Origin of the sequence: Candidatus Chloroploca mongolica (assembly GCF_004762035.2) — a bacterium.
GTDB classification, from domain to species: domain Bacteria; phylum Chloroflexota; class Chloroflexia; order Chloroflexales; family Chloroflexaceae; genus Chloroploca; species Chloroploca mongolica.
In genome coordinates, this window is sequence record NZ_SIJK02000020.1 from 16,266 (window position 1) to 73,936 (window position 57,671).

Below are 57,671 nucleotides of genomic sequence, written 5' to 3' on the forward strand. Positions count from 1 at the left end.
ACTCTGACGTCTCAACCATGGCCTTCGCGCCGGATGGGCAAGTCATCGCAGTGGCCGGGGGAGCAGGCGTAAGGTTGTGGCGCATCGGTGATGGCACGCGGCTGCACGCCCTAGACCACGACTCTGACGTCTCAACCATGGCCTTCGCGCCGGATGGGCAAGTCATCGCAGTGGCACGGGGACGACAAGTAACGTTGTGGCGCATCGGTGATGGCACGCGGCTGCACGCCCTAGACCACGACTCTAACGTCTCTAATGTCTCAACCATGGCCTTCGCGCCGGATGGGCAAGTCATCGCAGCGGCCGGGGGAGGATACGTAAGGTTGTGGCGCATCGGTGATGGCACGCGGCTGCACGACCTATACCACGGCTCTTCCGTCTCAACCATGGCCTTCGCGCCGGATGGAGAGTACTTGGCGATCGTATTGCCTGGAAACGTACAGGTACTACGCACAAGCGATTGGCAAACCCTCTACCGTTGGCGATAGGGCCGTTACCAATGAACACAGCTATTCAAGACAACCCTGTCTGCCCAGTCTGTGATCGCGCCTACAAACCTAATGAGGCGAGTTGCCCCGTATGTGGCTGGGAGCTACAGGGTCGCTATGAACTTGTCCCCGACACGTCCGAGGTACAACTGCGCTACGAACGCGATCTGGCCCAGGCCCGGCTGGCCTACCGTGAACGGCAACTTCAGCAAGCCCAGGCGCACCTTGTCACGCTAGAGGCTGAACTCAGCCGTGAACGCAAGGCAGTGCAAGCCCAGCGCACTGCAGCGCAAACCGATTTACAGCAGGCGCTGGCCCGGCTGGAGCAGCGCGAACAGCAACTCCAGGAAGCGCAGAACCGGCTGGAGCAACTCCAAGATGCAAGTTATCAAGAGCGTCTACGGGCTCAGGCCCGACTGGAAGAGTCAACGACCGCGTTGCGGCAGGTTCAGGCGCGCTTGGTGCAACTCGAAGAGGCTTCGTCGCTGGACAGTCTTCTGCTCTACTCCGGCTTTGAGCAGGCCCAGGCCCAACTGGAAGTGTCAAAAACCGCGTTGCAAAAAGCCCAGAGACAACTGAAGGAACTCAAAGATGCGAACCGTCATGCCCAGGATCAGATCAGAGAATTAGATACAGAAAGGGATATCTATAGATTTGCGATATTGGTCGGACTCATCATCATGTTCTTGATGATGTTCGGGCTGATCGATATCGATCTTAGTCGCGTAACGGGACTCTGGAGTAACGAGACTCCCACTCCGGTGAGGAACTCTGCCTCGACAAGAACCTCTACTCCGGCGATAACTCCCGAATCCGATCGAGCGGTAATGCCTCCAGAGATTAGAGAAACAGTTCCCATATCTCTCCCTGTTGTCATCAGCACAAACAATGCGGCAGAGGTGGGGCAACTAGTGCGACTCGGCAATGGAATCGCAAATGATGTAGCCTGGGCACCTGATGGCACACAAGTGGCGGTCGCCACATCCATTGGCATCTTCCTCTACGATGCTAACACCATGCAGGAGATCCGGTATATTCCAACCGATTGGCTTTACAGCGTGGCCTTCGCCCCCAATGGACAGACTCTCGCTTCAGTCTCCGCTTATAATACTGTGCAGCTATGGCGCGTGTCAGACGGATCATTGCTCCACACGCTACATGAGCATACTGATCGTGTCAATAGTGTTGCCTTTGCGCCGGATGGTCAGACCCTCGCCTCAGGATCACATGACCAGACAGTACGCCTCTGGCGCGTTGCCGATGGGACACAGCTGCATGTCCTGGAAGGCCACCCCAAAGCTGTTATAAGCGTGGTCTTCACCGCCGATGGACAAGCCGTTGCCTCTGCATCTGAAGACCAAAACGTGCGGCTCTGGCGCGTCGCTGATGCATCCCTGATCGGCACATTGGAAGGGAATATTGGTTTGCTCAGAAGCTTTGCCTTTGCGCCCAACGGCCAGACTTTCGCTTCCGCTGCGTGGGATGGCACAGTGAGGCTCTGGAGTATGACCGATGGTAGACTTGTCCGTACACTGCGGGGGCATACGAGTGATGTTGATAATGTGGTTTATAGCATAGCCTTTGCACCGGATGGGCAAACCCTTGCCTCTGCCTTCCAGGATCAAACCGTGCGGATCTGGCGTATATCTGATGGCTCGCTTATGCGAACCCTGAAAGGGCATACCGATACAGTCTGGAGGGTGGCTTTTGCACCAGATGGGCGAACCCTTGCCTCTGGCTCTGATGGCAGTATACGGTTCTGGCGAGTAGACAACGGACAACTGATACAAGTCCTGACAGGATTTACTAGTCCTGTCAGAGGACTAGCTTTCGCCCCTGATAGTCAAGCGCTCGCTTCCACTTCATTTGATCGGAAGATCCGATATTGGCACATCACCGACCGTATGCAGCCGTACATATTGAATGGGCATACTGATCAGGTTTCGAGTGTCGCGGTCGCACCGGATGGGCAGATCCTCGCCTCTGCTGCGTGGGATGACACGGTTCGGCTCTGGCGTGTTGCTGATGGCGCTCTGTTACGCACTCTGGGTGCGCATACACGAGATATTAATAGCGTGGCTTTTGCCCCGGACGGTCAGGTCCTTGCTTCCGCCTCTGATGATCAAACCGTGCGGCTCTGGCGCGTCGCCGATGGGACGCTGCTCGCCACGCTGGAAGAACATACTGGTTCGGTCAGAAGCGTGGCCTTTGCACCGGATGGTCAGACCCTTGCTTCTGGCTCTGGTGATCGAAGTATACGGCTCTGGCGCGTCGCCGATGGATCGTTACTACACACGTTGGCAGAGCACTCGAGTGATGTTAACAGCGTGGCTTTCGCACCAGACGGCCAAACCCTTGCCTCGGCATCTGATGATCGAACCATACGGATCTGGCGTGTGTCAGATGGGGCGTTGCTCACCACGCTGGAAGAACATACTGGTTCGGTCAGAAGCGTGGCCTTTGCGCAAGATGGTCAGATCCTTGCCTCTGGCTCTGGTGATCGAAGTATACGGCTCTGGCGCGTTGCTGATGGGACGCTGCTCGCCACCTTGGAAGGGCATATGAATCCTGTCACTAGTGTCGCCTTTGCCCCAGATGGGCAACTCCTCGCCTCGGCCTCGTGGGATGGCACGATACGGTTTTGGGGGTTGCCGAATGCGCTCCAGCCTAGCGCTCCAGGAACACAACCATGAGCACTCATTGCTCCTGTCCAGTCTGCACCCGGCTCTACAGCCCCAACGAAGCCATCTGCCCCGAGTGCGGATGGGAACTTCAGGGAGCCTACGAACTCGTACCCGACACCGCTGAAATCCAACTGCGCTACGAGCGTGATCTGGCCCATGCGCGGCTGGCCTATCGAGAACGGCAGCTCCAGCATGCCCAGAGCCAGCTTGCCGCCAACGCACAGCGTGATCAGGCTCGGATCCAGGCGTTGGAGGTGAGGCTCGCTGCGTTGGAAACAAGGGTGAATGAGAGGCGAGATCTTGGATGGCGTACTCGTATAACGACAGCCCCTATTTCCCAGATGAACGCTGTTAATCTTGTTCAACTCGCTCGCCTGAGCAAAGAACAGGATCTGTTCAATCAGTTTGCTTGGTTCCCCGATGGTACGCGCCTGTCAGTAGCCTCCGCGACGGGTGTACTTCTGTATGATGTCATTACACTGCAAGAGATATGGTGTGTTACCTCATTCCAGGTGTCGGTTCACGGAACTTTGACAAATTCCGCCATTTGCTGATCGTCACCGTTGCGCTTGATGGGTAGTGTTTTGTTCGGGTGAACAATGAAAGCACAGAGTTATTACGGACAATTGATGGTGCATGTCTGTATAGATTAAGATTTGATAACAGATAGCCTTATAGTCTGAGGCGTATCAGGATTCGGTATCCGTCTTCAAGCTGTAAAGCATTCTGAGACCTTGACGAAGCATGACAGAAGGAGCATTTGGATGAACGAGAATCCCTGTTGTCCCGTCTGCACTTGTGTCTACAGCCCTACCGAGGTAAACTGCCCGGAGTGTAACTGGGAACTGCAGGCAGCTTATGTCCTGGTTCCTGACACTGCCGAGATGCAGCTACGTTACGAACGTGAATTGAACCAGGCACGGCTGGCTTATCTCTTAAGGCGGGTCACGTCGCTAGAGGACGTTGCACATGGTCTTCAAGACCATACGCGTCAAGCTGGAGCAGAGTTACGCCGCATTCAACAGCAGGCGGATCAACGAAGAGCGCAATTCCAGAATAACTTGAACCAGATCAAAGCGCAAATCGACACATGTACTACGGCTCTCGCACATCTGCCGTCACATCCATCGGCACCAATCACGGTTTCACCGCATGAGAATCTTGCCCAGGCAGTTGCAGACGCACCGTCTGGAGCAGAGATCCACCTGTTGGCAGGGATCTATCACTTGGCCCAATCGTTGCGGATTGATAAGCCTCTGAGTCTACGTGGTGCAGGTATAGAGGCAACACGGATTGTGGGTACAAGTGAAGGAGCGGTGCTTCATGTTCAAGGGAAAGGGTTGTTTAGGTTAACGGAGTTGAGTGTCGTTTATCAGGGTACTGCTCCTGCCAGCGCAGTTGATGTGACTGATCGGCAGTTAGAAGTACAACGGTGCTGTTTCACTGGAGGCGTGTCGGATCAAAGAGGATCGAAACGAGGAGGTGGTGGGTTGGTATTGCGCGGCCAGGCATACGGTACAGTTGCCGATTGTGTTTGTCGTCTTAATCAGTGGGGTATTGCGGCAACAGATAACGTTCAGCCTGTGTTGATCGATAACCTCTGTTCTGCCAATAGAGAGGCTGGCATCTTCTATAAGGATAGAGCGAAAGGTATAGCAAAGCGCAATGTCTGTATTGGTAACAAGGTTTATGGTATGTATGTCTCAGCAGAAGCTTCGCCAGGGCTTGAAAATAACATGTGTCGTGAAAGTGATTATGGTATTGCCTATACAGATACAGCAGGCGGTTTCGCCATAGGCAATACCTGTATTGCTAATGCAAGGGACGCTATGCGGATCGAAAGGACTGCATCTCCAAGCCTAGTAGCTAATGTGTGTAACTACAATGGTTGGTTTGGGTTGTGGCGGTCATGGCAATGGATGTATAATCGACCTTCATGGTATTCTGTTCAATTTTTGTTTATAAGAAGAGCTCTTTTCATAATTTTTTTCATAATTATTTTTATATTGTTGTTTTTTTGATTTGGATTTGTGTCGCTATAACAGTCCTAGACGATCTGTGTCTGAGGAGTTCCGGCTTTAGTCAGTTTTAGCCTGCACTCCTGTTTGCAACCCAGATAGGACTGCTATATATACATGGCCCGCCGACCATGTAGTACTCAGGGTGTGCTTCGCTATTTCCTCGTCTTCGCGTCTTTGCGCCTTTGCGTCAATCTTCCCTACACGCCCTGTGCCCATGCAGCAATCACTTCGGCGACGCCTTCGGGTTGTTCCATCGGTACCATGTGGCCGCCGGCGACTTCGGCGAGGTGGGCGTGCGGGGCGTAGCGTTGTAGTTCGACCCAGCTACGATCGATGATCAGATCTGATTCTGTGCCGCGAATGATGAGCAGCGGGACGTGAATATGCCGCAGGGCGTTCCAGGCGTCAATTGGGGCCAGCCCAAAGATGTGTGATTCCCATGCACGCGGCCAGGCGAGTTCGAAGCCGCCGTCGGGGGCGGGGCGCAGGCCGCCTTCGAGGTAGCCGTCGAACGCCGCCGGGACGAAATTGGCAAAGGCGCCGCGCCCGGTGTAGCGCGTGCGGGCTTCGTCGTGACTGGCAAAACGATCCCGTCGCCGCGCTGCGCCCCGTGCCAGCGGGAAGTAGTGTTGCAAGCCGCGTTTGCGCATCAGCCAGAGCGCCGGCAAGAGCAGGTGCGGCAGCAAGACCGGGTCGATCAGGACGAGGCCTCGAAAGCGCTCGGGCTGACGGGCGGCACAGTAGAGGCTCAGAATGCCGCCGAGCGAGTGGCCGACGCCAATAATTCGTTCGTTGCCAAGGTAATCAAGATCGGTGGACAGATCGGCCGCCAGATCGTGCCACGAACTGATACTTGCGGGCGGGTGCGTACCTCGTAGCGGGCGCGGACGGTGGCCGATCACCCGGAAGTGCGGCGTCAAGGCCTCGGCAAACGGACGGTACGTTTCGGGTGGAAAGCCGTTGGCTGGGGCCAGATGCAGGATCGGCCCCTGGCCTCCAAAGGCAAGGTGATTGGTTGGATGCATAGGTTTTTAGCGTCGCAAGCGACCTCGGCGAAGGGCGATTTCAGTGACCCAGAGGGCCAGGGCAAGACTCAGGAACCAGGGCCAGAGGCCCGTGGTGCTCGTGGTGCGCTCCGCAGGAGTTTCGGTAAGTGCGGGCGTCAGTTCTTCACGTATGGTACCACCAGTTACGTCAGCGATTTGCGCGAGGAGTGCCTGCCCGTGCTCGGGGTTGGCGAGCAGCCGGTATTCGGCGGGCACAGGTTGCACATAGCCAATCTCGCGCACTTCGCGGGTGCCGTCGTATTGCAGGGCCACCGAGAGCACATAGGCACCGGGGAGGCCGAGCGCCAGATCCTGGCTATAGCGCCCTGGTGCGCTCTGTCGGATGTCAAAGCTGCGCTGGCTGCCGTCGGGGAGGATCACGCGGGCATTGACGGTTGCCAGATCGAGTGGTTCGCCCCCTGGCAAGACCGCATCAACCACCAGGCGGCTCCCGCCGGGGCGTTGTTCAACTGCGACCTGAATCGGCCCGCTGTCGGGTTCGGGCAGGGTGTAGCGTACCATCTGCGCCCAGAAGCGTTCAAAGCCCTCCCAGGTACGCCACTCGCTGGCCCACGGCGTGCCAACGGTGGGGGTCCAGGCGACCGCACGTCCCAGGCCATACTGCCAGACGGCGAGCAGCGGATCGGCTTCGGGGGCCTCCAGTACCACTTCGGCGGTCTCGCGGGCGGTCGTGGCGACGTAGCCATTGAGGTCGGGCAGTTCGGCGGGCGCAAAATCGCGGAGCATCGGGTGCGGTTGGCCCAGGTTGGCTCGCATCAGCCCTTCAACCGCAGGATCGGCGCGGGCCAGTTCACTCTCGAGCAACGTTAGGCGCGGGATATCCTCGGGCCGATTGGCAAAATAGTAACGCCCACCGCCAAGCCGGGCCAGTTGATTGAGCAGCATCGCATCGGCGTCGTCGCCAATGGCAATCGTCGACAGCGTGATATCGTTGGCGCGGGCGGTTTCCATCAGGCGCTGATAGTTGGCGGGATTGTTGGTGAAACTACGCCCATCGGTGAGCAGCACAGCATGGCGCACCCCTGTTGGTTGCACCGCCAGCGCGGGCAGGCCCGTAGCGAGCGAGAGTTCGATATCGGTTCCCCCGCCAATGGGCAGATTCAGGATTGCTTGCTGGATCTGCGCACGATTGGCCGCCTCGCCGACCGTCTGAAAATCAACGACCCAGAACGTACCGGTATCAAAGGATAGAATGCCAATGCGATCGTCTGGCCCGAGGCTCTCGGTCGCGAGGATTGCGGCTTCTTTGGCCATATCAAACTTGCTCACCCCGAAGGCCGAGGACATGCTGGCCGAACGATCGACAATCAAGAGCAGGGCGATCTCGCCGCGCTGCGGGCGTGGGGGCGGGTCCATCTGCACGGGCAAAACCTCTTCGAGCGGGGTGCCTTTGTATTCGCCGAGGGTGAAGGAGGTTCGCCCGCCGACAGCGACGAGGCCTTTGCCCTCGCTGCGCACAAACTCGCGGATATTGGCCATCTGTTCGAGCGAGAGCGCCGCCGCCGGTACGTCGATGAGAATCATGCCATCAAAGGCCGCCAGATCGGCCAGGCGGGTTGGCAGTTCAATTGGGCTGATCCGCTGGGTGACAAGCGCCTGCCGTTCGAGGGCGTCGGTGAGCAAGAGGGCGTCGTCGGCACTGTTGGCAATGACCAGTACGGCGGGCGGCTCGTTGACCACAGCGATGGTGCTCCCGCTATTGTTGGCGGCAAAACTATCGCCTTCGCCCAGATCAAGCTCGGCACGTAGGCGCATCACCCCGGGGTTGGTTGCCTCGTGGCGGAAGGTGAAGCTCTCGTCGCCCGCAAAGAGGGTCACGGTCTCATCACCAAGCAGGATCTCATCTTGCCACAGCCGCAACTGGCCGGTCACCGAAGCGGTCGGGCCAGCGGTACCGGGATGGTAGCGGGTATTGATGGTAATCGGGAACTCTTCGCCGACACGGAGACGCACCGGCGCACTGAGGTCAATGATCGCGGCATCAGGCTGGCGGAGTGGGGCAAGCGGTACGACATCAATGCTCACGCCATTTTCGGCGGCCATCCGTGCTTCGCGCAGCGGATCAGCGCCGGTTGCCAAGCCATCCGAGAGCACAAGCACCTTGCCGCCACCGGGCAGCAAGGCCCGTGCGGCCTGTAATCCGGCGGCCAGATCGCTACCCGATGGATCGGGAAGCACCGGCTCGTCCTGGGCGCTGCTCGGCCCACTCACGACATTTGCCCCGATATAGAGCACCCGCGCCTGGTCGCCTCCCTCCTCGGCCAGACTCGCGGCCTGGGCACGGAGCGCCGTTCGCAGGTCGGGGGGCAGGCTGTCTGACTGGTCAACGAGCACGACCAGTGGCCCTGGTGGGGCCGGGGGCGTGCCGAAGACCGGATCAGCGAGCGCGACGATCAGACTGGCAAAGATCGCCAGCCGTAGTACCAGGATCACCGGACGCATCCGGCGCTGTTGCCGCCACCAGAAGAGGACGACAAGAGGAAGGAGCAAAAGCAACCAGAGTAACAGAGGGTTACGCAAAAACATTATGCCGTGCTTTCACCCGGCGTGCGCCGCCGGTTGTGAACATAGATCCATTCAAACAGCAAGACAACCAGGACTAGCCCGAGCAGCCAGGGCCACAAGGGCTGCCCGGTCTCATCTTCGATCAGCATCGGATCAAGGCCTGGTGCAACTGATGCCGGGAGGACACGCGGCGTCAGATCTGACTCGGCAGGCGCACCTGCATTGACGGCCAGTTGACCAGTATAAAGCAATTGTTGATTGGCGTATTCTTGCAAGGTGTAGACACCCGGCAGCGCGAGATCGAGCGCCTGCGTGGCCCCTGGCCCGACCATAAACACCTCGGCGCTGCCATCCGGTCGCCCGAGTTCGATGCGGGTTGTCCGTGGATCGGGTGCGATCACCAGCGATTCGCCAGCCAATATCGCACCAGGCAGGGCCGGCGGGGTCAGATCGCGCACCGTGCGCGTCAACAGCAAGGGAAACGCAACGCGGCTCGTCAGATTGCCGCGTTCTAGATCAAAGGCCCAGACCGCGATTTCGCTGGTTCCGGTACGACCGCGGAGCATCAGGGGTTGGTCGCCGCGCAGCAAGAGCGCTGTCGCCCACGCGTGGGGCTGGATCACCGCCACTGGCCCGAACTCGACACTATCGAGACTCACCCCTTCAAAGAGGGTCGGCTGCGCTGCGGTGACGCGCAGCGCGAGTTGCCCCGGCACGGGTTGGCGTTGCTGCGTGCTCACCTCCAGCAACGGTGTGCCAGCAGGCGGGTTGATCACCAGCACACCGCCGGCGGGCCAGGTCGCGGGAAGGAAGCCATCAAAGATCGTCAGATCAGGCTCGACCGTCGCCAAGGTACGCCCATAGCTCGTCGGGCTCACAGTGCTCACGGTAAGCCTTGGCACAGCACGCAGTGCACGTTGCAGGGTCTCGGGTTGCGCCGAGACAATGGTGACGGCGACTGGTCGCGTCTGGTTCAGGCTGAGCGTTGCCACATCGTCAATCGGCAGATCATCGTTGCCATCAAGCTCGGCACGCAAGATCGCCAGGCCACGCGGCACCGTCCAGGTCAATTCGGTCTCACCGCGTGGCCTGAGCGTGATGACCTGGGCATCAAGCAACTGGTCATCGCCAAAGAGGCGCAGGATCGTCCGCTCTGGCTCGTTGCCATAGTTGACGACGCGGGCATAGACTTGCACTGGCCCGTTGTTGCTGCGCGGGCGGGCGGTGAGCGTGACGAGTGCTCGATTCTCGCGTGGGCCACCAACCGTAACCCAATCAACCGGCACGCTCGTCGCGTGGTCTGCAAGACTGGCCGCCTGGGTTTCAGCGAGGGCCGCATCGGTCAGGACGACCACCCGAGCCTCGGGGAAACCCTGGAGCGCTGCCTCGGCGAGGGTCAGTGCCCCCGCGAGATCGGTGCCGGTTCCGCCGGCCTGCAACTCATCGAGCGCCATCATCAGGCGTGGCATGCTCTCGGGATCAGCCGTATCGAGCAGGCGCGCCTGTGGGCCAGCCTCAATCAAGGTGATCCGCGTGGGTGCGGTTGGGCTACTGATCAAGCGTCGGGCCTCCTCGCGCGCCGCATCGAGGCGCGAACCGCCGAAGTTCGACGCAGGTGCGGCCATGCTGGTTGACGTATCAAGCACAATCGCCAGATGCCCAGCCTGTCCAAAGAGCGCAAAGCGCCAATGTGGTTGGGCGAGGGCGAGTGCCATCAGCAGGGCGGCCAGCAGATGGAGCAGCAGCAAGAGCGTCAAGGGCAACCGGCGGCGCCGTTGCGCCTCTTGCGGCTGGGGCAACCCCTGCCAGAGCAACAGTGAGGGAACGACAACACGGCGGCGTCGTTCGCGCAGCATATGCAGCAAGAGAATAACCGGAAGCGACAGCAGGGCAAGTAGGCCAAGCGGCGCGAGCAACGACATGACAGCCTTCTTTACCGATCTAGTGCAATAACCGACGGGTACGCAGGTAGGGTATCACCATCTTTTCAATCGGCCAGTGGCTCATCACCGGGGCATAGGTTGCGCCGCGCCGTCCGCAGATCCGGGCCACCTCTTCACGCCAGGCGGCCACCCGCCGTTTGTAGTGGCCCAGCACCTCGTCATTCAGCGTCAACTCGATCCGTTCGCCCGTTTCGCTATCCTGCAATTCGAGCGGCCCATCGAGATCGGGTTGCAGATCGCGCTGATCAAGCAGGTGCAAGACAACCGTTTGCCAGCGCGGCGGCGCAACCGAGTGCAACGCCTCTTCTAAATTATCAGGTGATAAGAGATCTGAACAGATGACAAGAATGCCACCAAAGGGCCGACTACGGGTATACTGATTGACCACATCGGCCAGATGGGTTTCGTCCTGGGGCGTAATCTGCTCGATAAACTTGAACATCCGCAGCATATTTGCCTTGCCCTGCACCGGCCCGAACGGGCGCTGGGGCGTTGGGCCAAAGGGCACGATATGCAGGCGATCACTATGAGTAAGCGCAAGGTAGCCGAGCGCACCCACAATCTGTTGTGCCAACCGCAGGCGAGACGGCTGACCGAGCATCATGCTGCGTGACGCATCGAGCAGCAGGTGGATATGCACATCCTGTTCGGCATCGCCGAGTTTGACCAGCACATGCGACTGACGCGCATAGGCGTTCCAGTCAACATACCGCAAGTCATCGCCGCTACTATAAGGACGATGGTCACTAAAAACGGTCGCCGGCAACCGATGGCGACTGGGGTGTTCACCACTCGCCGGGTTGCCACGGAGTGTCCGCTGGGCCTGGAGGCTCATCCGTTGCATGCGGCGCAGGAAGGCTTCATCAAAGAGTGGCCCATGGTTGGTCTGGCCCTGCCCTTGGCTTGATCGCGCCGGAGCATCGGCAGTTCGCCGCTTACGGCGAAAAATAGTCTTGAACCACATCTCGTAGATCCGCCGGGATACGCAACGGGTCGTCACCAATTTCTACCCGTTGACTGCTCTGACCGCCACGTTCAAACCCGCCACGCGGATTAGCCGTACCGGCCTCCGTTGCGGCTTCATTGCCACTGCCCTGGGCTGGCTGATTGCCTTCCCCCGCCCCATCGAGTTCGAGGGGCACGCCATCCACCCCAAGGCGGTCGCTACTGCGCTCGCGCTGGGCACCTGGCTGCGCCGTCTGCCCGGCACCGCCACCCGCACCGGCAGCGGCATTCTCCTCCTGGTCATTCGTTTCGCCCTGATTGCCCTGCCCCTGGCCGAGTTGTTCGACCGTATCGGCCAGTTGTTCAAAGCCTGCTTCCGGGGCACTGCTTCCGGGCGCAAGTGCATCGGCACTTTCACGAATCTGCTCGGCCACCTCGGGATTGGTTGGCGCAAGCTGATCGGCGGCGGCGCGCAAATCCTGCGCCAGTTCGGCGCGGGTCTGACTGGTCAGACCGCTGGCCTGGGTGGCCAGATCGCGGAGTTGTTGAGCAGCCTGGGCCGGATTGCCCTGATCGATTGCGTCGGCGGCAGGGCGCGTAAGGCCCTGATCGCGCAACGCATTGGCGAGCGCTTCGAGCGCAGCGGCATTCGCGAGATCATTCTGGCTGGCCTGATCGTTTTGCGGCTCGGCAGCCTCAGGAGGCTGCGGCTCGGGCGGGGCCGCCTCATCGGCAGGGCTACGCACAGGTGGGGTGACCAGACCGGGCAGAGGTTCCGCTCCAGGTTGGGGAAGGGTGGAGCCCACGCCAGCCATGATCATCATGCCCCCGAGCAGCAACGCCAGGGCCACAACAAGGCCCAGTTCAGCCCATGGAAAGGCTCGATGGGCCATCACGCGGCGCCTGATCTGGTTCATCGTACGGCGCGACTGCTCATTGAGATACGTCGCAACGCCTTCGCTTGCGGGATCGACTTCGAGCGCCGTCGCCAACTGTTCGTGCAACTGAAAGCGCCGGTCGAGGCGACGGGCCACCTCGTGGCTCGACATCCGTGGGCGCAAGACCAGCAAGGCCCCGACCGCCACGCAGATCAGCGTCAGCGTCGAGACCCACGTCCACATCAGCGACCAGCCGAGTAGCAACTGCAGCCCAAGGGCGAGACAGGCCACCGACAGGGCTAGCCCGGTTGCCCGCAGCAAAATCCGCACCCCACGGCGCGCCCAGCGGTCACTGGCGAGGCGTTCAAGTTGTGTCTGAAGGGAAAGGTTACTCACCGTAACAGTATACCTGTCCTGAGTAACTCACGTCAAAGCGAAAAATGCGGTCAAGTCACCAGACTAAAGAGCACGACCCCATACTGCCACTGGGCACGCAGGCGCAACCCGGCTAGGGCAAAGAGGCGATTCACCTCGGCCAATGAGGGGAAGGCCACCCCACCGGCCCCGAGCAAGCCCTGGAGGGCGCGGGTGGGCAATTCTTCACCCTGGACGAGATTCATCAACACACAGCGGCCTGTGGGATCGAGGACACGGCGCAGTTCACGCAGGGCGGTCGGAATATCGCCGATCTCATTGAGCGAGCCCCCCATCGCCATTGTTGCGGCTGCACCAGGGGCAAAGGGCAACGCCTGGGCTTTGGCGCGCACATAGGTAATGCGCAGCCCCTCGGCGAGCGCATACGTACGCGCCTGTTGCAACATCGCCAGCGAATGGTCAATGCCAATCACATGTCCGGGTGCCCCCTGGCGCGCCTGTTCAAGCGTGCGCGCATAGAGGCCATTCGAGCAAGCGACATCAACAATCAGGCCGCCGCGTTCAGGCATCGTCAACCCGACCAGCAGGGGCAACTCGCGGCTATAATCGAACGGCTCACCGGCGAGCAACGACAACGACTGGGGCCGCCAGGTACGCTCATAGCCCCAGGCCGCGACCGGCAGCACATTCGCCAATTGCGCAATGCTATCGGGCATCAGCGGGGTTCCAAGGAGATCGACAAGCCCCTCGCGGATAGTCGCACGCATCCCGCACGTCGGACAGCGCAACTCACCCGTGATCAACTCACCTTCGTCATCGTACTCGGCGCCTTCAATCAACTCAAGCAGCATCTCTGGATGCTGCGGACAGGCCAGGTATTCCAACGCCTCAACATACATACAGCAACCAGTTTCCTCTCGCGTTTCACCCTAATCGTCCATCAGCAACACACCAACTTCCTTCGGTTCCATCAACTGGCCTTCTTCGACCAGGGCCAGGAAGAGATCGAGCAACTGCGGATCCCATTCACGACCTTGGCCCTCGCGAAGGCGGCGAAGCGTCTCGGGGAGGCCAAGGGCTTTCCGGTAGGGGCGGTCGGTCATCATCGCATCATAGGCATCCACAATGGCCACAATGCGTGCCCCAATCGGGATCGCCTCACTGGCCAGACCATTGGGATAGCCACTCCCGTCCCATCGTTCGTGGTGATGGCGAATAATCGGCCCTACCTCAGCGGCAAAGCGCATCGGCTGAATAATGCGTGCCCCATATTCGGGATGCTTCTTGATCTGCTCATACTCTTCGTTTGTCAACTTGCCTGGTTTCCGCAGGATTGCGTCATCAACCGAGATTTTACCAATATCGTGCAACAGACCGCCAAAACGGATCGCCTTGAGTTGCTCGGCGGGAATATGGGCAGCAACGGCGAGTTGTTCGCTATAACTCGACAGACGGCGCAGATGGCTTTCGGTATACGAGTCTTTGGCCTCGACGGCGAGCGCCAGCATAAAAATGACGTGCTCGGTGCGTTCAAGCTGGTCAGTCAGCCGTTTAACCCGTAATTGTGAACTGATGCGTGCGCGCAACAGGCTATGGTCAAACGGCTTGGTGAGAAAGTCATCAGCCCCAACTTCGAGACCACGTTGGCGATGCTCGCGATCATCGAGGCCAGTCAGCATCGTGACGGGAATGAGGGCGGTCGCCTCATTATCTTTCAAGCGTTGACACACCGCGAAGCCATCCAGCATTGGCATCGTCACATCAAGCAAAATCAGGTCGGGAGCCTCGCGTTCCACCATTTCGAGGGCTTCTAGTCCATTTGATGCGGTAATTGGTGTATAGTGATCGCGCTTGAGTGTACGTACCAGCAGGTTGACGATGGCTGGGTCATCATCAACAACCAGGATCTTGGCTGACACGTCCGTCCCTTTCTCGAAGGTGGCATGGAAGCCGCCCTCTACTGCCTGATGAACTTCCCAAAGATGTAGGAGGTATACGTGAGGCGTAAGAACATCGGCAACGATATGCTGTATTGTACCCTATCATAGCACGCTCATGGTACCACGCTGTAACCTGAAAGCTTCCGGGAAGCTGTTAATGCTCTATGCGGGGAAAGAGGCCAGCCTGGGAGCGCGGGCTTCCTGCTCTCGGGGAGCGTTCGAGGGCGAGGGTAGGGCGATTGCATCATACGAAACCGGAGACAAATATACGCGCTCTTTGGCAGCATGTGTATGCAACCAGCGGCGCAAACGGCGGCCCCCGGCCCTGTACGGGCACCCGCAAGGGGTGCCCGTACACCCGGCCCGATCCCCGACCCTGTAGGGGCACCCCTTGCGGGTGCCCTGGTGGGGTGCATACACGAAAGATGCAATCGCCCTGGGAGCGAGGGCGTCTCGCCCTCGAACGCCCCCGAGGGCGAGACGCCCTCGCTCCCAGGCATGTCGGAAAACTTCATTCACAGATCACTGAACAACCATCAGCACAGGTGGGGCCTCCGATGCCCCGTCATCGAGTGCGTCCATCGCCTGACGGAGTTTGACGAGATCAAGACCCTGATAGTGACCTGGCAGGCTCAGCAGGCGCCGACGGCTCTTGGCCCAGTTCAGGGCGAGGCCGCGTCGGTTGCCCTGTTGCCATTTGACGAGGGCCGCTGCGGCCTGGATGATGGCTTTGTAAAACGTCGCCGTTTCGCCCTCAACCCGCAGCCAGCAATACTCCCACTGTTCGTGGGCATGCCAGTAATGGCCGGCATTGAAGAGCCTGATGCCCTCACGGTAAGCGACTTCAAGGCGTTCAGCGTCCTCACGCATCGGGACGATCCTAGGAATCAGCCAGGGGAAGGCAAAAGCCTTCCCCTGGTATCTGCGTACCCTGGCCGGTCAACTGCTCACTTAGCCGCTGCAGCTGCCGCAACCACCCTCATTGCTCGCCTCGCCGCCGTCATTGGCCGTACGGAACGAATGTCCACAGCCACAGCTCGAAACGGCATTCGGGTTCTCAATCTTGAAGCCACCACCCATCAGACTATCAACATAGTCAATAGAAGCGCCCAGCAGATAGTTGGCGCTGATCGGATCGACCAGTACCCGCAGGCCACTGGCATCAAACTGACTATCGCCTTCACGTACTTCGTCGTCAAACGTCATCCCGTACTGCATCCCCGAGCAGCCACCCCCCGACACAAAAACGCGCAGGGAGTACCCCTCGAGTTGCTTCTCGTCCATCATTGCCAGCAGACGGCTTGATGCGGTCTCGCTCACCACGAGCATCGGAGCGGCCTCGGCCACCTCGGTTAGGGTGTGTTCCATCGTTGCCATGTGCAACTCCTCTTCAACCTGATATCTATAGCCACTACCATTGCTCACATGTTTGAGCAGGGAGGTTCGAAGGAAAGTATACCAGAGATCAGCCGCTATTGCTAGGGGTTTCTTGTGAAAGTCGCCGCATCTTTCCTCTTTATTGGTGTGCAACGTACGCTTTCTGCTCTGCTGCCGAAGGGAGTGCCGGCTTCAGCCGGCTTCAGCCGGCACTCCAGAATATCAAGGAAATGTGCGTTACAGACTACTTACGGCGTGACGACGATGTAGATCCGGCCTCTGGTTGGCTGGGCTGCGTCCATCTGGGCGGTCAGGTTGGTAAAGGCCGCGCCATACTTCTGCTGTAGCGCAGCGATGGCCGATGCCTCCTCGTCTGGCTCTAGCACACGGGCGTGCCCCTGCAAGGCTGGCCCTTGGACATTGCCGACCTGGTCACTCGGCGCAACCAGCACCGATGGGTTGGCGCGCAGCCGTTTTGCTTTGCCCGCCTGTGCCCCAGTGGTGACGTAGAGTGTACCCCCAGCCTCGGCGAACCAGACGGTCGTCGGCACTGCGGCACCAGTGCGGCGGTAGGTCGTCAGAACGATAAATTCTGCCCCATCCAGGGGCGTAAAATAGTCGTGGGGCGCGGATGTCTCAGCCATACAGGCACTCCTTGATAAGCTTCACGGCATTGGTTGCGATGCGCCACGATGGTGCAGGCGAACGATAGGGATCGTGCGTGCCGTGCGACTGCGGTAGCGCTCATAGTTTGGATTCTCGGTCTTTAGCACTGTCCAGAGCCGCTCGTACTCGGTGCCTTCGACGACCGCAGCGATCACGGGCAGAGTCTGCCCACGATCGGTCACGAGGGCGTGCGCCCGCACCTGGAGGTTATGATACCATGCCGGGTGGGCATCGGCCCCACCGTACGAGCCGATGACGACATAGGCGTCGCCGTCATGCACACTATAGAGCGGCACCGTGCGCATCTGCCCACTCTTGCGACCAATCGTGGTAAGCAGAATAATGTGGTCGCCGACATTGAGCAGCCGACCGTGCGACAATCGGTAGATCAGCGTGTGGATGAACATCGCCAACTGCAGCAAACGCTTGCTGAAAGACGCCATACGGAAACCTCCAGGTATAGGGTGAACATCGGCGCGAGCGAGCGGCCTTGCGTGCGTGACGTCTTGCTTGTCGCGTGGTTTATGCTTGCGCTTGATTGCGCTGAAAGCGAGAAATACGCTGGGTAAGGTCAAGTATAATATCTTGAATGGCAGCCAAATCTTGGTTGCTGACAAATGGTGCTAGTTCAGCACGTATTTCTTGCATATCTGGACTATAATAAAACATGAGCGTCGCTACATCGTTTTCATATAAGCCAACTCGTGCAAAATCACCTTGTCGATAGAGTGAGGGAAGGGCATATAACTTCAGAAGAAGCAGGCCTTTTACGGTCGCTGAGGTAATTGTTCGCTCAAAAAACGGCTGTGGGGTCGTATTTTTCTGATCGAGCAGACTGAACAAGTTATTGACTGATTGGAGCAGGTCTTCCATAGGTATTGGGCTGCCTTGCCACTGTTGGGCATGAAACAGACGCGCATGTTGGACAACCTTGCCAATATGGACACGTGTTTGTGTTGGCATAATAGTTCCCGCCCCGCTTGATGTGCCCGGTTTTTGCGTTTCGCAGAACGTCTAGGGTAGCTTATTTTAGCGCATCTCAAGGCGTCATACAAGCGAACCACTGTGGATGCGGAATTCGGCTTTAGCCGTAAGCTGTTGCATAATCACCTCGCCTCGCGTGCGCTGTCAATCGTAGACTGTCCACGGATCTGCTCGGACACGTGCGTCGACCGCTTCAGCGTCTTGCCCAATGATTACGCGCCAGTCGCCGTTGCTAACTGCGTTGAGGATCACCTCCGCTGCCTGTTCGCTGGACACGGGCTGATAGTCGGCGAACAGCGCGTTGAGTGCACGGCGCCACGATCGTGGAGGCGATGGCATTCCGGTGCGCACATGTCCTGGCATGACCAGCACCGCAGAGATATGGGGAGCGTGGGCGCGGAAGTCAACGAGAAGCGACTCGGTAAAACCCCGAACCGCGAACTTTGCCGATGAGTAGGCGGTATGTGGCGACTTCGCCCCCAAGCTGGCCCACATCCCGCTCACTGAAGAGGTGTTGACAACGACACCCTGATCGGCTGCAATGAGCATCGGAAGAAATGCTCGCGTGCAATAGTACGTGCCGAACCAGGATACCGCAAATGTCCGCTCCCACTCGTCGCGCTGCCCGACAACAAACGAGCGACCACCCACCACGCCAGCGTTGTTGAAGAGCAAGTGGATCGCGTCACACGCGTGCTCACTAGCGACTTCCTTCACGAGCCGACCAACCGCTTTCTCATCAGACACGTCATGCACATGTGTGGTCACCCGGACTTGAGGGTTACTGGCCCGAGCGTGCCGAGCTGCAGCCTCCAGTTTCTCGCGATCGATGTCGCAGACTGCTACATGCGTGCCTCTGCGCACGAGCTGAACCAGAAGCTCATGGCCGATACCGGACGCGCCGCCTGTCAGCACTGCAATGCGGTTTGCGAACTTTGTGAACGCAGCCATCTCAAACGTGCTCCTCTATTCGTTGCCCGACCCTGATGATCATATGGCGTCGCTCATAAGGATTGGCTTTAGGCCGGCAGGATAAAAGGATTCTTTGGGTCAGGAAAAAGATCGTTCACCGCCATACGCCAATGAGGGACAGCTGGTTCAGCCTCGGCAATTTCCCCATCAACCAATTCAGCCTTTGCGTTCTCTGGCAGGTGATACAAATCTTCAATTGTTGCGGTGCTACGAGGACGCATACCTTCTCCTTTCGTATCACGTTGCCACCATTGTACGTAAAAGGCACGCCAAGAGCAAACAAGGGTGCGCTGACATTCAGCCCTACGCTGATATTCTAGGAACGAGGCGCGGCTGCGCAATTGAAACGATCCATCGTGATCCATGCGCTTAACGAAATCCAAATGTGTTCGGCCCGATAAGCGGGTATAGCCCAAATGTCACTTCCTGTACATTTATGCTATGAGGAATCACCGGAGCGTACAGCCTGGCCAATCCTGGCATGTGTGCCTTTGAGCGGAGCTTACGTCCGGCCCTTTTCGTAGCGCAACTCATCGTAATGCCGGGTAGTCCTAATGGTTATAATCATCTCATAGTCACAGTTCTGGAGGTAATCGTATGGCAGATGCACAAAGCATAGATACCGCAGCACGGAAGAACGATGATCTGGTTGATGTGACGGAAGCCTTTAGCAAAGGTCTGGCGCAGATGGGGGTGTTGGCAGTGTCGTGGCCGTTTTACTTTCTCCCTGCGAAGGAACGGGATGACGCGATCGCCACCACAACCCGGCTCTTCACCTCCGTTGGCGAATTGCACCTGAATCTCGTTCGTAACGCACTCCGTAGCCTTGGTGATGTGGTGCGCGAGGTGAGCAAGCCAGTTGATGCGCCAATGGCTACGACACCCCATCGAACCACGACCAAAGTACCGATCGAGACGGCACCGTCTGCAAAGCGCTAACGGTGCCAATACGGCGGTTGAGGAACGGGCTTCGCCACCAGATCAACAGACGGCGCGGGTTCCTCTGGATCCCGCGCCGTTCTTGACTGCCTTGCCTGAGCAGATAGCCCCGCACGTTATCTTGCGCCGATTCTACAACAGGGTCGCCGGTGTGATACGCTGCGTGAAAAGGACACTCCTCTGCTTTTGGCGCTCACCACTAGGGGTATAATGGCCTATCAACCGTCCGTGGAATTCGCCCCACTGCCGAATGAAGCCACGCCCACGCAAGACCAGTCAGGTCTGTCCCGCCCGTTACGGTTTGCGGCCACCTCGGTTAAACAGTTTGCGCCAGGGATGCGAGCGACCATCAGCGTAGCGGGCCACGCCAGCAACCGCTTGACGGGCTCGCAGGAGGTCATCATCGTATTATGAGTGCCCGGCTGCTCCTGGCTGACGATGAACTGCAGATCGGTCGCCTGCTGAAGAGCGTGCTCAGTGCAGAGGGCTACCTCTTGCAGGTTGCCACCGATGGGCAGACCGCCCTTGACCTCGCGGCAAAGTGGCGGCCCGACCTCATCCTGCTCGAGTTGCGCTTGCCGGTCATCGAAGGACGTGACGTGTGCCGCCGGATTCGCGACTGGTCCCAGGTGCCGATCATCGTGCTGACCGCGTGTGACGACGAGGATGAAAAAGTTGCGCTGCTCGACCTCGGTGCCGACGACTACATCACGAAGCCGTTCAGCGTGCGTGAGCTCCTGGCTCGGATTCGCGTCGCGCTCCGCCATGGGACGCAGATGCAGCGCGACGGGGGCTCGGTGGTGACCTTTGGCAGCTTGCAGATCGACCGTTCACGCCGCCTGGTGACCTACGAGGGGCAGGAAATCCGCTTGACCCCCACTGAGTACAACCTGCTTGTGCTGCTCAGCGGTCATGCCGGCAAAGTATTGACCCACCGCATGATCCTGCGCAGCATCTGGGGGCCGCACTCTGACCATGACTTGAACACGCTGCGCGTCTTCGTCACGCAGCTTCGCCGCAAGATCGAGGCGGACCCCGCTCACCCACTGTTGATCACCACTGAGCCAGGCGTAGGCTACCGGTTCCGCCCACCTGATCGGCAGTAATTTTTCACCTGTGTTATACTTCACAGGTAAGGTACTGGCCTTACCGTTTCGCATGAGGCTGTATGATCCTGCAACGGTTGAAGCACGAAACCCAGAGCTATCATGACCAGATGGAAGTGATTGTCGATCTGCCAGCCAGGCTTCGCTCCCGCGAGGCGTACTGCGCAGTATTGGTGCGCTTCTACGGTTTCTACGCTCCTGTCGAGGCAGCCCTGGATCGGCTCGATGGCCTCGCGCACGTCCTGCCCGACATCACGGTGCGCCGGAAGACGCCGCTCATCGCGTGCGACCTGGCCGCCCTCGGACTCTCAACGCACGACCTCCCATGGTGTGCTGAACTTCCTGCGCTGCCTGACGTGGCGCATGCCCTCGGGTGCCTCTATGTGCTTGAAGGGGCGACCCTGGGAGGGCAACTGATCGCACGCCAACTCGCAGCCGGGCCAGGTGTGACGTCAGACCGGGGTGGGGCGTTCTTCCACAGCTACGGCAAGGAAACGGGATCAATGTGGCGTAGCTTCGGCGCAGGTCTCGCCGAGTACGCGACGACGCCCGAGTGCGAAGCTACCATCATCGGCGCAGCCCAGCAGACGTTCCGCGCACTTGAGCATTGGCTTGCTGGGAAGGGGTAACATGTCCCAAGAGTCCGATTTCAGCATCGACCTGACTAGCTGTGATCGCGAGCCGATCCATATCCCCGGCTCCATCCAGCCCCATGGGGTGCTCTTTGCGCTCACTGAACCCGACCTGACGGTCGTTCAGTCCAGCGCCAATACGTTTGCGTTTCTGGGTCGTCACCCGCACGAGTTGCTCGGTCAGCCGGTGAGCACGTTGCTTGGGGACGAGCAGACCGCTTACCTCCGCAAGACTCTGGCAAGCGAGCAGGTCGAAGAGAACCCGCTCTACACTTTCACCCTGACGCTCAGCGGCGTCGAGCAGCACTTCGACGTGATCAGCCACCGCACAGGCGGCATGCTCATCCTAGAGCTTGAGCCCTCGACGCAGGGCGACCAGTCGGCGGCCCTACGCGTGTACCGCATGGTCAAGGGCATCGTGGCCGCGTGCCAGCGAACCGCCACGGTGCGCGCGTTTGCCCAGACCCTGGCCGGGTCGGTTCGCAAGCTGACCGGGTTCGACCGGGTGATGGTCTATCAGTTCCAGAGCGACGGAACTGGCATCGTCATCGCCGAGGAGAAGCGTGACGACTTTGAGACGTACCTCGATCTTCGTTACCCCGCCTCAGATATTCCGCGACAGGCGCGGGCGCTCTACCTGCGCAACTGGCTCCGCCTCATCCCCGATGTTGCGTACCAGCCCGTCCCGATGCTGGCAGCCGCCCCCGGCCATCCGAGCGTCCCGCTCGATATGAGTTTCGCTGCGCTGCGGAGCGTCTCGCCTATTCATATCGAATATCTTATGAATATGGAGGTGCAGGCGTCGATGTCGATCTCGCTGATCAAGAACGATCAGCTCTGGGGTCTCATTGCGTGTCACCATCACACTGGGCCGCATTACCTGCCCTATGATATCCGCGCCGCGTGCGAGTTCCTGGGCCACATGGTGTCGCTACAGATTGGCGAGAAGGAGGCTGCCGAAGACGCAGCCTATACGATTGCGCTGCAGGGCGTCCAGGCCGAACTGGTGCAACACATGAGCATGGCCAACGATGTCGTGGCCGGTCTGACGAGCTTCAAGCCCAACTTGATGCAGTTCGTCGAGGCCGACGGGGTCGCCGTCTGTCTGGAGGGTCAGTGCGTGCTGCTCGGTGAAACCCCGCCCGAGTCGGCGGTGCGGCAGCTCACCAACTGGCTCGCCGAGGAGATCGCTGACAGCGTTTTTGCGACCGAAGCCCTGCCCGAACATTATCCGCCTATCACGCCATTTGCGGCGACGGCGAGCGGCCTGCTCGCGGTGCGCCTGGCCCGCTCGCGGCCCAACTACCTGCTCTGGTTCCGCCCAGAGGTGATCCGCTCGGTCAGATGGGGAGGCAATCCCGAGAAGCCGGTAGAGGTGACTGAGGGTGTAACCCGGCTGAGTCCGCGCAAGTCGTTCGAGGTCTGGAAGGAGACGGTGACCAGGACCGCCCTGCCGTGGCGCACGTGCGAAGTCACGGCCGCCCGCGACCTGCGGCGCGCCATCATTGACCTGGTGCTGTATAAGACTGAGGAGCTCTCTCGTCTCAACGATGAGCTTACCCGTAGCAACGTCGAGCTCGACTCGTTCGCCTATGTGGCCTCCCACGACCTCAAGGAGCCTCTGCGCGGCCTGCACAACTATGCGCACTTCCTGATCGAGGACTATGGTGAGCAACTCGATGATGAGGGCAAAGACAAGCTCACAACCCTGATTCGCCTGACCCAGCGCATGGAGACGCTGATCGACTCGCTGCTCCACTACTCGCGGGTTGGCCGACTTGAGCTGACCTGGGTCGATGTGGATCTCAATGCTGAACTAGCCGACGTGGTGGCCCTGCTAGAGCCGCGCCTTCATGAGAGCGATGTCGAGTTGCGCATTCCGCAATCCCTACCCCAGGTACACGCTGACCAGGCCCGTGTCCGCGAGGTTTTTAGCAATCTGATCACGAACGCGATCAAGTACAACGACAACCCAGAGAAGTGGGTCGAGATCGGTTACCAGCCGCTCCGGGGTGACGATGGCGCAGAGCAGTATATGTTTTTTGTGCGCGACAACGGCATCGGGATCCCAGAGGAGCACCAGGAGGCGATCTTTCGTATCTTCAAGCGCCTGCACGGGCGTGACGAGTACGGAGGTGGGGTCGGGGCAGGGTTGACGATTGTCAAGAAGATTATCGAGCGCCACGGTGGCACCATCTGGCTTACCTCGCAGCCCGACAAGGGCAGCACGTTCTGGTTCACGCTGGGCAAAGTTGACACAGATCTACAGCAGATGCGGCGATCTGCTCCAAAGGCGGAGACGCGGGAATGAGTGATTGGCACGTCTTGTTCATCGAAGATAGCGACGAAGATGTGGCAGCAACCGTGCGGGGACTCAGGCGCGAGGGTCTCCAGCTTGTCTTTCACCGCTGCCCTACCGGGGATGAGGCGCTCGACTACCTTTATCAGCGCGGGCGGTACGCCGATAGCGCCAAAGCGCCTCGCCCCAACCTGATCCTGCTCGACCTGAACCTGCCAGGCACGGATGGACGGGCGCTGCTCGCCGTGATCAAGGACGACGAGGATCTGAAGTCGATCCCGGTCGTCGTTCTGACAACGTCGAGCAACCCGAAGGACATCGCTGCCTGTTACCGGCGCGGTGCCAACAGTTACCAGGTCAAGCCAGTGGATTATGGGCACTTCAAGCAGGCGTTGCAGACCACGGTTGACTACTGGTTTCAAACGGCGATCTTGCCAAACGCGTAGGCGCGAACACTCGCCCCTGCTGCTTGCCGAGGCTGCACCGTGCTCGCGGGGCGGCTTCGCGTCTAGCCGCGCCTTGTGCGCTGTAGCCACAGGGCGCGAGGCGCGGCTTGGCCATGCCGATCGCTGGCGTTTGCGACTCGCCTGTTAACGAAACCCAAACGGCACAGGCTCTCCGTCATTACTCCGCCCAAATGTCAGCGGTGATACATTGCTATTGTCACCGGACTGCGCGCAGCAAGCCTGCCTTGAGTCCCCGACGCTCGAACCGCTGACCACCGCAAGCCCGTCCCTTCCCACGAGGTGTGCGCACTCGCCGTAACCGAAGGGGCCACACGACCTGGCGATCAGCAGCCCGCGCAGTCGCAAGTAGTCGGGACAACGGTGCGTGCGATCCTGCTTCACTGACCTCGTAAGCGATCCGCGCCACAGCGTCTACACCAGTATTGGCATGGAAGGAGTGAGTCGTGACCACAGAGGCTAACTATCGTCGCGACGAGTGGGATCTGATCCTTGGGGCACCGGGCCTGATCGCCCTGGTCATCGTCCACTCGGAACAGTGTAGTCCCGGAGAGGTTCATCGGAAGCTACGGGCCGTGATTGCAGCTATTGACGAAACGAGGGAGCAGGGATCGCAGAGCGAGTTGATTCAGACGGTGATGGACGCAATGCGGCGGGGACAGTCCCCTCTTTGGCCCGTAGAGTGTCCGTATGATCTCGAGGCGGTTCACGAGTGGGCTCTGGAAGGCTGCCATCAGGTTGCCATCTTGCTTGCCCAGAAAACACCAGAGGCCGAAGGTCAGGCATACGCAAACTGGCTTCTCGACATTGCACAGCGTGTTGTGGCGGTTCCCCGAGACAAGGGGCTGCAAGATTCCATCTCTGAGGCACGTGGTGATCTGCCGCACATTGTGCTGGAGGTGCTTGCTGACGCGCTAGACGTGGGTTACAAAGCCGAGGCACGCGAGGGCTGAGCGCGATCACCAGAGGGCTGTGCTGTACGTTTTCTGCGTTGCTGCCGAAGGGAGTGCCGGCTTCAGCCGGCTAAAGCCGGCACTCCCCCGCTGGGCTTATGCATATTCAGTCTTACATCGGGCCTATGGTAGTGCCGACTTCAGTCGGCTTCTTACTCAGCCGACTGAAGTCGGCACTACCTGCTGTAAGATGTAAGAACCATCAGCCGGCTAAAGCCGGCACTCCCCCGCTGGTAGCCGTCATAGCCGGACAAACTGCAGGTGCCTGACCAGTTCCATCTCAGAGCACTCGCCTTCGATGATCAGGTGCTCGTTGATAACCGTTGTAGGTGTCTCTTTCACCGCGTAATGCTCGGCCAACTGGGGAAAGGCTCGTACTTCGATCGCCTCGGCGCTAATGAGCGGGCTTGTTCGCGCCAGCCTGTAGGCAAGCAGCATCGCTGCAGGAGAGGCGTGGTCGGCGGCTGTGACGAAGACCTGGATATGTAACGGTTGGTATATTCGATCGAGAAAAGCGTGCGTTTTCAGCTGAACGCTGAGTGGGGCTGCCTTGCCGGTGATAAGCACCGTCTCTAGCAGAGCGCTGAAGATATAACCGCTCGGCAGGCCAAAAAAGCGTAAGCGAAAATCGGCGCTTTCACTATCACATACGATAATTGCCGGTGCTTTGCCGATTCCAACGCCCAAGGCGAAGGCAGCATCAGTCGCCAGGTCGTGAACCTCAAGGTTGAGGCGAGGGTGCAGGCTGACCAGTTCGTGCAGTAACTCAGCAACAAGCGAGCTATACTGATCAAAAGGAGAGTGGGTAAAGAGCAAGAGATGCACATCATGCCGCAAGGGTTCCAGGAGCAAGCGCACTGATCGGCGGTCTTTTTCGCGGAGGAATGTTAGGCTCATACATCTTGACCTGGCTCAACCGACCGACTCGTGCGCTTCCTGGCGACGATCCTATAGAAAGGTTTCTGGCGTGAGGCGCTGCGTGAAGTGGTGCATGGCGATATTGACGAGCCAGACCCAGTCGGGCCTTCGCCCGGCCATGCGTTTCCAGATATTGGGCCACGAGTAGACGGCACGCTGAAGCTTGATGAAGTTGCGCAGGAACTCATCACGGCCCATCCCGGCTGGCTCGTACATGTAGTGGAAGGTGTCGTACTTGTCCCAGTCGTGCTGCACAACCCGCGGACGCATCTCTTCGTACCACGGCGTGCCAGGGAAGGGCGTGGCGATCGTGAAGACGGGAAACTCAATGCGATTCTGCACAATGAAGTCGTAGGTATGCTGGAAGCTCGCCGCAGTGTCTGTATCGAAACCGAAGATGAAGTAGCCCTGAAGGGCAATGCCCTGTTTATGGACGTTCTTCACAATCTCTTCGTAGTTACTTACTCGGTTCGAGCCCTTGTGGACATACTTGATCGTCTCTGGGGAAACAGACTCGAAGCCAACGTTGAGCATTTCGCAGCCGGCCTTCTTCGCCAACTCGGCGACGGCTGGCCGCTCTAGGAAGTTCATCGAGATATTGGCGTTCCACCCCACACCCATACCCACCATAGCGTGGAAGAGCTCGTCGGCGAAGGCTGGCTTAAAGCTGATATTGTCGTCCATGAAGGAGAGATGGATGTTGGCCTTGCCTACCTCGTGCTGGCGATGTTTGATCTCGTCGATCACCCGGTCAGACTCTCGCACGCGAAAGCTTTTGCCGTAGATACGAGGGGTGCAGCAAAAATTGCAGCCTACCGGGCAGCCTTTTGTTGCCAGGAGCGGAAGGCGAAAAGAGTAGCGTTTGCTGTTCGGCGAACGGCGAGCAAAGGAGAACTCTGTCCGCCCCATCGTGCTCATCGGCTTCCATCCAGCCTCTGCCGACGGCCGGTAGAGCGGCTTCAGGTCACCGTCGTAGATGTCACGTGCGAGTTCCTCGTAGACTGACTCCAACTCGCCAAAGACTACGGCGTCGCAGTACTGGCTTGCCTCCTCGATCATCATCGTCGGGTGGACCCCGCCGAGGATGACCTGCTTGCCCTGGGCGCGCGCACGAGCGGCGATCGCATAGACCCGCCGGGCGTTCAGCGTGCGCGACGTCATCGCCACGACGTCATAGCGTGAAAAATCCTCGGGCACCGCATCATCAATGCGCTCATCAACAAAGTCGACGTCGAAGTGCTGCTGGACCAGCGTAGCGACCATCAAGAGGTTGAGTGGCATGCTCACTTTGCCTGAGTCGACCATCAGCGGTGTACTACTCTTGGGCTGGATCAGCAGCCAGCGCTTCCGTTGCGCCTGGGGAATCAGCAGAGGCGGGGTGGTCTCACTCAGTTCGGGCGTGATCAACTCGGTCATAGGTCGCTGCTCCTCATTTCATTCAGGTAAACAGGAGAGTGTCAGCAAATGCTTAGCGTGATGGCCAGATCCTCAAGGGCCATTCTGGCGTGTTCTGCGGTCTGTGTCATGCGCTGTCCCGAGGGAAAAGCCTCATCGGGCACCGCCGCCACGGCCTCTCCGATGGCGAGGAGCCAGCTCGCGTAGGCGACAGCCTCGCTGTTGGGCGCCCGCCGAGAGAGAATCGCGGCAGCCTGACGGCACTGTTCCAGCGAGAGGCGACAAATCGCCATACGATCCTCGGGGAAATGCTCTGGGTAGCGCGGTCGCTGACCGGCGTGTAGCGCCGCACGTATCGCGACTATCAGCTTGCTCGAAGTGTCCGGCATCGCCGTCTCTAGAATGGCCCAGATCCCGGCCATCATCTTTTGGTATGCCACCAGGCGGCTGTAACGATCGGACTCGACGATATAGAGCGCGGCGAAGGCAGGGGCCGACAAGAGGAGGTTCCACTCATCAGGGGTGAAATCGGCCTCGGTGCTCACCGCATTCCTCTCTTGCTTAGCCAAAGTAGCCGCCGACGATTAAGGCCGAGACGAACTGGATTAGGAGAATGAAGGGGTTGCTTGCCACAATGTAGCGCAGGAAATTCTTGTGCGTGGGCTCCCGATAGAGCCGAACCTGGCTGTTCAGGGGGACAATCAGAGCCAGCGCGGCAATGGCCGCCGCCCACAGATGCCCGCTCATCAGGGCCAGGGCCAGGAGCATAAGCTCGCAGATGCCGATGATCGCGTAGGACACCAGCAGGGTGCGCCGCGCACCAAAGGCCACCGTCATTGATTGCAGACCGTGCTTGCGATCACCCTCGATGCTCTTGATGTCGTTGAGAAAGAGCAACCCCGCGGCCAGCGCACTGTTGATGATGGCCAGGGTGAAACTTGGCCAGGTCAGTGGGGCGAAGATCATATGGCCTGCCATCCAGCTCAAGAAAACATAGCCAAAGCCCACGGCAGGGGGGCCGAGCCAGTAATGCTGCTTGAGCTTGACTGGAGGGACACTGTACGCCGCCGCGAGGATGAGGCTCATGGCTGCCAGCACGGGCATCCAGAGACTCTCCATTGCCAGGAACAGTGATACTGCTGCCGTCGCCAGGCCCAGGCCTATCCAGTTGCCACGGGCTGCACGCAGGGTAATGCGCTGCGAGGGAATGGGCCGGGAGGGGTCGTTGATCGCATCCAGCTCGCGGTCGAAATAGTCGTTGATGCTCTGGCTGAAGCCCGTACCGAAAGGGCCACACATCAGCGCCGTCAATACCACCAGGAGAATATCCCGCGCATCATTCACATGAAAACCGGGGTCGCCTTGACCGGCAGCAAGGGCGCCGCAGATGACCATAGTGATCGGGGTAATCCATGTCACCGGATCGGCAAGCTCAAGGTGGGCGCGAAGGCGCTGACGAAAAGGTGCTCTTTCTGCGGGGATCGGTCGTGCCCAATGTTCGGCCATACTCGTGCCTTCGTAAACCCGTGCTGCTGCTGACGGCAGTCCCGGAAGCACTGTTACTGTAGCACTGACCGCATGTGGGAAACATTAAGCGCGGGCCGAAACCCATAAGACTACCATGAAGGAACCCTTGGGGTACAGCGCCGCCAAGGGTTAGCGCACCTACGCTAAAAACGTTGCGCCTTTTGTACGTAAGAAGCACGCCAGGAGCAAACAATTAAAAATCCGCTCGACCAGACCGGTAAGGTCTGGTTGAGCGGATTTTTTAAGGCAACCATCGGTGAAACTACCAGGCCATCACCCGGTCAATGACCATGACGACAAACAAAAGGGCGAGATAGAGCAGGCTGTACTTGTAGAGGCCCCAGATGCTGGCTTGATCGCCGCGCTTCCAGACGTGCCAGGCTGACTGCAGAAAGAGTGCGCCGAGCAGCGCGGCCCCGCCAAAGTAGATCCACCCCATCGCTCCGATTGCCGTGAGCAAGAGGCTGAGGGCCACCAGGATGACTGAATAGACTAGGATCTGCCAGCGAGTCTCGCCTTCACCGGCGACGACGGGCAGCATCGGCACCCCTGCCCGCGCATAGTCCTTTTGCTTGACCAGCGCCAGCGCCCAGAAATGGGGCGGCGTCCAGTAAAAGACAATCGCAAAGAGCAGCAGGGCGGCCACGCTCAACTCACCTGTGACGGCAGTCCAGCCAACCAGGGGTGGCAGCGCACCGGCACCGCCACCGATCACAATATTTTGCCAGGTGCTCCGCTTGAGCCACTGGGTATAGAACCAGGCATAGTAGAAGATGCCGAGGGTCGAGACCAGCGCTGCCAGCGGGGTGGTAAAGACGAGCATCACCACAACCGAGAGCGCACTCAAGACGAACCCGAAGATCATCGCATTGCGCCGCGAGATCCGTCCTGAAGGGACTGGACGCCGACTGGTACGTCCCATATTGATATCGATATCGCTATCGAACGCGCAGTTGATGGCCCCGGCCCCGCCTGCCGCCAGATAGCCGCCGATCATCGTCCAGAAGACTAACCAGAGCGATGGTGAGCCTGCCTCGGTGAGATACATTGCCCCTGCCGTGGTCACCAGCAGCAACGAGATGACTTTGGGTTTGGTGAGGCTGAGATAATCTTTCCAGAGTGGCGGTGCTTCATCCGTAGCTGGCCGTGCGGCAACCACCGGCATCGTTGCGGGCAACGGGCGGCGCAGCGCGAGCACAGCCAGGGCGAGCGTGGCCCCCCAGACAAGTGCGGCGAGGCCCACGCCCATGCCAGCGGCGGCTGGGGGCAACAGGATCAGCGGTATCTCAATGAGGATCAAGAGCAGCACCGCCGCAGCGACGCCAATAAGCAGGGAGTCGCCTCGTCGCGAACGCCACGTCTGCCAGAACGTCCCGCTGGCAAGCATTCCGGCCATCGCCAGGGCACCCCCGGCATTGATGGGCAATGCTGAAGCGGCACTGGCGGCTGGGTCACCAAGAATACGCGCACTCAGCGCCAGGGCAAGCACCCCCGTCGCGCCTGCCGTCCACCAGGCGAGGCCGCTCAAGCGCCGCGCCTCACGCGTAGCCCGACCACCCGCACGCATTGCAGGCAGAGGCTGGAGCAGTGCCGCCGTCCCGATGGCTTGCGCGCCAAGCATCAGCAGCGCGAGCCCCAGGTGAGCTAGATTGATTGCCTCATAGAGCCCCAGGGCGACCATGATGCCACCGGCAGCGACCTCGACCAGCCCGAAGAGCGGCGCGATCAGCAGGGGAAGCCGCACCCAACGCTCAAGGTCGGGACGTCGCCAGACCATTGCGGCAATAAACAGCGCCACAACCATCGCGAATGCAACAAGGATGCGGTGCCCAAACGCGACCCAGAGGGCCGGCGTAGCCGGGCCAGTGAACAACTCGGCACAGAGCGGCCAGCCGGTACAGACGGCGGCACTTTCGGTGGCACTAACCAGGCCACCCGACACGATTGCTACCAACGTCAACAATGAACCGATGACCGTGCTTCGACGTAACAACTTATCTGGCATATTGTCACCGTAGAGAATTACGCGCTGAGCGCAAGAAATGAGCCGTACAACAGCACCCCGGTCAACACTGCCGTCGCCACTGTCCAGGCCAGATCACTGGCCCCGTGGCTTTGTGGGACACCGACGGGCAGCTCAGTGGTTTGCCGACGTAGCCGCCAGGCGGCGTGGATCAGCAAGGCCTGTCCAACGCAACAAACGGCCACGATGGCCCAGAAGAGAAGAGATTGCATCAGGCTCGCTCGCTTTCTTGTTGTGCGCAATGCGCTGCGGCGACACAGCCCTACCAAGGGAAGGGGGGCAAGTTTGTGGAGTTATTCACAAATTACAACTTTGTTGCGATTATACCACATCTCAGCAAAAATGCCAGCATTGCTGGCATTTTTGCTGAGATGTGGGCTTGGTTTGCGTACCGACCTACTTTCTCCCGATGAAGGCCCCAACAATCGTTATAATCCCCCCGACAAGCGCCGTGATGCCGAACACGAAGGGCAGCACCACCACGCCGGCCAGCGGTGATGAGAGGATCAAGAAGCTCAACACGATCGTGAGCACGCCCCAGATGCCGACCCCGATGCCCCCGCCCTGGAAGGCCTGTACCACGCGGACGCCGCCCATAAAAATGCCCGTAATGCCCAGCATAATGATGTAAAAGGTCGCCACAATGACCCCACCGAGCAGCGGCTGGCTCAAGACGGCCAGGCCTGCCCAGATGCCAATCACCCCACTGAGCAGCGTTAAGAACCAGCGTTCGCGACTACGAAACAGGCTGATCACATCCGCGATGCCCGAAATCAACCACGAGGCTCCAATGTAGAGCACAATGAAGAGCGTTGTCAGCAGGGGTTGAAAAAGGAGCAGCAGCCCCAGGATGACATAACTAATACCGAGTACCAACACGAGCCAGAACGGAACCTTGTTTTGTTCTGCAACCGACGGCATCTTCAACATCGATTTCTCCTATGCTATAGCATATACACGCTCTCGCACCTTGCTGCTCCGCTGGAAACACGCCTATAGCAATCCTAGACGATGGGCGTCTCAGGAGTGCCGGCTTTAGTCGGCTAATGGTTTTTAAGCATGACATCAGGGAGTGCCGACTTCAGTCGGCTGCAAGAAGCCGACTGAAGTCGGCACTCCCATAGACCCGATGTAAGCCTGAATCTTCATCAGTCAGGACTGTTGGATACAACCCAGATAGGAGTGCTCTAGCTATGCTAGCCTTGTTTCCTGCGAAGCAAAGACTATGTCAGGCTGACTATGCTTCTATTGTAGAACCAGGGTGATTCAGTTGCACCTATGTTTAAGGATAGTTTTTCAATTGCAATGAGGACAGGTGCTGATCATTCGGGGGCGTAGCGATTCATCATGGCGTTGGCGGCCTGTTCAAAGTAGGTGCGCATGACTGAACGGGCCGGTTCGTCAATGCCCACCTCATCAATTGATGCAAGCATATGCTCAAGCCAGGCATCACGTTCAACCGGGCCAATTGGGTAGGGCGCATGCCGCATGCGCAAACGCGGATGGCCGCGGCGTTGCCCATATTCACCAGGCCCACCAAAATATTGCATCAGAAAGAGGAACTGATGCTCTTTGCCGGGTTCGAGGTCGTCTGGAAACATCGGACGCAACCGCGGATCGTGTTCTACGCGGGTATAGAATGCCTCAACGAGTTGACGTAAGACCTCGGCCCCGCCAAGCTGCTCGTAGATGGTTGGTGCGTTTTTTTCATTCATATGATCTATTATAATAGAAATCTCTGGTGTGGGGGCACGGGCCAGCCGTGCCCGTACGGGGGCACGGCGGCTGTAGGGGCACGGCTGGCCCGTGCCCGTCCGGGGGGCACGGCGCCGCCGTGCCCCTCCTGGAAATGGTCTTGTATGTCATTAGGTCGTGGGATGGTCTGGCTCGTTTTTCTCGTGAGCCTGGTTGCGTGTGGGGCTGCACAACCTCCATCGGTTGATCCGGTTCTAGAGGGTGAGCGTCTCTTTCGGGTCTGGTGCATCGGGTGTCATAGCCTTGACCCTGATGGCCCAACGGCGCTGGGGCCGAGTTTGGCGGGGGTCGCTACGCGTGCGGCGAACAATGACGAGGGTCTGACGGCAGCCGAATGGCTCTACCGTGAAACAGTCAATCCTAATGCCGTCGTTACGCCGGGCTATAGCCCGGGGCTTATGCCGTCTGATTATGAACGAGCGCTGCGACCTGATCAGCTTGAGGCGCTTGTGGCCTATATGCTGACCCTCGAATAGGAGGTTGCCGTGGTCATGCCAAGAGGCGCGGCATTGCCGCGCCTCTTGGCATGTCCACATTGTTTTTCGCTTTAGTCGTTTTCGATGCCGACACCGAGGAAGGGATAGAGCATGTCGCCAGTCAGGGCTGCGTGGGCCGATGAGCCACTGCTAAAGCGGTACGCGCCGAGCACCTTCATATAGTTGGCCCGTTCGAAGGCGGCTGGTTCGGCGACGGCTTTCTGGCTCATACTGCCCTGCATCATGGCAATTGATTCGTATTCGTGCTCTTCCATCCAGGCCTGCAGGTCGTGCAGCATATCGCGTACATGTGCTGTCGCATTGCCCACTAGCAGCGCTGACGCCATCATCGCGACCCGTGCCCCCGCCATCATTGCTTTGAGCACTTCTGACGCCGAATGGATGCCACTCGTGATCGCAAAATCAACGGGTACGCGCCCGTAGAGGATAGCGACTTCACGCAGCGGCAGCCGCACTTCGTCAGGCGTGCTGAGGGTTAGCGATGGGACGACATTGAGATTCTCGAGATCAAAGTCGGCCTGATAGAACCGATTGAAAAGGACAAGGCCATTCGCTCCCGCTTCAGCCAGCCGCATCGCGAGATTGGGCAGGGCGGTGAATTGGGGGCTTAACTTGACGGCAAGCGGGATCGTAATTTCGGCCCGCACGGCGCGTACCAGGTCAACATACGTCTGCTCAAGATCGGCACTGGTAATCGCGGGATCAGTGGGAATATAGTAAATATTCAGTTCAACCGCATCAGCGCCAGCCTCTTGCATCAACTGGGCATAGTGAACCCAGCCGCCTGGCGAAACACCGTTGAGGCTGCCGATGACGGGAATATCAACCGACTTTTTCAACTTGTGTAGTTGATCGATGTACCGTTCTGGGCCGATACTGTAGCGCCCGGTATCAGGCAGATACGAGAGCGCCTCGGCAAAGCTATCGGCACCGTGACTCAACAGGTAGTCGATTTCGAGGCTTTGATGGATGATCTGCTCTTCAAAGAGCGAGTACATCACAATCGCTGCGAGGCCCGCCTCTTCCAGCCGCTTTACCTTATCAACCCGCTGGGAAATAGGCGAGGCCGACGCCACCAGTGGCGTGCGTAGCGGGAGGCCGAGATAGCTAGTGGTCAGGTCGACCATGGGGTGCTCCTGGTTCAGAGGTTTGTAGACACTGCTTGTTATATCATACACAATCTGGTTACACATAAACAACGATGCTGCGTGGCGACGGTACCGTCGCCACGCAGCATCGTTGTTTTATCAGCTTTCTTCCTTGGACATCATCTGAAGCAGGCGATGGTAATGCTCGGCATTCGTCCGTTGGGCTTCGCCGATCAGATAATCGGCGCGCTCTTGATCGCTGCGTACCAGGATCTGGAAGCGTCCCTCGCCGGCGATGTATTTCTCGGGGCTGATCGAGGGGGGCTTCGAGTCGATAATTAACGGATTCTTGCCTTCCATCGCCAGCATCGGATTGTAGCGGTAGAGGGTCCACATCCCTGATTGTACCGCCAGTTTTTGTTGTTCGAGACCACGGCGCATATCAATGCCGTGCGCAATGCAGTGGCTGTAGGCGATGACGAGCGATGGTCCGTCATACGCTTCGGCTTCTTGGATGGCCCGAAGGGTCTGAACATCGTCATAGCCCATCGCGATCCGGGCGACGTAGACATTGCCATAGGCCATCGCAATCAAACCAAGATCCTTCTTGGGGGTGGCTTTGCCGCTGGCCGCGAACTTGGCGACCGCGCCGAGTGGCGTTGACTTGCTTGCCTGTCCACCTGTGTTGGAATAGACCTCGGTATCGAGCACGAGGATGTTGATGTTGCGTCCCGAGGCGAGCACATGGTCAACCCCGCCATAGCCAATATCGTAGGCCCATCCGTCACCACCGATGATCCAGACACTGCGGCGGGCCAGGAGATCCGAGAGTGACCGCAGATCCTTGAGCAGCGATGCATCGCTGCCGACATTGCCTGCCAGGGCTGCATCGATCTGTTGATTGAGAACCACGATGCGTTCGCGCTGCTCGTTGATGCCGGCATCGGTATGCTGATCTGCTGCGAGCAGATCTTTGATCAGATCTGGATTGATGTAGTCGGCAAGCCTGGGTAACAATTCACGGGCATACTCAGCCTGCTTGTCAATCGTCAGCCGCATCCCGAGCCCGAATTCGGCGTTATCCTCAAACAGCGAGTTGGACCAGGCCGGTCCTCGCCCCTGTTTGTTTGCCGTCCAGGGTGTCGTGGGCAGGTTGCCGCCATAGATTGAGGAACACCCGGTGGCATTGGCAATGACCGAGCGATCGCCATAGAGCTGGCTCACCAGTTTGATATAGGGTGTCTCGCCACAGCCACCACAGGCCCCCGAGAACTCAAAGAGCGGCTCGAGCAGCTGTGAATTCTTGATGCTATTGAGTTGGATCAGCGTCCGATCAACTTCAGGCAGGTTCAAGAAGAAGTCCCAGTTGGCTGCTTCACTGTCGCGCAGCGGTGGCTGTAAGGTCATATTGATCGCCTTGCGGCCCGTCTGGCGTTTATCCTTGACTGGACATGCTTCGACACAGAGGCCACAGCCGGTGCAGTCTTCGGGCGCGACCTGGAGGGTAAAGAGTTGTCCTGGCAATTCCTTAAAGCGCGCCGTCGTACTCTTGAAGGTCTCGGGCGCACCCTCGAGGGCGGCAGGCTCATAGACCTTGGGCCGGATCACGGCGTGGGGGCAGACAAAAGCGCACTTGGCGCACTGGATGCAGAGATCTGGCTCCCAGACGGGGATTTCCAGCGCAATATTGCGCTTCTCCCATTTGGTCGTCCCGGTTGGATAGGTGCCATCAACCGGCATAGCGCTGACCGGCAGTTCATCGCCGCGCTGGGCAATCATCGGGCCAAGCACCTCGCGGACAAACGCGGGGGCGTTAGCGGGCACCGGGGACTTGAGATGCAGCCCATTGGCAGTGTCATCAGTTGCGGGGATCGTCACCTCATGGAGATTTTCGAGGGTGCGATCAACCGCCATATAGTTCTGCTTGATGACGGCATCGCCGCGTTTGCCATAGGTCTTCTTGATGCTCCGTTTGATCTCGGCGATGGCCTCATCGCGGGGCAACACCCCACTGATCGCAAAGAAGCAGGTCTGCATGACGGTATTGATCCGCCCGCGCATACCAGTTGCAGTCGCAACGGCAATCGCATCAATCACCCAGAGGTGCAGGTTCTTCTGGCGAATCGCATTGTGTACCTCGGTGGGCAGATGCGCCCAGATCTCATCAGGCGCATACGGGCTGTTGAGGAGCAACACGCCATCGGGGCTGGCATAACGCAGCATATCAATGCGTTCAAGGAAATTGAACTGGTGACACGCGACAAACTGGGCCTGCCCATCGCCAATCAGATAGGGGGCACGGATCGGCTCGGGGCCAAAACGCAAGTGTGACGTGGTGATCGAGCCCGACTTCTTCGAGTCATAGACAAAATAGCCCTGCGCATCATTCGGGGTCTCTTCCCCGATGATCTTGATGCTATTCTTATTCGCCCCGACGGTACCATCGGCCCCGAGGCCAAAGAAGAGACAGCGCACCGTACCTGAAGGCTCAACATTGAACGATGGATCATAGGTCAGACTGGTGCCACCGACATCGTCGTTGATCCCGACCGTGATCCGCGGACGAGGCTGCGCCTGGCTCAGTTCATCAAAGACGGCCTTGACCATCCCGGGGGTAAATTCTTTCGAGGAAAGCCCGTAGCGCCCGCCAATAATCTTGGGCAACTCACGCTGTTCGGTGGCCCCGCTCGTCCGTGCATCAAGGAAATGGCTGCCACCAAAGGCATAGACCGCCGAGACGACATCAAGGAAGAGTGGCTCACCGGTGCTGCCTGGCTCTTTGGTACGATCGAGCACCGCAATGGCGCGGGTCGAAGCGGGCAACGCATGCACAAACGCATCGGCGGTAAATGGCCGATAGAGGCGTACGCGCAGCACGCCAACCTTCTCGCCCTGGGCCGCCAGATAGCGTGCCGTCTCTTCAGCGGTCTCACCGCCGGACCCCATAATAATAATGACGCGCTCGGCGTCGGGGGCACCGGCATAATCAAAAAGATTGTAGCGACGGCCAGTCAACGCATAGAACTGATCCATCGCGTCCTGAACAATGCTAGGACAAACATCATAAAACGGATTGACACTCTCACGAGCCTGGAAATAGACATCAGGATTCTGGGCGGTACCACGCAACACCGGATGTTCAGGCGAAAGCCCGCGCATACGGTGAGCGCGCACCAGATCATCGTCAATCATGGCCCGAATGATCATCTCATCAACCGGGGTGATCTTATTCACCTCGTGCGAAGTACGGAACCCATCGAAGAAGTGCATAAAGGGTACCCGCGCCTTGAGGGTGGCTGCATGGGCCACGAGCGCGAGATCCTGTGCTTCCTGAACCGAACCCGACGAGAGCAGCGCCCAGCCAGTGGCCCGGGTTGCCATCACATCGGCGTGGTCGCCATAGATCGAAAGGCCTTGGGCGGCCAGCGAACGGGCGGCCACATGAAAGACCGTGGCGGTCAACTCGCCGGCGATCTTATACATATTGGGGATCATCAACAGCAGCCCCTGCGAGGCTGTAAACGTCGTGGTCAGCGCACCGGTCTGCATTGCCCCGTGGAGGGCCCCGGCGGCCCCGCCCTCGGACTGCATCTCATAGACGGTCGGGACTGTCCCCCAGAGATTCGGTCGCTTCACGGCTGCAAACGCATCAGCTGACTCACCCATCGGGGTGGATGGCGTGATCGGATAGATTGCGATCACCTCACTGAGCGTATAGGCAACATTTGCGACAGCCTCGTTGCCATCAATCGTCACCTGTGGGATCGGCTCTATAAGGCCGGTCGCACTATCACGTGCTTGGCGTTCATCCATAACTCGAACGGCTCCTCTCTGAATTTCTCATGTCACATGCTGATAGACTCAGTATATATTGCGCCTGCCGTCACTAGGTAAAAGCAGAACAACCTTTGGTAGCGATTTCTTTTCTTGCGCAACTATTATGAGGGCAAAGCAGCGAGGGGGAGCGTCTGTGGCTATGGTTCTATGCCAAGAAGACGGTTTGTTTGACGCAAAGGCGCAGAGGCGCGAAGCTGCGCATAGCGACGCATCAAACCTTGCTATGTCGTTCCCGCGCAGGCGGAAACCCAGGGGCATGGCGTATGCGGCGCTGCACATGACGTGGTCCGCAGGGCGCGGGGTGCCGGCGTTTGCTGGGTGCCGGCGTTTGCTGGGTGCCCGCGTGCGCGGGCATGACATGGCGGATCCTGCGTCAACGAAGGCGGGGGTTCGTAGGGCGCGATGCCCGTCCGTTCCGGATTGCTGGTGGGCGAACTTTAGAGCTGCCGAACGACGCGGGCTGGCATCCCGGCGGCGAGCGAGCGCGGCGGGATGTCACGCGTCACAACACTGCCTGCCCCGATCACACTGCCTGCCCCGATCCTTACACCGCGTAGGATCACGGCACGCACGCCAATCCAGACATTTTCTTCGAGAATGATCGGTGCTGAAGGGGGCATTTCTTCACGGCGTTCAGGTTCCAAACGGTGAAAATCATTATCCATGATAATCACATGTGAACCAATGCTGCAGTTTGCGCCGATATGCACGAGCTGACTTGCCGCAATCGAGCAGCCATAATTGACAAAGCTGCCCTCGCCAATTTCCAGGTGCCCATGGTGCCCGATAAACAATTCCAGAGGGACAATGGTTGAAACGAGGCGGACACGGTTCTGCACAATGAGTGTACCACTATTGTTGATCGCAGGCTTGCCCCAGAGGCGTACCCGTCGCCCGACAAACGTCGCGTGGCGCAAATACCAGGAGGCGCGCAGCAGCGCCCTCGCGTTCGACCAGATCTCTCTGAGTTTGTATCGTTGAGGTTGGATTGATCCCGGTAAGAAAGCTTCCTCTTCAGAGGTGTCCATAGATTTCTTTCAATTCCAGGCAATAGATGCTTAGCCAGGCACAATCTGCCGTATCGTTGTGACTCCCCGTCTGGCTTGTTGCACGAAAGCGTTTTCATATTGCCAACTCGTCACCGGATAGATGGTAGAGCCAAGGCGCTTTTTATAATCGTCAATGCCGGGGTTGAGCTCTCCAGTCGGATTGAAGTCGTAGTAGGCATAGCCGCGAGCCAGCGCATCACGAATGATTTCGGTATCGAGAACCACAGTTGTCTTATACTTCAGATAGGCGGTTGCCGTGCAGCCGTGCCAGGCAACGACATGACGCTGCCAGTAGAAGCCAATTGTGCCACCAACAATCTCTCCGTCGATCCGGGCAACCCAGAGCTTGATCATTTCGGGGTGTTGTTGTGCGTACTCAAAGATTGTAGCAAACAGATCCCACCCATAACCATAGGTGGACGGGTCTTCTCCCCAGCGCAGGATCGTATCCTGATAGACGCCATAGTAGGCACGGTAATCATCGAGTGTCTCGGCGAGACCGATCGTTACCCCCTCTTTGAGTCCTTTACGGTAGGCGTTACGCTGACTTTTGGCAAAGCGCCCAAACACCGTGTCAAAGTCTGCATCCAGCTTGACAATGTATGTATGATACTCTGCATCTTGAAACTGTGCTGATAGATCAAGGCGTGGTGCAATTGGATTCTCGAGAAAACGCATTCCAGTAACATTCCAATCACATGTCAGTTGATACATCGTTGTTATGTCTTCATCGCTCAGTTCGCCATCAGCAATAATGCCCCCATAGCAATATTCAAAGGTCGAAAGCAGACTCTGGAGTGGGCCTAGGCGTCTGGTGGCGAGAAGGGGCAGCACGGCATGGATGCCGTGTGGGGTGATAAAGCCAACCGAGGCGTCTGCAAACTCGGGGTGCATGCGTAGCGCAAGTTCTTGCCAGAGCGGCGTATGAAAAAACGTCGCATAATCGCAATGACGGGCAACATACCACCAGAATTCACGGTCAATTGTCTTTAGCATGTCCAAAAGCCATAACCTCCTGTTCTGCCCTTAGCGCTTACCCGTCGCTTTCCAGTAGATTTGTTGCATTGGTTGTAAGAGCGGGGTAGCAAAGCGCCACATCGTGACCGGTCGGGTCTCGGTACCAAAGCGTTCTTTGTAGGTCATCACACCTTCTTTGTTGCCACTGGTATTGAAATCAAAGTAGCGATAGCCGTGATCCAGCGCATCACGAATGATCTCAGTGTCGCCGACGGGCATGACATCATATTCGAGAAAGTCACGATGTGAGGCTCCATGCCAGAGTGAGGCCACCTTGTTCCAATAAAAGATCATGCGCCCACCAGCAATCTGATTATTCACGATCATCACCCAGATTTTGATCTGCTCAGGATATGCTTGACTCAAATAGTAAATCTGCTCAAACATATGCCACGGATACCCGTACCCTGTTGCTTCACCCCAACGTTCGATGGCATCACGGTAGCTTTCGTAATAGATGACCATCTCATCAAGTGAACGCATCTGACGTACTTCCACGCCCTTCTTCAAACCACGTCGATAGGCGGTACGCCGCGCCCGGCTGAAACGGGCCATAATCGCATCAAAATCAGCATCGAGGTGTACGAGATAGGTTGGTTCGGTATAGACTTCTTGTAACCTGCTCTGAACTAGCTCAGGCAAGGGGGCATTAAATGGATTGTCAATCGCATATAACGTATAGGTTGAGATTTGACATGCATGCTGATAAAGCACCGCCGCTTCATCGTCGTTTACGGGGCCATCGGCGATGAATCCACCGTAACAATTCTCGAAGGTCGAATGAAGCCAGCGGAAAGGTCCAATTGTTCTGGTCGCAATGATCGGGAAGACTACTCGAGTTCCATTTGCGAGGATGGCTCCGAAGGTCGCATCTTGATATTTTACGGGGAAGCTGTGTAGGGCAATATCTCGCCAGAGGGGGGTATGATAAAACGTTGCATACGCACATTGACGGGCCACATTCCACCAAAAATCTTCGGGTACCGGTTGCATGATTCGCAATGACAATAGGTTCTCCTTGTATTAATCAATGTTCGTGGTATTTATCGATAGGCTGGCATCTTCAATAACTCGGCGACGGTCACAAACTCATAGCCCTGATCGCGCAGCATGGGCACGAGGGTGCGCACTGCCCGGGTTGTCTCGCGTTTCTCCCAGATCTTTTCCCAGGGCTTGGCATCGTGAAAGCAGAAGATCGAGCCTGGCTGGGTAGCGTGATACGCATCATGTGCGAGTGTCATTCCGTCAACTTCGGGGATTACCCAGTCGAGCGTGTAGACATCCCACCCGATAATAGTATACCCTGCTTTTGTGAGGCGTTTGCCTTCCCAAGGGGTGAGCCAGCCCCATGGGGGCCGATAGAAACGAGGCCGCACACCGATCACTTCGCGGATCGCTTCTTCGCCAGCGGTAATATGGCTGATATTCGAACCGGGCATCAGGCCGGTTTTGCGGCTATGCCATCCCGAATGATTGCCGATCACATGGCCCGCCTGGTACATCTGGAGCAGCAAATCAGGGTGGTAGCGCACATTCATCCCGAGACAAAAGAACGTCCCTTTGACCTCCAGCGCATCCATTGCTTCGATCAACTGCTCGGTACAGGGGCGACTCGGGCCATCATCAAAGGTCAAGGCCACTTTGCGCTGGTCGCGCGGGCCATGGTTCACAAAGTACCCAAACCCCGTTGCCGGCGGGCTGAGTAGTTTGGTGCCTGCGGTGTCAAATAGTTTTACGGCGGCCTGTTTTGGATTTAAACTTGACATAAGGCTTTCTTGCTGATCCATGTGTTGGGCAAGTCGCTTGTGGCCTGCTGTGGTTCCTCAACGCTCCTTGTTTTGCGCATACAATGCACCGAGTACCTCTGCGACGCGTTGGGACGAGAAAGACGTTTCAACCCGTTGGCGTGCCGCGTCGCTCAATTGCTGTTGGAGGGCAGGGTTCTGGAGAATCTGGATCACAAAATGGGCAATCGAGGCAGGATTGCACGGTTCGGCACAGAAGCCACTTTCGCCATGGATAACGGCTTCACCCTTGCCCCCAAACGTGATCACCACGGCACGGCGCATCGCCATGGCTTCGAGGAGACCGATCGACATTGAACCAACTGGCACCGGCAAGACAAAGACATCCATCAACCCGAGGAAGGGCTGTGGATTCGGTTGGAAACCGGTGAAACGCACATAATCGGCCACGCCAAGCTCGCGGGCCTGCTGTTCCAACGCTTCACGCAGCGAGCCGTCCCCAACCATCAACAGATAGGCATCGGGACATGCCTCGCGGATGGTCGGGAACGCCGCCAGCAGGTCTTGTAAGCCTTTTTCTGGCTCAAAACGCACGACTGTCCCGATGATCTGGGCCTGATCGGGCAGATCATACTCTCTACGCAGATCCTGCAAAACCTCTTCGGGCACCGGAGTGAATTTGTCAACATCAACCCCATTGACCACCACGGTCGTTCGTTCGTGGGGCGTATAGAGGTGCATCCCCCGCGCACGATAATTTTTTTCCGACACACAGACAATGCCATCAACCTGGAGGCTGAAGAGATCGCGCAAGAGGCGCATCGGGAGGGGCAGTGGCTCGTCGGGGGCGAGGTGTTCGGTGAGATAGATCTGTTGCACCCCAGCGAGGCGTGCCAGGATTAGCGCCAGCAACTGACCCTTGTAGCCGGTCGAGTGCATGTGCATCACGTCGATTGACCACGTGCGCAGTTGCTTGAACATCCGCCACCCTTCAGACACCTGTGTCCAGCACCCATAGCGTCGATCAGGTGAGATCTCACTGACATGATCTGCGGCCAGATGCAGCCTGGCGGTGAGATCTTTCGTCTTTGACCAGTCAGGGCAGATCGCAAAGACCTCAAAGCGGGTACGATCAAGCTGATGGGCCAGCAAGACGACGTGTTCTTCCATACCACCCATTGCCACGCTATTGGTAAAGAGCAGGACGCGCTTGCGGGGTGAGGGCGTGGCCTGGACAGTGGGCGTGGACGAAGCAATCATTTCCTGCGGTTCCTCTTTTTTCTCGCTCACCGTTGAAGGTTTGTCTTTGGGCTGCATAGATGCCTGCTTCTCCGGTCTTAACACTCGTTATCCAAAGATCTTCCGAGAAGGTGTTGTTACGTACACACCTCGCTCAGCATCGCGACAACATACTCCTGTTCCTCATCCGTCATCTGTGGATACATGGGCAAGATGATGTTGCGATCCTGGGCCCGCTCAGACTCGGGCAGATGATAGGCTTCCGTGCGTTGATAGGGCTTTTCGCGGTGGGCGCACATAATGCCGCGGCGTGTCGCCACCCCACGGTCGAGCATGCCCTGCATCACTTCGCGCTGGTCGAGGTGATCGGGCAGGCGTACCCAGAAACTCTGCCAATTAGTGCGTGCCCATGATGGTTCGTGGGGTAGCGTCAGGCCGGGAATAGCCGTGAGCAACTGCTGATAGCGTTCACCGAGACGGCGGCGGGCGAGCACAATCGTGGGCAAGCGCTTGAGTTGTTCGCGCCCAATGGCGGCCTGGACATCGGTCATGCGGTAATTGTAGCCGATCACTGCGTGTTCTTCAAAGATGACCTGGTTGGCACTGTGGCGGACGCGGTCGTTGACGCTCATCCCGTGCTGTCGGAGCAAACGAAACTGCGCGTTATACTCAGGGTTATTGGTTGTAATCATGCCACCATCGCCGGTAGTGATCACCTTCCGCGGGTGAAATGAAAAGCATGCAATGTCAGCGTGGGCCTTGCCAATCTTTTGCCATTCACCCTGCCACAGGATCTCGCTGCCACTGGCGCAGGCGGCATCTTCGATCACGGGCACCCCGTGTTCCTGGGCGATCGTGAGGATCGCCGCCAGATCGCAGGGCATTCCCATCTGGTGAACGCAGAGGATCGCCCTGGTCTGCGGGGTGATGGCTGCCGCGATCTTCGTCGGATCGAGATTGCTCGTGGCTGGTTCGATATCGACAAAGACCGGGGTCGCGTGGCAATAGCGCACCACATTGGCCGTCGCCACATACGAGTGGCTCACCGTAATGACCTCGTCACCGGGGGCAACGCCAAGGGTCAGTAACGCCAGATGCAGGGCGGTTGTACAATTCGAGACAGCGGTTGCATAGGCGGCCCCAGTATAGGCCGCAAACTCTTGTTCAAACGCCGCCACCTCGGGCCCCTGGGTGAGCCATCCCGACATAATCGGACGGCGCGACGCCTCGGCTTCGGCCTCCCCGACGAGTGGGCGGGTGAGCGGGATGGTCATGTGCTTCGATGCGGTCGTCATGCGATCGCTCCGCTCTTTTGGCTTTTCCACCAGGCGACCAGATCGCGCAGCCCTTCTTCAAGCCCGACCTGAGCCACAAAACCCAGTTTATCGCGGGCGGCGCTGATATCGGCGAGGCGGCGAGGCACCGGATTGACCTTGCGCTCGGGGCCATACTCAATCGGCAGATCGACGCCCATCGTACGCATCAGGGTCTCGGCAAGTTCCTGCAAACTTGTCTCGACCCCAGAGGCCACATTGAAGACCTCATCAGAGACATCGGCCTCGGCGGCAAGCATGTTTGCGCGGGCAATATCAGGTGCATAGACAAAATCCATCGTCTGCGTGCCATCGCCAAAAATCACGGGCGGCTTGCCCTCGATCAGGCGATCCATCCAGCGGATCAGCACTTCGGTATAGGCCCCATAGATATCCATCCGCGGCCCATAGACATTGAAGTAGCGCAGGGCAACATACTGCAAGCCATACATCTCGTTGAAACTGCGCAGCAGCGCCTCGTTATAGACCTTGATGGCCCCATAAATGGTACGATTATTGTAGGAATGGTGGCGTTCGGTCGTCGGAAAGATCTCAGCGAGACCATACACCGAGGCTGACGACGAAGCAACGACCTTTTGTACCCCGGCCTGGACAGCGGCTTCAAGCACATTGAACGTCCCGGTCGCAAGCACATCGTGGGCCAGGCGTGGATCTTCGGCACACTGCGTAATGCGAATAGCGGCGAGGTGAAAGACGAGATCAACGCCTTGCATTACCTGGTGCATCAAATCACGATCACAGATATCGCCTTCAACGAGCGTGACCTCGCCACGGGCGCGGGCCTCGGCCAGATTCTCGAGGCGACCACGGACAAAGTTGTCAACGACAATGATCTCGCCGTACTTGCCTTGGTCGTGGCCATCCATTAACTGGTCAACAATATGCGAACCAATCAGACCGGCACCGCCGGTCACCAGTACGCGCTGTGGTTGGGGGTTGCTCATACGTAATCTTGTCTCCTTACACGCTAACTATGCCTGATCGGCCCACATATGCAAGCCTGTCACCACGACATCCTGCTGGGCGTGGGTCAATTCGGGATACATTGGCAGCGAGAGCACCTCGCGGGCGGCTGCTTCCGCGTGAGGGAAGGCTCCCTCGGGGTAGCCCAGTTCCGCGAAGGCGCGCTGGCGATGGACGGGAATAGGGTAATGGATGCCGGTGCTCACACCGTGGTCATGCAAAAAAGCCTGGAGTTGATCGCGTTTCGGCTCACGGATCGCATAGACATGGTAGACATGGCGTCGATCCGGCAGCGTAGCGGGGGTAGCGATGCCGCGTGGGGTTAACTGCGCATCATAGCGTGCGGCCACCGCCCGGCGCGCTTCCGTCCAGGCCTCGATATACTGCATCTTGACCTTGAGCACGGCCCCTTGCACGCCTTCGAGGCGATAGTTATAGCCCTTGAGATCGTGGTAATACTTGCGTTCGGCCCCCCAATCCCGGAGCATACGCAGGGTACGGGCAAACTCGGGATTATTCGTGGTAACTGCGCCGCCCTCGCCATAGGCCCCGAGGTTTTTGCCAGGATAGAAGCTAAAGCAGCCCATATCGCCAATCGATCCAACGCGTTGCCCCTTATACTCGGCCCCGTGGGCCTGGGCGGCATCCTCGATCACCAGCAGGCCATGTTTCCGGGCGATCGCCATGATCGGATCCATATCGGCGGGTTGCCCATAGAGGTGGACGGGCAGCAAGGCTTTCGTCCGCGGCGTAATGGCAGCCTCGAGCAAAGCGGGATCAAGCGTAAAACTGACCGGATCGATATCAACAAAAACAGGCGTCGCACGCGCATAGTCAATCGCCGATACCGTAGCAATAAAGGTGTGTGGCGTGGTAATCACCTCATCACCAGCACCGATACCACCGGCGAGCAGGGCGAGGTGCAGCGCACTGGTGCCGCTATTCACGCCAATCGTATGGCTCGTCTGCGTATAGGCACTGAAGAGCTCCTCGAAGGCGGCGACCTCTTTGCCCAGCACAAACTGCGTGCTTGCCAGCACCCCCAGCACAGCCTGATCAACCTCTTCTTTTATCGAAAGATATTGCGCCTTCAGATCAACAAACGGTATCATAAAACGAGCTCCTTCTGATCCTCAGGGACAACGCATGGTTGTTGCTACAACTTGATTGGCTGACCGTGCTGGGCCATCGAGCGTGAAGCGGCCTCAAGAATACGCACCACACGCAGACCAGACTCGCCGCCCGACAGCGGACGCTGCCCGGTGGCAATGCACTCGACAAAATGATTCGCCTCGATCTGCAACGCCTCGACATTATCAATCCGGGGGGCCCACATATCGCCGGTACGATAGCCAACATGGCGCTGATAGATCTCGGCCTCATCTTCGCTGACGATGATGCCCTTGTCATAGACCTTGATCTTCTCACTGAGCTCCATATCATCGAACACAATCATCTTTTCCGAGCCACCGATCAGCGTCTGACGAACCTTCACCGGGGCCATCCAATTGACGTGGAAGTGGGCGATCAAGTTGTCGTCAAAGAAACAGGTCAGATACGCCATATTCTCGGGACGCCCTGGCACGTGGGCCATGCCTGTTGCGGCGACCATCACGGGTTCCTTTGCCACCAGATATTCCATAATCGAAAGATCGTGAACGGCCAGATCCCACAGCACATTGACATCGCTCTGGAAAAGGCCGAGATTCACGCGCACAGAATCATAATAGTAGAGGGTGCCCAGTGAGCCATTGGTAAGCAACTCTTTGATCTTGCGCACAGCACTCGTGTATATGAACGTATGATCAACCATGAGCGTCAACCCACGTCGTTCGGCCTCTTCCAACAATTGCTCGGCCTCGGCCACGGTTGACGTGAGTGGCTTCTCGACAAACGCATGCTTGCCAGCCTGAAGAATCTTGAGGGTCAGCGGGAAATGGGTATGAACGGGTGTGGCGACGGCGACTGCATCAACTGCAGGGTCACGCAACATCTCGTCGACGTCGGCATAGGTCTTGATCGTTGGATAGACGCGTTCAACTTTGGCGCGTTGTTCGGCCCGTTGATCGCACACCGCGACGACCCGTGCCCCTTGGGCTTGTGAAAAGTTCCGTACGAGATTTGGCCCCCAGTAACCATAGCCGATGACACCAATACCTAGCACAACATACCTCCTTGACTGTGTGTGGTAAGCGAGAGCAGTGGATTGCGTGTAGATTTGTTTTGAGGTTTGCGACCAGCAGCGTTTGATATACGCATACGTGTGCCCTGTTGCATCTTTGTAACTATCCTATCAGGTGCATACAAAGATCAATATGACAAATCGGTGACATTCTGATCTGTGAACTGTCAACTTCTTGGTATGTGCTCAGACTTCCCCTGGAAGCGAGGGTGTCCCGCCTTCGAATGCATTCCAAGGGCGGGATGCCCTCGCTTCCAGGCTCGCCCGTTACCCCAAAGGTCAAAAGTTACACTGCTTGAACAGGGCAGGCTCCTCGCCAGGCTGTTTGAAGCTGAGCCGTGCTTTGTGATCAAAAGGGGGGTTTTGAGCTAACCTGCGGTCATCTCTTGCTCAGTCAGGGCCTGGGCTTCGGCTTGGGTTGCGCAGCGTACGCCACTGGCGCTCACCCAGCCAATGATGCGGCCAGGGTTGCCTACGACCAGGGCGTGATCAGGCACATCCTTCGTGACGGTGGTGCCTGAGCCAATCATGGCCCAGCGCCCAATGGTGACGCCGGTGACGACCACACTATGCGCCCCAAGCGCGGCCCCATAACAGAGGCGCGTCTGCCCAACCTGCCAGTCGGCTGCACTCTTGAGGCTGCCATCAGCATTGATCGCTCGCGGCAATTTATCATTGGTAAAGACGACGTGCGGCCCGATGAAGACACCATCTTCGACCGTGAGCCCATGATAGAGCGATGCATTATTCTGGATCTTGACGTTATCGCCGATGTGAACATGAGAGTCGACATAACTGTTGCGACCAATGATACAGTTCGCGCCAATCCGTGCCCCTTCACGGATCTGCACATGGGCCCAGATCCGTGTTTTTTCACCAATGATCGCTGCTGATGATACATCAGCAGTCGGATGAATAGTTGTCATAATGCTCTATTTTAGGGCGTCCGCCCTAAAAATCTATGCACGTGCTGGCCGTTTCCGTCAGCACTCGCAAAATTCTTGGAGGCTGTAGGCCCCCAACCCCCAACTGAAGTCTTACGTTACATATGTGTACGAGTATACCCTTTTTTTGTCGTTTTTGCTAGCCTTGCTGCAGGGTCCTTCAGGGGCGATTGCATCATACGAAACCGGATAAAAATACGCTCTCTGTGGCAGCATGGGCATGCAACCAGCGGCGCAAACGGCGGCACCCGGCAACAACGAGGCACCCGCAAGGGGTGCCCTGGTGGGGTGCGTGCATGCACGGAAGATGCAATCGCCCTGCAGGGTCCTGGGTGGGAACGTAGTACAATAGATCCATCAATCAGACAATGAGGAGGCACCGCCTATGCTTGAGAAAATCAGCCTGATCCCAACTTTGCAGCGACGCAAGCATACGCTCGCATCACCTGAGGCTCAGCGTCGGATACTGGCCGAAGTCCCCGTCCCACGGTTTAATATGACGCTTGCCGAGGCGGGCCTGCCAACCTTGCGTGCAGCACCGCAGGTCGAGGTTCTGCAGATTAATGTTGGACGCCGCTGCAACCAGACCTGTCATCATTGCCACGTTGATGCCGGCCCTGATCGCACCGAGGTGATGCCTCCTGAGGTTGTTGAGGCATGTCTTGCGTTTTTGGAGCGGGCCGCGATCCCGACGCTTGATATTACCGGTGGGGCTCCTGAATTGCATCCGGCTTTTGATGAGGTGGTGCGGCGGGCGCGGGCGATGGGGCGGCATGTTATTGATCGTTGCAATTTGACGATCACACGCTTGCCGAATTATGCCTATCTGCCGGCCTTTCTCGCCGAACACCAGGTGGAGGTGATCGCGTCGTTGCCTCACTATGCGATCGAGGGCACCGATGCGCAGCGTGGCAACGGGGTCTTTGCGCAGTCAATCGCAGCCTTGCAAGAGTTCAATGCGCGTGGCTATGGCCGTGATCCTGCCTTGCAACTCAATTTGATTGTCAATCCGCTTGGTCCCGAGTTGCCGCTTCCTCAGGCGTCGATTGAGGATGAGTGGCGGCGTGAGTTGTTACAACGCTATGACATCCAGTTTACCCGGCTCTATACCCTCACCAATATGCCCATCAGCCGCTATCTTGAGCATCTGCTCGCCACAGGTGAGTTGCACACGTACATGGAATTGTTGGTCAATAACTTTAATCCGAGCACAGTTGAAGGGCTGATGTGCAAGACGATCCTGTCAGTCGGGTGGGATGGACGCCTCTACGATTGTGACTTCAACCAGATGCTCGACATGGCCCTGCCCCAGACGATTTTGGAGCTCACGCCTGCGAATCTTGCCGGACGGGTGATCCGTACCGGGGCACATTGCTATGCCTGTACTGCCGCAGCGGGCTCTACCTGAAGTGGTGCGGTTGTCTCGCCGTGAGCGAGCTTTTCACCATTGATCACATTCATCGGCGGCAGCGGCAGTTGCAATGAGTAATTCAGCCCCCCCCAGGCGTGCCAGGGCGGGGGCAACTACTTCGAGGGTGCGCAGGATGGCCTCGCGCCCATAGGCTGATGTACGCAGGATGCTGGCGAGGATGGATCGTGCGAGCCTGGGATGTTCGTCTGCGAGTGCATAGATCAGCGCGGCGGACGCACGGGCGCGCTCGGCTGGTCGCCGGATTGAGGCGATGACCGTTGCTGCGGCTATCGTGTGTCCCTGTTCGGCCTCGGCTGTCCCAATGGCGGCCAGGTAGCGGGCGCGGTCCTCGCCAGGTGCAAGTACTGCGGGGTCATTGGCAAGGGCGAGTGCCTCGTGGTCGGCTCCGGCGGCGATCAGGTGGGGTGCCATCAAGATTAGGGCACGGGTACGTTCGGCTGCCCAGGTGATGGTCAGCGCTTTTTGCACGGCCAGGCGCGGGTTGTCATTTCGGGCTTGTTCGATGCTCAGGTTGGCAATGGCATGGGCCTGCTGGGCTGGGCCGGGGATGCGCTGGCACAGGGCCATGGCTTCGTCCCAGTGCCCTGCAAGCCCCAGATGACGAGCCCATTCAGTGTAGACCCAGGCCTGCTCATCTGTGTCCTCGACCTTTTCCATGAGGCGATAGGCAGCTTCATACGCGCCGGTCTGGGCCATCGCAACGGCGACTTTTGCCATTGCCCGATGGCGTTCTTCGCCTGGGGGCAAGGTGTCGGCAAGCGCGATCGCTCGTTCGGTACGCCCCAGGATGGCGAGGGCCGCGGCAAGCGCTACGAGCAGTGGGGCACGTTCGGCCTCATTCACCGCATCGATCGCACGGGTTGCCTGTTCCAGGGCGAGCATAGCGACCAGGCCGTTGAGGGTGAGGCGCAGTTCGATGAGGGCCGCAATCCGTGTCTCGACGCCGACGATGCTTTCGGCGGCACTGAGCGCAGCCCCATCATTGCCAAGCGCGGCCAGGGTGCGAGCCAGCGCCGCTAGCCCGCGGTCGCGCTGGCTCTGCGTGGCGAGCCGGGCGATCCGTTGACGGGCGGTTGCCTCATCGTGCTGGGCTTCGCTGCATGCGAGTTCGATTTCGGCCCAGGCAACAACCGTTGCGAGGGTGCTCGTGTCGATCAAACGTTGCCCATCGGGGTAACCAGCACGCACCAGGGCGACCCCGACTTCGGCGCGCGCCCATGCGCCCATCGTTTCGTGCATCATGCCACAGGCCAGATGGCGTGCCTCTTCCCAGGCTCCCAGGGTCACCAGATGGCGCACTACCTCGGTCTCGACCATGGCCCGGCGCTCGAGGTGTTCAATCCGCTCGGTAATTGCCAGCGTCGCTTCCACGTCACCGCGCCGCAGGGCTGCCTGGGCAAGGGCCATATGCAGCGTTTCGCGGCTCTCGTGCCAGGCTCGTGAAAAGGGATTGGCTTCGAGATCGAGGGCCCGCGAGAGCAAGCGCATCGCGGTTGGACGCATCCGGTTGGTGTAACAGATCTCGCCTAGACGCCGCAAGATGACGGCTTTTTGGATTCCATCGGGGAGACGTTCGACGTGTTCCATGACCTGTTTGAGCGCCACCTCACGCCCGCTGTGCTCTATCGCCTGCACAAACGCTTCAGCGGCCATCGCTGGGTCTAGCGTGCGTACGCGGCTCGCTAAGGTTCCCGTACGCAACGCCGTGCGGATCAAGTCGCCTGGCGATACCAATGCGTCTGTCTGGTGGGTACTCGTTTCGACCAGCATCCGCAAGCACCAGCGCATTTCATCATACGCATACCAGAGGGTGCCGTTCCGTTCGTGGGTGCGTACCCAGGCCTGGTCTGGCTCAAGCCTGAACTCATGCTGGCTTGCCGCTGGTGGAGTGAAGCTGGCTGGTCTGGGGCTCACGGTGGGAACTGGTCTTTGCCCGGGGGGGATGGTTGATAATGCCAGGGCGGCATGCCGTGCATACGCCTGGCGCAGATATGGCCCGGTTGGTTCATCGTGACGGACGGGCTGGTGCCCTGACTGATTGTGGCGGGGAACCGTGACGTTGCGTTGTACGGCAAACTCAGCCAGGCTCTGATGCATACGGGCTACTTCGGTCGGGGCGATCTGGGCAATCAGGGTAGGGATGGCTCGATGGACAAAACGGACAGCGCGCACCGGTGGCAGGGGGCTTCCATCGACATCAAACCCGGCCCGCGCCTCGCATGAAAGCGTAAGCAGCTTGCCTTGTTGCCATCTGGCAAGCAGCGGGATGGGATTGTGTTTGATCACGAGCGCCGCGAGGCCGGGTGGCACCGGTGCATCGGCGGCGGCCAGCAACAGCGCCAACTGACGCTCGGCTGGGGCAAGCCTGGCCCACCAGTGCCGCAACAGAGCCTCAAGGCCCTGCGGCAAGGCCTGAAGCGCGAGCTGTTTTGCTTGGAGCATGGCAACGGCCAGCCGAAGATAGAGGAAATTGCCCTGGGCGGCGAGCAGCAAAGGGCCGATCCAGCTTGAAGGGCAGCCTGTGGCCCGCAGGGTCTGGGCCTGCACCAGGGTCGAGTCAGGATCATCGCCAGGCAGGCACAACCGTGCGACGGGTCGCCAGGGCGTGACAGTCCCCGGGCTACAGCCAAGCAGGATGGTCACGCCCGGGGGCAGATCGACGAGCAAGGGTAACGGGCCAGGATAGCGTGGTTGACCGGGCGGCGAAAGCTCATCGAGGGCCAGCACCACCGGGTGGTGAGGGTTGCACCGCACGATATCAGCGACCAGGCGTTCGAACGCAGCAGGATCGGTTGTGACGCTTGGATCAACGAGCGGCAAGGTTGGGCGATAGCACGCCACCAACTGCGCGTAGAGCAGCTGTAGACTATGCGCACCGGCCACATCGGCCTGCCAGAGGGGCAGGGGGCGGCGCACCGCGAGTTGGGCCAAGAGGGTACTCACGCCACTGCCAGGTGGGCCTTCAACGAGGATCAGGCCACCTGGCGAACCATCGAGATACTGTTCAAGTCGCGTGCGCAGCCTTCCCCGCTCGTGGGTATGGGCGAGCGTTGTCTTGAGGGCCTCTTTGTGCCGATGTAGCTCATGCTGGAGGGGGGCTGCCAGCATTGGCAACCCCTCGATTGCGACAAGTGCCGGAGCGACTGGAGCCACAACGCGACCTCACTGCGATGCCTGGAAGAGGCGTGCCGCCCTATGCTGTTTCGCCCTTGACGGCCTCTTTCAGCGTACTGCTGGCGCTAAAGCCGGGCGTTTTGGTTTCAGGGATCGTGATCTTCTCACGCGTCTGTGGATTGACACCTTCACGCTGCTGACGGTGACGAACTTCAAAGGTACCGAACCCCGTCAAGGTTACCTTTTCGCCTTTGGCGAGTTGCTCGGTGATCACATCGAGCGCCGAGTCAATGACCAGCTTCGTCTCCTTCTGCGACACCCCGGCTTTTTCGGCGACGGCCTTGATAAAATCAGTCTTCTGCATCGGTGCAGTCCTCCTTAGGTCTAGCAATGATAGTTTCCGCGTATTCTACGAACGTGCGATTTTTGCCCTTCGGGACGCAGTATACCGCACTTGTCAAGCCCCATGTCGCATTGTAATGCCTTGAACCCCTTTTTCAACTGCACTATAACCGTTCTAGCGCTTTCTAATGCTGAAAAAGTGTCGCGGTAAGCATCTGAAAAACAAGAAACCCTTAACAAAGAAGCACAGCCCATCGTATTCTGATACGACAGACTGCGCTTGCGGTGTCAATCTTATTGGCTAGGGAATGAAAGGCGGCCCCTGACGCCTGGTGCGGCACCTTCCCCACTCCCAGACCTATCTCTATACCGCATAGCTATTGTACGCTACGATAGGCCCTGCTGTGAATAGCCCACAAGGAGGGGAACGGCTTAGTACCAGGAGTGCGTGCGACTAGCGCAATCGGGCTATTGGGCCGTCTCACCCCTCACCAGCCACCGAAGGTCTGTTCATCGCGGAGCAGGGCGAGGCGACTGGACAGGCCGGTATAGCGCTCGGGACTAAGGGCCAATAGTTCGGCTTTGACCTCTTCGCGCACCGTCAAGCTGGCCACAAACTCGCGGAGCAGTTCCAGGCTGAGGGGCCGCCCGCGGGTCAGGGTTTTGAGGGCTTCGTACGGTTCGGGATAGTTCTCGCGGCGGAGAATCGTCTGGACAGCCTCGGCGAGCACCTCGGGGTGGGCCATCAGGTCAGCCTGCAGGGTCTCGTGGCGCACAGCGATCTTGTGAAGGCCACGGAGGGTGCGCTGATAGCCGAGCAGGCTATAGCCAAACGCAACCCCGAGGTTACGCAACACCGTACTGTCTGAAAGATCGCGTTGCAGGCGCGAGATGGGCAGTTTCCGGCTAAAATGTTCGAGGAGGGCATTGGCAATACCAAAGTTACCTTCGGCATTTTCAAAATCGATGGGATTGACCTTATGTGGCATGGTTGATGACCCGACCTCACCGGCTTGTAGGGCCTGGGTGAGGTAGCCATCACTGATATAGCGCCACAGATCCTGACACAGATCGAGCAGAATGACATTGGTGTGTTTGAGCGCATCGCAGAGCATCGCAAGCGTATCGTGCGGTTCGATCTGGGTGGTCAAGAGCACCGGTTCAAGGTCAAGCGAACGTACAAAGGCCTTGGAAAACTTGAGCCAATCGACCTCAGGCAAGGCGGCAACCTGGGCCGCAAAGGTGCCGGTCGCACCATTGAGCTTGCCGGTCAGTTTGATCTCTTTGCATGCATTGCTCGCACGACGTAGACGCATAAAAAAGACATTGATCTCTTTCCCGAACGTCGTTGGCGTTGCCGCCTGCCCGTGGGTACGGGCGAGCATTGCGGTCGTTGCCTCGGTATCAGCCAGATGGCGCAGGCGCTCGATGATCCGCCCCACCGCTGGCCCCATCACCATATCACGGGCATCCCGCACCAGCAGGCTATAGGCCAGATTATTGACATCCTCAGACGTCAGGGCAAAGTGGACAGCCTCCTGGACATGCGTCAACCCGAAGCCTTCAAGCTGTTCACGCAGCCAGTACTCGACGGCTTTGACATCGTGGTTGACCTTGCGATCCCATGCGGCAATGGCTTCGGCATACTCATCGGTGAACTCACGATAGAGGGAACGTAAGCGTGCCTGCTGGTGCGAGTCGAGCGCGGGGACAAAGGCGATCCCCTGGGCTCGGGAAAGAAAGATCAGATACTCAACTTCAACGCGTACCCGATAGCGAAAGAGCGCCGCCTCACTGAAATACCCAGCCAATTCGGCCAGATCACGACGATAACGCCCATCGAGGGGCGAAAGAGCGGTCATAGGAGCGAAAGTTGTGGTCATTCTTGCTGGCTTTCTTGTGACATTAGCCCTTCTGCATGGTTTGCAGCGCGGCGGCAATGCCGCTCTTCAAGCTGCCCTGCATATCGATGTCACTTAGATCAACATCAAGATGCACCAGGGTCTGGGCAATCTGTGGTTTAATACCGGTGAGCATGACGCGCGCCCCGAGGAGTTTCACGGCTCGCGCTGCCTGGATCAGAGTCTGTGCGACCTGGGTGTCGACCATGGCGACCCCGGTGATGTCAACAATGACCAGGGTGGCCTGGTATTGCGCTACCCCTTCGAGCAGGGTCTCCATGACCTGGGCGGCACGCTGACGGTCAATGGTGCCGATCAGTGGCAGAACCATAATTTCGTCGGCAATCGGGAGCAACGGGGTTGAGAGTTCACGCAGCATTTCGTGCTGGCTGTTGAGGATCTGTTGCTGGATCTGCTGGTTGTGCAGGGCGACGCCAAACATGACTGCGAGGCTCCGCAAGGTTTCTGCTTCGACTGGTTCCCAGATATGGCTGGTTGTGCAATCATCGAAGCCCATAAAGCCCCACCAGGTGTCGTGGACAAAGATCGGGGCCACGATCAATGATTGAATATCCTGATTGACCAAGAGCTCGTGTTCATCAACGGGAAAATCGGCCACAATGCCGTACAAGAGTTGATTCTGGCTCAACAGGGTTTCCCATCGACTATACCCAGCAGCTTCGTAAGGCAGGTCTTGCAGATCGGGGTTGTCAATCTGGGGGGGGAAACCTGGGGCTGACCACTCGGCGCACTGGCTTATGGTGCGTTCGCCAGCCTCGTTTTCACCGTTGACAAAGATATAGGCACGGCTCACTTCGAGGGCGCGCCCAATCAATTCTAGCATCCGAGGGGCCTCTTCAAGCGGATCAAGGTGAAGTGAGAGCAGGCGTGATACTTCGGCCATCGCCGAGAGAACGGCGTCCCGTCGGTCGACAAGATGCTGGAGGCGGTTCAGTTCGTTCTGAAGCTCGTCTGAAGATGATAGCATAGCTTGGTTCCTCGGATGATGCGTTTATGCGCTCCCCCGTTGGAGCGTGAAGATCGTGGCCTCGGGCGGGCAACCGAGCCGTAAAGGGAGCCCGCCTAGCCCGCGACTGACATAGAGTTGCGTCTCGTTGACGTGAAAATGGCCGCTTGCATAGTGCCAGCCAAAGCGGGGCAGGCAGAATGAGCCTAAGCCTGGCAGGCGCATATGCCCCCCATGCGTGTGCCCCGAAAGCTGGACATCGATCCGTTGCCCCCTGATGATGTAATCAAGTGCGTCGGGACAGTGGGCCAGGAGGAGCCGGACGCTCTGTGGAGGGGCGTGCTGCAGGGTGACCTCGATATCGGGCACGCCGTCCCACATATCATCAAGCCCGGCCACGACCAGGGTCTCTTTCCCGATTGTAACCGGACGATGCTCGTTGATCAACATCTCGATGTCGAGATCGGTCAGGGTCTGCTTGATCTCGGGCACGCCTTCCCAGTAGTCATGGTTGCCAGGCACCGCGAAACGGCCCAGGGGTGCCCTGGGCAAGCCCTCGAGCACAAAAGGGAGTTCGGCAATGGCGTGTTCGTAGCTTACGAAATCACCAGTAAAGACGAGCATATCGGGCTCTTCGGCGGCCATCTGGTGGACGGCCCAGCGGCTATTTTCGGTCGTATACCGTAGGCCCAGGTGCATGTCGCTGATTTGGCCGATCCGGAGGCCGTCAAGCGCCAGGGGAAGTCTGGGCAGGTTCAGGGTGATGCGTTCAAGCCGCGGGCTGCGTGGCTCGTACAAGGTAGCATACGCCAGACTGGTTGCGCCGATGCTTCCCAGCAAGGCGGTGGTTTTCAGGCGACCGGTTGCTAGCGCGGCGGTGGTTAGTACGCCACCTGCGACTGTTGCGCCGATCCAGCGACGGGAATAGCGGATCTTGCCCGGGCTTGGGTCAAAGCGTCGCCCCTTATGGCGGGGTTTTTGTGCAGTATGTGTCATCGTTTTCCTGGGGCCTGCGGCCCCATGTGCTGTATATTCAGGGCTGAGGCCCTACAACCTATGTTTGTGCTGGCGAAAACGGCCTGCTTCGCTGGCCGTTTTCGTCAGCACAAACGAGATTCCTGGGGGGTCTGTAGCCCCCAATCCCCATAAAAGGCTCTGTTGTAA

Annotated in this window: 51 protein-coding genes; 12 read left to right on the forward strand and 39 right to left on the reverse strand. The window is 58.5% G+C overall.

Features of this window, described 5'->3' with window-relative positions; genetic code table 11:
- The 4 genes from EYB53_RS12305 to EYB53_RS12320 form a co-directional block, all read left to right on the forward strand.
- The coding region (locus EYB53_RS12305) for a WD40 repeat domain-containing protein (protein WP_167857374.1) at window positions 1-488 on the forward strand (488 nt) is incomplete at its 5' end.
- A gap of 11 nt (window positions 489-499) precedes the next feature.
- On the forward strand, window positions 500-3,181 hold the full coding sequence (locus EYB53_RS12310; RefSeq protein ID WP_135478483.1) for a WD40 repeat domain-containing protein: 2,682 nt from the start codon (window positions 500-502) through the stop codon (window positions 3,179-3,181).
- Complete coding sequence (locus EYB53_RS12315) at window positions 3,178-3,726, forward strand: hypothetical protein (RefSeq protein ID WP_135478484.1); 549 nt, start codon at window positions 3,178-3,180, stop codon at window positions 3,724-3,726. The genes EYB53_RS12310 and EYB53_RS12315 overlap by 4 nt, the downstream gene beginning before the upstream one ends.
- Before the next feature lie 210 nt (window positions 3,727-3,936).
- A complete protein-coding gene (locus EYB53_RS12320) occupies window positions 3,937-5,193 on the forward strand; it encodes a right-handed parallel beta-helix repeat-containing protein (protein WP_135478485.1) in 1,257 nt (418 codons plus the stop codon).
- Between the two features lie 197 nt (window positions 5,194-5,390).
- Here EYB53_RS12320 and EYB53_RS12325 read toward each other — a convergent pair whose 3' ends face one another.
- From EYB53_RS12325 to EYB53_RS12390, 14 genes are all read right to left on the reverse strand, one after another.
- Window positions 5,391-6,218, reverse strand: coding sequence for an alpha/beta fold hydrolase (locus tag EYB53_RS12325; protein ID WP_135478486.1), 828 nt, complete (start codon window positions 6,216-6,218; stop codon window positions 5,391-5,393).
- A 6-nt stretch (window positions 6,219-6,224) separates the two neighbouring features.
- Window positions 6,225-8,786, reverse strand: a complete 2,562-nt coding sequence (locus tag EYB53_RS12330; protein ID WP_135478487.1) for a vWA domain-containing protein — start codon at window positions 8,784-8,786, stop codon at window positions 6,225-6,227.
- Window positions 8,786-10,687 carry a vWA domain-containing protein gene (locus EYB53_RS12335; RefSeq protein ID WP_135478488.1) on the reverse strand — a complete coding sequence of 634 codons (1,902 nt, stop codon included), beginning with the start codon at window positions 10,685-10,687 and terminating at the stop codon, window positions 8,786-8,788. Before EYB53_RS12335 ends, EYB53_RS12330 begins: the two co-directional genes overlap by 1 nt.
- 19 nt (window positions 10,688-10,706) lie before the next feature.
- The gene (locus tag EYB53_RS12340) at window positions 10,707-11,672 is read right to left on the reverse strand and encodes a DUF58 domain-containing protein (RefSeq protein WP_135478489.1); all 966 of its coding nucleotides are present in this window, start codon (window positions 11,670-11,672) and stop codon (window positions 10,707-10,709) included.
- Complete coding sequence (locus tag EYB53_RS12345; RefSeq protein WP_135478490.1) at window positions 11,644-12,927, reverse strand: hypothetical protein; 1,284 nt, start codon at window positions 12,925-12,927, stop codon at window positions 11,644-11,646. Before EYB53_RS12345 ends, EYB53_RS12340 begins: the two co-directional genes overlap by 29 nt.
- A 50-nt stretch (window positions 12,928-12,977) precedes the next feature.
- Entirely contained in the window at window positions 12,978-13,805 is an 828-nt protein-coding gene (locus EYB53_RS12350; protein WP_135478491.1) for a class I SAM-dependent methyltransferase, read from the reverse strand.
- A 30-nt stretch (window positions 13,806-13,835) separates the two neighbouring features.
- Window positions 13,836-14,825, reverse strand: a complete 990-nt coding sequence (locus EYB53_RS12355; RefSeq protein ID WP_135478492.1) for an HD-GYP domain-containing protein — start codon at window positions 14,823-14,825, stop codon at window positions 13,836-13,838.
- A gap of 543 nt (window positions 14,826-15,368) precedes the next feature.
- On the reverse strand, window positions 15,369-15,716 hold the full coding sequence (locus tag EYB53_RS12360) for a DUF309 domain-containing protein (RefSeq protein WP_135478493.1): 348 nt from the start codon (window positions 15,714-15,716) through the stop codon (window positions 15,369-15,371).
- Window positions 15,717-15,797: 81 nt separating this feature from the next.
- Entirely contained in the window at window positions 15,798-16,223 is a 426-nt protein-coding gene (erpA, locus tag EYB53_RS12365) for an iron-sulfur cluster insertion protein ErpA (protein WP_135478494.1), read from the reverse strand.
- A 248-nt stretch (window positions 16,224-16,471) separates the two neighbouring features.
- Complete coding sequence (locus EYB53_RS12370) at window positions 16,472-16,867, reverse strand: PPOX class F420-dependent oxidoreductase (protein ID WP_135478495.1); 396 nt, start codon at window positions 16,865-16,867, stop codon at window positions 16,472-16,474.
- 21 nt (window positions 16,868-16,888) lie between these two features.
- Window positions 16,889-17,332, reverse strand: coding sequence for a nitroreductase/quinone reductase family protein (locus EYB53_RS12375; protein WP_135478496.1), 444 nt, complete (start codon window positions 17,330-17,332; stop codon window positions 16,889-16,891).
- 79 nt (window positions 17,333-17,411) lie between these two features.
- Window positions 17,412-17,852 carry a hypothetical protein gene (locus EYB53_RS12380; protein ID WP_135478497.1) on the reverse strand — a complete coding sequence of 147 codons (441 nt, stop codon included), beginning with the start codon at window positions 17,850-17,852 and terminating at the stop codon, window positions 17,412-17,414.
- 165 nt (window positions 17,853-18,017) lie between these two features.
- A complete protein-coding gene (locus EYB53_RS12385; RefSeq protein ID WP_135478498.1) occupies window positions 18,018-18,824 on the reverse strand; it encodes an SDR family NAD(P)-dependent oxidoreductase in 807 nt (268 codons plus the stop codon).
- 68 nt (window positions 18,825-18,892) lie between these two features.
- On the reverse strand, window positions 18,893-19,066 hold the full coding sequence (locus tag EYB53_RS12390; RefSeq protein WP_167857375.1) for a hypothetical protein: 174 nt from the start codon (window positions 19,064-19,066) through the stop codon (window positions 18,893-18,895).
- A gap of 376 nt (window positions 19,067-19,442) precedes the next feature.
- Between EYB53_RS12390 and EYB53_RS12395 the strand changes: the two genes are divergently transcribed.
- The 6 genes from EYB53_RS12395 to EYB53_RS12420 all read left to right on the forward strand — a co-directional run bounded on the left by EYB53_RS12395 (window position 19,443) and on the right by EYB53_RS12420 (window position 25,238).
- Window positions 19,443-19,784, forward strand: coding sequence for a hypothetical protein (locus tag EYB53_RS12395; protein ID WP_135478499.1), 342 nt, complete (start codon window positions 19,443-19,445; stop codon window positions 19,782-19,784).
- A 410-nt stretch (window positions 19,785-20,194) separates the two neighbouring features.
- Window positions 20,195-20,890, forward strand: coding sequence for a response regulator transcription factor (locus EYB53_RS12400; protein ID WP_135478500.1), 696 nt, complete (start codon window positions 20,195-20,197; stop codon window positions 20,888-20,890).
- Between the two features lie 62 nt (window positions 20,891-20,952).
- On the forward strand, window positions 20,953-21,519 hold the full coding sequence (locus EYB53_RS12405; protein ID WP_135478501.1) for a biliverdin-producing heme oxygenase: 567 nt from the start codon (window positions 20,953-20,955) through the stop codon (window positions 21,517-21,519).
- 1 nt (window position 21,520) lies between these two features.
- On the forward strand, window positions 21,521-23,833 hold the full coding sequence (locus tag EYB53_RS12410) for an ATP-binding protein (protein ID WP_135478502.1): 2,313 nt from the start codon (window positions 21,521-21,523) through the stop codon (window positions 23,831-23,833).
- Entirely contained in the window at window positions 23,830-24,267 is a 438-nt protein-coding gene (locus EYB53_RS12415) for a response regulator (RefSeq protein ID WP_135478503.1), read from the forward strand. The genes EYB53_RS12410 and EYB53_RS12415 overlap by 4 nt, the downstream gene beginning before the upstream one ends.
- Window positions 24,268-24,731: 464 nt before the next feature.
- On the forward strand, window positions 24,732-25,238 hold the full coding sequence (locus EYB53_RS12420; protein WP_135478504.1) for a hypothetical protein: 507 nt from the start codon (window positions 24,732-24,734) through the stop codon (window positions 25,236-25,238).
- A gap of 240 nt (window positions 25,239-25,478) precedes the next feature.
- Here EYB53_RS12420 and EYB53_RS12425 read toward each other — a convergent pair whose 3' ends face one another.
- From EYB53_RS12425 to EYB53_RS12460, 8 genes are all read right to left on the reverse strand, one after another.
- The gene (locus EYB53_RS12425) at window positions 25,479-26,135 is read right to left on the reverse strand and encodes a thioredoxin family protein (RefSeq protein WP_135478505.1); all 657 of its coding nucleotides are present in this window, start codon (window positions 26,133-26,135) and stop codon (window positions 25,479-25,481) included.
- A 51-nt stretch (window positions 26,136-26,186) separates the two neighbouring features.
- A complete protein-coding gene (locus EYB53_RS12430; RefSeq protein ID WP_135478506.1) occupies window positions 26,187-27,572 on the reverse strand; it encodes a B12-binding domain-containing radical SAM protein in 1,386 nt (461 codons plus the stop codon).
- A 41-nt stretch (window positions 27,573-27,613) separates the two neighbouring features.
- Window positions 27,614-28,096 carry a hypothetical protein gene (locus EYB53_RS12435; protein ID WP_135478507.1) on the reverse strand — a complete coding sequence of 161 codons (483 nt, stop codon included), beginning with the start codon at window positions 28,094-28,096 and terminating at the stop codon, window positions 27,614-27,616.
- A 16-nt stretch (window positions 28,097-28,112) separates the two neighbouring features.
- Window positions 28,113-29,057 carry a (bacterio)chlorophyll synthase gene (gene bchG, locus EYB53_RS12440; protein WP_135478508.1) on the reverse strand — a complete coding sequence of 315 codons (945 nt, stop codon included), beginning with the start codon at window positions 29,055-29,057 and terminating at the stop codon, window positions 28,113-28,115.
- A gap of 283 nt (window positions 29,058-29,340) precedes the next feature.
- Window positions 29,341-31,083: a heme o synthase gene (locus EYB53_RS12445; RefSeq protein WP_135478509.1), complete on the reverse strand. Its 1,743-nt coding sequence runs from the start codon at window positions 31,081-31,083 to the stop codon at window positions 29,341-29,343.
- A 17-nt stretch (window positions 31,084-31,100) separates the two neighbouring features.
- The gene (locus tag EYB53_RS12450; RefSeq protein WP_135478510.1) at window positions 31,101-31,313 is read right to left on the reverse strand and encodes a hypothetical protein; all 213 of its coding nucleotides are present in this window, start codon (window positions 31,311-31,313) and stop codon (window positions 31,101-31,103) included.
- A gap of 184 nt (window positions 31,314-31,497) precedes the next feature.
- Window positions 31,498-32,031 carry an HdeD family acid-resistance protein gene (locus tag EYB53_RS12455; protein ID WP_135478511.1) on the reverse strand — a complete coding sequence of 178 codons (534 nt, stop codon included), beginning with the start codon at window positions 32,029-32,031 and terminating at the stop codon, window positions 31,498-31,500.
- A gap of 392 nt (window positions 32,032-32,423) precedes the next feature.
- Window positions 32,424-32,816: a globin domain-containing protein gene (locus EYB53_RS12460; RefSeq protein WP_135478512.1), complete on the reverse strand. Its 393-nt coding sequence runs from the start codon at window positions 32,814-32,816 to the stop codon at window positions 32,424-32,426.
- 144 nt (window positions 32,817-32,960) lie between these two features.
- Here EYB53_RS12460 and EYB53_RS12465 point away from each other — a divergent pair, with 144 nt between their 5' ends.
- Complete coding sequence (locus EYB53_RS12465) at window positions 32,961-33,332, forward strand: c-type cytochrome (protein ID WP_167857376.1); 372 nt, start codon at window positions 32,961-32,963, stop codon at window positions 33,330-33,332.
- A 71-nt stretch (window positions 33,333-33,403) separates the two neighbouring features.
- Here the strand turns inward: EYB53_RS12465 and EYB53_RS12470 are convergent, their stop codons facing one another.
- The 12 genes from EYB53_RS12470 to EYB53_RS12525 all read right to left on the reverse strand — a co-directional run bounded on the left by EYB53_RS12470 (window position 33,404) and on the right by EYB53_RS12525 (window position 48,733).
- Window positions 33,404-34,480 carry a dihydroorotate dehydrogenase-like protein gene (locus tag EYB53_RS12470; protein ID WP_135478514.1) on the reverse strand — a complete coding sequence of 359 codons (1,077 nt, stop codon included), beginning with the start codon at window positions 34,478-34,480 and terminating at the stop codon, window positions 33,404-33,406.
- A 120-nt stretch (window positions 34,481-34,600) separates the two neighbouring features.
- Window positions 34,601-38,254, reverse strand: coding sequence for a pyruvate:ferredoxin (flavodoxin) oxidoreductase (gene nifJ, locus EYB53_RS12475; protein ID WP_135478515.1), 3,654 nt, complete (start codon window positions 38,252-38,254; stop codon window positions 34,601-34,603).
- 461 nt (window positions 38,255-38,715) lie between these two features.
- Complete coding sequence (locus tag EYB53_RS12480; protein ID WP_135478516.1) at window positions 38,716-39,306, reverse strand: acyltransferase; 591 nt, start codon at window positions 39,304-39,306, stop codon at window positions 38,716-38,718.
- A gap of 30 nt (window positions 39,307-39,336) precedes the next feature.
- On the reverse strand, window positions 39,337-40,323 hold the full coding sequence (locus tag EYB53_RS12485) for a GNAT family N-acetyltransferase (RefSeq protein WP_135478517.1): 987 nt from the start codon (window positions 40,321-40,323) through the stop codon (window positions 39,337-39,339).
- A gap of 30 nt (window positions 40,324-40,353) precedes the next feature.
- Window positions 40,354-41,352, reverse strand: coding sequence for a GNAT family N-acetyltransferase (locus tag EYB53_RS12490; protein WP_135478518.1), 999 nt, complete (start codon window positions 41,350-41,352; stop codon window positions 40,354-40,356).
- A 35-nt stretch (window positions 41,353-41,387) separates the two neighbouring features.
- Window positions 41,388-42,110: a polysaccharide deacetylase family protein gene (locus tag EYB53_RS12495; protein WP_135478519.1), complete on the reverse strand. Its 723-nt coding sequence runs from the start codon at window positions 42,108-42,110 to the stop codon at window positions 41,388-41,390.
- A gap of 57 nt (window positions 42,111-42,167) precedes the next feature.
- Window positions 42,168-43,406 carry a glycosyltransferase family 4 protein gene (locus EYB53_RS12500; RefSeq protein WP_135478520.1) on the reverse strand — a complete coding sequence of 413 codons (1,239 nt, stop codon included), beginning with the start codon at window positions 43,404-43,406 and terminating at the stop codon, window positions 42,168-42,170.
- 59 nt (window positions 43,407-43,465) lie between these two features.
- Complete coding sequence (locus tag EYB53_RS12505) at window positions 43,466-44,623, reverse strand: DegT/DnrJ/EryC1/StrS family aminotransferase (protein ID WP_135478521.1); 1,158 nt, start codon at window positions 44,621-44,623, stop codon at window positions 43,466-43,468.
- Entirely contained in the window at window positions 44,620-45,606 is a 987-nt protein-coding gene (locus EYB53_RS12510) for an NAD-dependent epimerase/dehydratase family protein (RefSeq protein WP_135478522.1), read from the reverse strand. Before EYB53_RS12510 ends, EYB53_RS12505 begins: the two co-directional genes overlap by 4 nt.
- A 27-nt stretch (window positions 45,607-45,633) precedes the next feature.
- Entirely contained in the window at window positions 45,634-46,737 is a 1,104-nt protein-coding gene (locus EYB53_RS12515) for a DegT/DnrJ/EryC1/StrS family aminotransferase (RefSeq protein ID WP_135478523.1), read from the reverse strand.
- A gap of 44 nt (window positions 46,738-46,781) precedes the next feature.
- Entirely contained in the window at window positions 46,782-47,789 is a 1,008-nt protein-coding gene (locus EYB53_RS12520) for a Gfo/Idh/MocA family protein (RefSeq protein WP_135478524.1), read from the reverse strand.
- A 386-nt stretch (window positions 47,790-48,175) separates the two neighbouring features.
- Window positions 48,176-48,733, reverse strand: a complete 558-nt coding sequence (locus EYB53_RS12525) for an acyltransferase (RefSeq protein WP_135478525.1) — start codon at window positions 48,731-48,733, stop codon at window positions 48,176-48,178.
- 403 nt (window positions 48,734-49,136) lie between these two features.
- Between EYB53_RS12525 and arsS the strand changes: the two genes are divergently transcribed.
- The gene (gene arsS, locus EYB53_RS12530) at window positions 49,137-50,159 is read left to right on the forward strand and encodes an arsenosugar biosynthesis radical SAM (seleno)protein ArsS (RefSeq protein ID WP_135478526.1); all 1,023 of its coding nucleotides are present in this window, start codon (window positions 49,137-49,139) and stop codon (window positions 50,157-50,159) included.
- A gap of 33 nt (window positions 50,160-50,192) precedes the next feature.
- Here arsS and EYB53_RS12535 read toward each other — a convergent pair whose 3' ends face one another.
- From EYB53_RS12535 to EYB53_RS12555, 5 genes are all read right to left on the reverse strand, one after another.
- On the reverse strand, window positions 50,193-53,336 hold the full coding sequence (locus tag EYB53_RS12535; RefSeq protein WP_135478527.1) for an ATP-binding protein: 3,144 nt from the start codon (window positions 53,334-53,336) through the stop codon (window positions 50,193-50,195).
- Window positions 53,337-53,376: 40 nt separating this feature from the next.
- Window positions 53,377-53,661 (reverse strand): HU family DNA-binding protein, encoded by a 285-nt coding sequence (locus EYB53_RS12540; protein ID WP_135478528.1) that lies wholly within the window; start codon window positions 53,659-53,661, stop codon window positions 53,377-53,379.
- A 466-nt stretch (window positions 53,662-54,127) separates the two neighbouring features.
- Window positions 54,128-55,522 (reverse strand): adenylosuccinate lyase, encoded by a 1,395-nt coding sequence (gene purB, locus EYB53_RS12545; protein ID WP_135478529.1) that lies wholly within the window; start codon window positions 55,520-55,522, stop codon window positions 54,128-54,130.
- A 22-nt stretch (window positions 55,523-55,544) separates the two neighbouring features.
- Entirely contained in the window at window positions 55,545-56,528 is a 984-nt protein-coding gene (locus EYB53_RS25605) for an STAS domain-containing protein (protein ID WP_254151045.1), read from the reverse strand.
- 24 nt (window positions 56,529-56,552) lie between these two features.
- The gene (locus tag EYB53_RS12555) at window positions 56,553-57,503 is read right to left on the reverse strand and encodes a metallophosphoesterase (protein WP_135478530.1); all 951 of its coding nucleotides are present in this window, start codon (window positions 57,501-57,503) and stop codon (window positions 56,553-56,555) included.
- Window positions 57,504-57,671 lie beyond the last annotated feature (168 nt).

Coding starts and splice junctions, on each gene's coding strand:
- EYB53_RS12415 (WP_135478503.1), top strand. CDS start 23,830: ATGAGTGATTGGCACGTCTTGTTCATCGAAGATAGCGACGAAGATGTG.
- EYB53_RS12450 (WP_135478510.1), bottom strand. CDS start 31,313: ATGCAATCTCTTCTCTTCTGGGCCATCGTGGCCGTTTGTTGCGTTGGA.
- EYB53_RS12455 (WP_135478511.1), bottom strand. CDS start 32,031: ATGTTGAAGATGCCGTCGGTTGCAGAACAAAACAAGGTTCCGTTCTGG.
- EYB53_RS12330 (WP_135478487.1), bottom strand. CDS start 8,786: ATGTTTTTGCGTAACCCTCTGTTACTCTGGTTGCTTTTGCTCCTTCCT.
- EYB53_RS12445 (WP_135478509.1), bottom strand. CDS start 31,083: ATGCCAGATAAGTTGTTACGTCGAAGCACGGTCATCGGTTCATTGTTG.
- bchG (WP_135478508.1), bottom strand. CDS start 29,057: ATGGCCGAACATTGGGCACGACCGATCCCCGCAGAAAGAGCACCTTTT.
- EYB53_RS12410 (WP_135478502.1), top strand. CDS start 21,521: ATGTCCCAAGAGTCCGATTTCAGCATCGACCTGACTAGCTGTGATCGC.
- EYB53_RS12310 (WP_135478483.1), top strand. CDS start 500: ATGAACACAGCTATTCAAGACAACCCTGTCTGCCCAGTCTGTGATCGC.
- EYB53_RS12385 (WP_135478498.1), bottom strand. CDS start 18,824: ATGGCTGCGTTCACAAAGTTCGCAAACCGCATTGCAGTGCTGACAGGC.
- EYB53_RS12400 (WP_135478500.1), top strand. CDS start 20,195: ATGAGTGCCCGGCTGCTCCTGGCTGACGATGAACTGCAGATCGGTCGC.
- EYB53_RS12505 (WP_135478521.1), bottom strand. CDS start 44,623: ATGACGACCGCATCGAAGCACATGACCATCCCGCTCACCCGCCCACTC.
- EYB53_RS12405 (WP_135478501.1), top strand. CDS start 20,953: ATGATCCTGCAACGGTTGAAGCACGAAACCCAGAGCTATCATGACCAG.
- EYB53_RS12515 (WP_135478523.1), bottom strand. CDS start 46,737: ATGATACCGTTTGTTGATCTGAAGGCGCAATATCTTTCGATAAAAGAA.
- EYB53_RS12390 (WP_167857375.1), bottom strand. CDS start 19,066: ATGCGTCCTCGTAGCACCGCAACAATTGAAGATTTGTATCACCTGCCA.
- EYB53_RS12555 (WP_135478530.1), bottom strand. CDS start 57,503: ATGACACATACTGCACAAAAACCCCGCCATAAGGGGCGACGCTTTGAC.
- EYB53_RS12340 (WP_135478489.1), bottom strand. CDS start 11,672: ATGTGGTTCAAGACTATTTTTCGCCGTAAGCGGCGAACTGCCGATGCT.
- EYB53_RS12335 (WP_135478488.1), bottom strand. CDS start 10,687: ATGTCGTTGCTCGCGCCGCTTGGCCTACTTGCCCTGCTGTCGCTTCCG.
- EYB53_RS12500 (WP_135478520.1), bottom strand. CDS start 43,406: ATGCAGCCCAAAGACAAACCTTCAACGGTGAGCGAGAAAAAAGAGGAA.
- EYB53_RS12380 (WP_135478497.1), bottom strand. CDS start 17,852: ATGCCAACACAAACACGTGTCCATATTGGCAAGGTTGTCCAACATGCG.
- EYB53_RS12470 (WP_135478514.1), bottom strand. CDS start 34,480: ATGGTCGACCTGACCACTAGCTATCTCGGCCTCCCGCTACGCACGCCA.
- EYB53_RS12465 (WP_167857376.1), top strand. CDS start 32,961: ATGTCATTAGGTCGTGGGATGGTCTGGCTCGTTTTTCTCGTGAGCCTG.
- EYB53_RS12350 (WP_135478491.1), bottom strand. CDS start 13,805: ATGTATGTTGAGGCGTTGGAATACCTGGCCTGTCCGCAGCATCCAGAG.
- EYB53_RS12395 (WP_135478499.1), top strand. CDS start 19,443: ATGGCAGATGCACAAAGCATAGATACCGCAGCACGGAAGAACGATGAT.
- EYB53_RS12375 (WP_135478496.1), bottom strand. CDS start 17,332: ATGGCGTCTTTCAGCAAGCGTTTGCTGCAGTTGGCGATGTTCATCCAC.
- EYB53_RS12320 (WP_135478485.1), top strand. CDS start 3,937: ATGAACGAGAATCCCTGTTGTCCCGTCTGCACTTGTGTCTACAGCCCT.
- nifJ (WP_135478515.1), bottom strand. CDS start 38,254: ATGGATGAACGCCAAGCACGTGATAGTGCGACCGGCCTTATAGAGCCG.
- EYB53_RS12425 (WP_135478505.1), bottom strand. CDS start 26,135: ATGAGCCTAACATTCCTCCGCGAAAAAGACCGCCGATCAGTGCGCTTG.
- EYB53_RS12430 (WP_135478506.1), bottom strand. CDS start 27,572: ATGACCGAGTTGATCACGCCCGAACTGAGTGAGACCACCCCGCCTCTG.
- EYB53_RS12325 (WP_135478486.1), bottom strand. CDS start 6,218: ATGCATCCAACCAATCACCTTGCCTTTGGAGGCCAGGGGCCGATCCTG.
- EYB53_RS12510 (WP_135478522.1), bottom strand. CDS start 45,606: ATGAGCAACCCCCAACCACAGCGCGTACTGGTGACCGGCGGTGCCGGT.
- EYB53_RS12315 (WP_135478484.1), top strand. CDS start 3,178: ATGAGCACTCATTGCTCCTGTCCAGTCTGCACCCGGCTCTACAGCCCC.
- EYB53_RS12480 (WP_135478516.1), bottom strand. CDS start 39,306: ATGGACACCTCTGAAGAGGAAGCTTTCTTACCGGGATCAATCCAACCT.
- EYB53_RS12525 (WP_135478525.1), bottom strand. CDS start 48,733: ATGACAACTATTCATCCGACTGCTGATGTATCATCAGCAGCGATCATT.
- EYB53_RS12370 (WP_135478495.1), bottom strand. CDS start 16,867: ATGGCTGAGACATCCGCGCCCCACGACTATTTTACGCCCCTGGATGGG.
- EYB53_RS25605 (WP_254151045.1), bottom strand. CDS start 56,528: ATGCTATCATCTTCAGACGAGCTTCAGAACGAACTGAACCGCCTCCAG.
- EYB53_RS12360 (WP_135478493.1), bottom strand. CDS start 15,716: ATGCGTGAGGACGCTGAACGCCTTGAAGTCGCTTACCGTGAGGGCATC.
- EYB53_RS12495 (WP_135478519.1), bottom strand. CDS start 42,110: ATGTCAAGTTTAAATCCAAAACAGGCCGCCGTAAAACTATTTGACACC.
- purB (WP_135478529.1), bottom strand. CDS start 55,522: ATGACCACAACTTTCGCTCCTATGACCGCTCTTTCGCCCCTCGATGGG.
- arsS (WP_135478526.1), top strand. CDS start 49,137: ATGCTTGAGAAAATCAGCCTGATCCCAACTTTGCAGCGACGCAAGCAT.
- EYB53_RS12485 (WP_135478517.1), bottom strand. CDS start 40,323: ATGCTAAAGACAATTGACCGTGAATTCTGGTGGTATGTTGCCCGTCAT.
- EYB53_RS12460 (WP_135478512.1), bottom strand. CDS start 32,816: ATGAATGAAAAAAACGCACCAACCATCTACGAGCAGCTTGGCGGGGCC.
- EYB53_RS12540 (WP_135478528.1), bottom strand. CDS start 53,661: ATGCAGAAGACTGATTTTATCAAGGCCGTCGCCGAAAAAGCCGGGGTG.
- erpA (WP_135478494.1), bottom strand. CDS start 16,223: ATGGCAACGATGGAACACACCCTAACCGAGGTGGCCGAGGCCGCTCCG.